General features: G+C 41.4%; 45 protein-coding genes (1 of these 45 cut by a window edge). 25 read left to right on the top strand and 20 right to left on the bottom strand.

Translation table 11 applies throughout. The features are described 5' to 3' along the window. Together ABS766_RS07960 and ABS766_RS07955 are read left to right on the top strand one after the other, a co-directional pair. On the top strand, nt 1–487 hold the 3' portion of the coding sequence (locus ABS766_RS07960; RefSeq protein ID WP_408084601.1) for a protein kinase family protein. Its footprint begins 281 nt before the window's first position; the window shows 487 of its 768 coding nt (coding positions 282–768); the start codon falls outside the window, past its left edge; its stop codon occupies nt 485–487. Between the two features lie 78 nt (nt 488–565). Beyond that, nucleotides 566–1,396 carry a glycosyltransferase family 2 protein gene (locus ABS766_RS07955; protein ID WP_408084600.1) on the top strand — a complete coding sequence of 277 codons (831 nt, stop codon included), beginning with the start codon at nt 566–568 and terminating at the stop codon, nt 1,394–1,396. On the opposite strand, the gene ABS766_RS07950 is transcribed toward ABS766_RS07955, so the two are convergent. Together ABS766_RS07950 and ABS766_RS07945 are read right to left on the bottom strand one after the other, a co-directional pair. Beyond that, on the bottom strand, nt 1,368–3,203 hold the full coding sequence (locus tag ABS766_RS07950; protein WP_408084599.1) for a glycosyltransferase family 9 protein: 1,836 nt from the start codon (nt 3,201–3,203) through the stop codon (nt 1,368–1,370). The two genes, ABS766_RS07955 and ABS766_RS07950, sit on opposite strands and share 29 nt — an antisense overlap. Nucleotides 3,204–3,211: 8 nt before the next feature. Continuing rightward, on the bottom strand, nt 3,212–4,027 hold the full coding sequence (locus ABS766_RS07945; RefSeq protein WP_408084598.1) for a 2,3,4,5-tetrahydropyridine-2,6-dicarboxylate N-succinyltransferase: 816 nt from the start codon (nt 4,025–4,027) through the stop codon (nt 3,212–3,214). Nucleotides 4,028–4,164: 137 nt separating this feature from the next. Between ABS766_RS07945 and ruvX the strand changes: the two genes are divergently transcribed. The 3 genes from ruvX to ABS766_RS07930 all read left to right on the top strand — a co-directional run bounded on the left by ruvX (nt 4,165) and on the right by ABS766_RS07930 (nt 6,938). Then, entirely contained in the window at nt 4,165–4,584 is a 420-nt protein-coding gene (gene ruvX, locus ABS766_RS07940; RefSeq protein WP_408084597.1) for a Holliday junction resolvase RuvX, read from the top strand. A gap of 101 nt (nt 4,585–4,685) precedes the next feature. Further along, nucleotides 4,686–6,206 carry a malate:quinone oxidoreductase gene (locus ABS766_RS07935; protein ID WP_408084596.1) on the top strand — a complete coding sequence of 507 codons (1,521 nt, stop codon included), beginning with the start codon at nt 4,686–4,688 and terminating at the stop codon, nt 6,204–6,206. A 219-nt stretch (nt 6,207–6,425) separates the two neighbouring features. Further along, complete coding sequence (locus tag ABS766_RS07930) at nt 6,426–6,938, top strand: hypothetical protein (RefSeq protein WP_408084595.1); 513 nt, start codon at nt 6,426–6,428, stop codon at nt 6,936–6,938. 4 nt (nt 6,939–6,942) lie between these two features. On the opposite strand, the gene ABS766_RS07925 is transcribed toward ABS766_RS07930, so the two are convergent. After that, nucleotides 6,943–7,233 (bottom strand): DUF7683 domain-containing protein, encoded by a 291-nt coding sequence (locus ABS766_RS07925; RefSeq protein WP_408084594.1) that lies wholly within the window; start codon nt 7,231–7,233, stop codon nt 6,943–6,945. A gap of 111 nt (nt 7,234–7,344) precedes the next feature. Between ABS766_RS07925 and ABS766_RS07920 the strand changes: the two genes are divergently transcribed. Further along, complete coding sequence (locus ABS766_RS07920; protein WP_408084593.1) at nt 7,345–9,213, top strand: ABC-F family ATP-binding cassette domain-containing protein; 1,869 nt, start codon at nt 7,345–7,347, stop codon at nt 9,211–9,213. A gap of 106 nt (nt 9,214–9,319) precedes the next feature. Then, on the top strand, nt 9,320–9,898 hold the full coding sequence (locus ABS766_RS07915; RefSeq protein WP_408084592.1) for a hypothetical protein: 579 nt from the start codon (nt 9,320–9,322) through the stop codon (nt 9,896–9,898). Here ABS766_RS07915 and ABS766_RS07910 read toward each other — a convergent pair. The 3 genes from ABS766_RS07910 to ABS766_RS07900 form a co-directional block, all read right to left on the bottom strand. After that, nucleotides 9,895–10,149, bottom strand: coding sequence for a DUF7218 family protein (locus tag ABS766_RS07910; protein WP_408084591.1), 255 nt, complete (start codon nt 10,147–10,149; stop codon nt 9,895–9,897). The two genes, ABS766_RS07915 and ABS766_RS07910, sit on opposite strands and share 4 nt — an antisense overlap. 139 nt (nt 10,150–10,288) lie before the next feature. Then, nucleotides 10,289–10,948 (bottom strand): hypothetical protein, encoded by a 660-nt coding sequence (locus tag ABS766_RS07905; RefSeq protein ID WP_408084590.1) that lies wholly within the window; start codon nt 10,946–10,948, stop codon nt 10,289–10,291. 250 nt (nt 10,949–11,198) lie between these two features. Continuing rightward, nucleotides 11,199–11,405 carry a hypothetical protein gene (locus tag ABS766_RS07900; protein WP_408084589.1) on the bottom strand — a complete coding sequence of 69 codons (207 nt, stop codon included), beginning with the start codon at nt 11,403–11,405 and terminating at the stop codon, nt 11,199–11,201. Nucleotides 11,406–11,615: 210 nt separating this feature from the next. Here ABS766_RS07900 and ABS766_RS07895 point away from each other — a divergent pair, with 210 nt between their 5' ends. From ABS766_RS07895 to secA, 4 genes are all read left to right on the top strand, one after another. After that, nucleotides 11,616–12,311 (top strand): ABC transporter ATP-binding protein, encoded by a 696-nt coding sequence (locus ABS766_RS07895; RefSeq protein ID WP_408084588.1) that lies wholly within the window; start codon nt 11,616–11,618, stop codon nt 12,309–12,311. A 102-nt stretch (nt 12,312–12,413) separates the two neighbouring features. Further along, nucleotides 12,414–12,986, top strand: a complete 573-nt coding sequence (locus ABS766_RS07890; protein WP_408084587.1) for a cob(I)yrinic acid a,c-diamide adenosyltransferase — start codon at nt 12,414–12,416, stop codon at nt 12,984–12,986. 175 nt (nt 12,987–13,161) lie between these two features. Next, nucleotides 13,162–13,383: a DUF2795 domain-containing protein gene (locus ABS766_RS07885; RefSeq protein WP_002986941.1), complete on the top strand. Its 222-nt coding sequence runs from the start codon at nt 13,162–13,164 to the stop codon at nt 13,381–13,383. A gap of 104 nt (nt 13,384–13,487) precedes the next feature. Beyond that, on the top strand, nt 13,488–16,859 hold the full coding sequence (secA, locus tag ABS766_RS07880) for a preprotein translocase subunit SecA (protein ID WP_408084586.1): 3,372 nt from the start codon (nt 13,488–13,490) through the stop codon (nt 16,857–16,859). Between the two features lie 107 nt (nt 16,860–16,966). Here secA and mazG read toward each other — a convergent pair whose 3' ends face one another. The 3 genes from mazG to def form a co-directional block, all read right to left on the bottom strand. Then, complete coding sequence (gene mazG / locus ABS766_RS07875; protein WP_408084585.1) at nt 16,967–17,740, bottom strand: nucleoside triphosphate pyrophosphohydrolase; 774 nt, start codon at nt 17,738–17,740, stop codon at nt 16,967–16,969. Between the two features lie 88 nt (nt 17,741–17,828). After that, nucleotides 17,829–18,287 carry a DUF5606 family protein gene (locus tag ABS766_RS07870; protein ID WP_408084584.1) on the bottom strand — a complete coding sequence of 153 codons (459 nt, stop codon included), beginning with the start codon at nt 18,285–18,287 and terminating at the stop codon, nt 17,829–17,831. Between the two features lie 62 nt (nt 18,288–18,349). After that, complete coding sequence (gene def / locus ABS766_RS07865; protein WP_408084583.1) at nt 18,350–18,937, bottom strand: peptide deformylase; 588 nt, start codon at nt 18,935–18,937, stop codon at nt 18,350–18,352. Nucleotides 18,938–19,098: 161 nt separating this feature from the next. On the opposite strand from def, the gene ABS766_RS07860 reads away from it, so the two are divergent. The 4 genes from ABS766_RS07860 (at nt 19,099) to ABS766_RS07845 (ending at nt 24,610) form a co-directional block, all read left to right on the top strand. Then, the gene (locus ABS766_RS07860; protein WP_408084582.1) at nt 19,099–21,309 is read left to right on the top strand and encodes an FUSC family protein; all 2,211 of its coding nucleotides are present in this window, start codon (nt 19,099–19,101) and stop codon (nt 21,307–21,309) included. 232 nt (nt 21,310–21,541) lie between these two features. Then, on the top strand, nt 21,542–21,970 hold the full coding sequence (locus ABS766_RS07855) for an Hsp20/alpha crystallin family protein (protein WP_408084581.1): 429 nt from the start codon (nt 21,542–21,544) through the stop codon (nt 21,968–21,970). Between the two features lie 95 nt (nt 21,971–22,065). After that, nucleotides 22,066–23,199 carry a glycosyltransferase family 2 protein gene (locus ABS766_RS07850; RefSeq protein WP_408084580.1) on the top strand — a complete coding sequence of 378 codons (1,134 nt, stop codon included), beginning with the start codon at nt 22,066–22,068 and terminating at the stop codon, nt 23,197–23,199. Between the two features lie 100 nt (nt 23,200–23,299). Next, nucleotides 23,300–24,610, top strand: coding sequence for a dihydrolipoamide acetyltransferase family protein (locus tag ABS766_RS07845; protein ID WP_408084579.1), 1,311 nt, complete (start codon nt 23,300–23,302; stop codon nt 24,608–24,610). A 68-nt stretch (nt 24,611–24,678) separates the two neighbouring features. Here the strand turns inward: ABS766_RS07845 and ABS766_RS07840 are convergent, their stop codons facing one another. Further along, entirely contained in the window at nt 24,679–26,151 is a 1,473-nt protein-coding gene (locus ABS766_RS07840) for a S41 family peptidase (protein WP_408084578.1), read from the bottom strand. Nucleotides 26,152–26,263: 112 nt separating this feature from the next. On the opposite strand from ABS766_RS07840, the gene ABS766_RS07835 reads away from it, so the two are divergent. The 6 genes from ABS766_RS07835 to typA all read left to right on the top strand — a co-directional run bounded on the left by ABS766_RS07835 (nt 26,264) and on the right by typA (nt 30,773). Continuing rightward, nucleotides 26,264–26,779, top strand: a complete 516-nt coding sequence (locus tag ABS766_RS07835) for an RNA polymerase sigma factor (RefSeq protein ID WP_408084577.1) — start codon at nt 26,264–26,266, stop codon at nt 26,777–26,779. Next, nucleotides 26,760–27,197: a hypothetical protein gene (locus ABS766_RS07830; RefSeq protein ID WP_408084576.1), complete on the top strand. Its 438-nt coding sequence runs from the start codon at nt 26,760–26,762 to the stop codon at nt 27,195–27,197. The genes ABS766_RS07835 and ABS766_RS07830 overlap by 20 nt, the downstream gene beginning before the upstream one ends. 20 nt (nt 27,198–27,217) lie before the next feature. Next, on the top strand, nt 27,218–27,694 hold the full coding sequence (locus ABS766_RS07825; RefSeq protein ID WP_408084575.1) for a DUF4252 domain-containing protein: 477 nt from the start codon (nt 27,218–27,220) through the stop codon (nt 27,692–27,694). A 1-nt stretch (nt 27,695) separates the two neighbouring features. Continuing rightward, nucleotides 27,696–28,223, top strand: coding sequence for a DUF4252 domain-containing protein (locus ABS766_RS07820; RefSeq protein WP_408084574.1), 528 nt, complete (start codon nt 27,696–27,698; stop codon nt 28,221–28,223). Between the two features lie 5 nt (nt 28,224–28,228). Beyond that, nucleotides 28,229–28,771, top strand: coding sequence for a DUF4252 domain-containing protein (locus ABS766_RS07815; protein WP_408084573.1), 543 nt, complete (start codon nt 28,229–28,231; stop codon nt 28,769–28,771). 202 nt (nt 28,772–28,973) lie between these two features. Further along, a complete protein-coding gene (gene typA, locus ABS766_RS07810; protein WP_408084572.1) occupies nt 28,974–30,773 on the top strand; it encodes a translational GTPase TypA in 1,800 nt (599 codons plus the stop codon). A gap of 92 nt (nt 30,774–30,865) precedes the next feature. Here typA and ABS766_RS07805 read toward each other — a convergent pair whose 3' ends face one another. The 10 genes from ABS766_RS07805 to ABS766_RS07760 all read right to left on the bottom strand — a co-directional run bounded on the left by ABS766_RS07805 (nt 30,866) and on the right by ABS766_RS07760 (nt 49,156). Further along, the gene (locus ABS766_RS07805) at nt 30,866–34,234 is read right to left on the bottom strand and encodes a T9SS type B sorting domain-containing protein (protein ID WP_408084571.1); all 3,369 of its coding nucleotides are present in this window, start codon (nt 34,232–34,234) and stop codon (nt 30,866–30,868) included. A 22-nt stretch (nt 34,235–34,256) separates the two neighbouring features. Further along, nucleotides 34,257–39,128, bottom strand: coding sequence for a T9SS type B sorting domain-containing protein (locus ABS766_RS07800; RefSeq protein WP_408084570.1), 4,872 nt, complete (start codon nt 39,126–39,128; stop codon nt 34,257–34,259). A 139-nt stretch (nt 39,129–39,267) separates the two neighbouring features. Then, the gene (locus tag ABS766_RS07795; RefSeq protein ID WP_408084569.1) at nt 39,268–40,881 is read right to left on the bottom strand and encodes a T9SS type B sorting domain-containing protein; all 1,614 of its coding nucleotides are present in this window, start codon (nt 40,879–40,881) and stop codon (nt 39,268–39,270) included. A gap of 36 nt (nt 40,882–40,917) precedes the next feature. Next, nucleotides 40,918–43,233, bottom strand: a complete 2,316-nt coding sequence (locus ABS766_RS07790; RefSeq protein ID WP_408084568.1) for a choice-of-anchor L domain-containing protein — start codon at nt 43,231–43,233, stop codon at nt 40,918–40,920. 17 nt (nt 43,234–43,250) lie between these two features. Next, nucleotides 43,251–44,090: an ABC transporter permease gene (locus ABS766_RS07785; RefSeq protein WP_408084567.1), complete on the bottom strand. Its 840-nt coding sequence runs from the start codon at nt 44,088–44,090 to the stop codon at nt 43,251–43,253. 3 nt (nt 44,091–44,093) lie between these two features. Beyond that, a complete protein-coding gene (locus ABS766_RS07780) occupies nt 44,094–44,993 on the bottom strand; it encodes an ABC transporter ATP-binding protein (RefSeq protein ID WP_408084566.1) in 900 nt (299 codons plus the stop codon). Between the two features lie 68 nt (nt 44,994–45,061). After that, nucleotides 45,062–45,430 carry a VOC family protein gene (locus ABS766_RS07775; protein WP_408084565.1) on the bottom strand — a complete coding sequence of 123 codons (369 nt, stop codon included), beginning with the start codon at nt 45,428–45,430 and terminating at the stop codon, nt 45,062–45,064. Nucleotides 45,431–45,481: 51 nt separating this feature from the next. Continuing rightward, nucleotides 45,482–47,338, bottom strand: a complete 1,857-nt coding sequence (locus ABS766_RS07770) for a hypothetical protein (RefSeq protein WP_408084564.1) — start codon at nt 47,336–47,338, stop codon at nt 45,482–45,484. Nucleotides 47,339–47,505: 167 nt separating this feature from the next. After that, nucleotides 47,506–48,564, bottom strand: a complete 1,059-nt coding sequence (locus ABS766_RS07765) for a nucleoid-associated protein (protein ID WP_408084563.1) — start codon at nt 48,562–48,564, stop codon at nt 47,506–47,508. Nucleotides 48,565–48,634: 70 nt separating this feature from the next. Then, nucleotides 48,635–49,156, bottom strand: coding sequence for an IS1096 element passenger TnpR family protein (locus ABS766_RS07760; protein ID WP_408084562.1), 522 nt, complete (start codon nt 49,154–49,156; stop codon nt 48,635–48,637). A gap of 445 nt (nt 49,157–49,601) precedes the next feature. On the opposite strand from ABS766_RS07760, the gene ABS766_RS07755 reads away from it, so the two are divergent. From ABS766_RS07755 to ABS766_RS07740, 4 genes are all read left to right on the top strand, one after another. Beyond that, on the top strand, nt 49,602–50,219 hold the full coding sequence (locus ABS766_RS07755; protein ID WP_408084561.1) for a phage tail protein: 618 nt from the start codon (nt 49,602–49,604) through the stop codon (nt 50,217–50,219). 19 nt (nt 50,220–50,238) lie between these two features. Then, nucleotides 50,239–50,862 (top strand): phage tail protein, encoded by a 624-nt coding sequence (locus ABS766_RS07750; RefSeq protein WP_408084560.1) that lies wholly within the window; start codon nt 50,239–50,241, stop codon nt 50,860–50,862. A 26-nt stretch (nt 50,863–50,888) separates the two neighbouring features. Beyond that, nucleotides 50,889–51,494, top strand: a complete 606-nt coding sequence (locus ABS766_RS07745) for a phage tail protein (protein ID WP_408084559.1) — start codon at nt 50,889–50,891, stop codon at nt 51,492–51,494. 31 nt (nt 51,495–51,525) lie between these two features. Beyond that, on the top strand, nt 51,526–57,671 hold a 6,146-nt coding region (locus ABS766_RS07740), incomplete at its 3' end, for a beta strand repeat-containing protein (RefSeq protein ID WP_408084558.1).

Below are 57,671 nucleotides of genomic sequence, written 5' to 3'. Positions count from 1 at the left end.
CTTTTGCGAAAACAGCTCTTTGGTTTCTTTTAAAGATAGCTATTACATGAGCCTGCACATGACGCCCGACCTTACCTACAGGCAACTGATTGAGATACCCGATTACCCTGAACATGAAATTATACTACGGCAGTTTACAAAGTTTACGTTTAGGCTGCACGAAAAAGGGGTGGAGTTTAAAGACCACACCCCCGGTAATACCCTAATTAATAAAGTGGGCCCCGGCAGGTATGAATTTTTTTTGGTGGACCTTAACCGGATGACATTTCATAACCGGCCCATGACGCTGGAAGAGCGTATTAAAAATATGTCTAAGCTTACCCCGGAGCGCCACCTGACTGAAGTAATGAGCGATGAGTATGCTAAATTATATGGCAGGCCTTTTGAAGAGGTTTTTTCGCTGATGGTAAAGCATGCGCAGTATTTTGCCACCCGTTTTCACCGTAAACGCGCTATTAAACGTGCCCTTGGGCTCAGAAAAAAGTAATATCTTTGCACCCTGAATAAATAAAGTAATGTAACTGCTGATAGTTAATGGTTTACATTCTTTACAAATTTACCTGACATGAAAATATCTGTAATAGTAAGTACCTATAATGCTGAGAAGTGGCTGGAAAAAGTACTTATAGGCTATAGCAACCAAACCTATAAAGATTTTGAGCTTATTGTAGCCGATGATGGATCCCGCCCTGCTACAAAAGAACTGATTGACCGTTATGCTGCCGCTTACCCTGTGCCGTTGCGACACCTTTGGCATGAGGATGAAGGGTACCGCCGCCAGGAGATACTTAATGTAGCTATTACAGAAGCCGCCAATGAGTATATAATTATGACGGATGGGGATTGCATACCCCGTGAGGATTTTGTTGAGGTGCATGCCAAATATGCCGAAAGAGGCCGTTTTCTGTCAGGCGGGTATTGTAAACTTACCATGAAAACCAGTGAGACCATTACCAAAGAAGATATTTTAAAGGGCCGCTGTTTTGATGCAAACTGGCTTAAAAAAATAGATAAACTTGGCTTTAGCCAGATGCTTAAATTAACTTCGGGTGCCATACTGGGTACGGTGCTTGATGCCGTAACCCCTACCAATGCCTCATTTAACAATTGTAACTCCAGCGGTTTCAAAGATGATATGATAGCTATTAACGGTTATGATGAACGTATGAAATATGGCGGACCCGACCGTGAGTTTGGCGAACGCCTTGAAAACTTTGGCGTTAAAGGCAAACAGATACGCCATAAAGCGGTATGCCTGCATTTAGACCACAGCAGGGGCTATAAAACGCCGGAATCACTTGCGGCTAACCTTGCCATACGCAAAGAGGTTAAGGACAAAAAAATTAAATGGACGCCTTACGGCATTGTTAAAGGTGGTGAGGCTCAGTCTGCTTAACTATATGCGTTACAAATTTTTTCAGCTTATTTTCAAACAGACTGAAGGTTAATTTTTTGTACAGCTCTGTTGCCTTGTCTTTAAACTCTTTAGGGTGCTTTTCACCGTATAAATCGGGATAATAATCCTGCAGGTGTATGGCTTCATGTTTTTCCCCATCCTCCAGCATATTCCATGATGTTTTATTTATCCATGGGGAAAATATTGTGAATGTAGGTATATCCAGCGCTTTGGCCATGTTAACAGCCCCACCTTCATTACCTATCAAGGCAATACACTGCGATACAACAGCCATAAAACCGCGCAGGCTGTCTATATAAAAATCAAAAAGTATTTTTGAACGGGTTTCCGGCAGGCATAAGTTATATATTTCCTGTGCCAGCGGGGTTTGTTTTGGCAGGTAATTAAAAATAAGTTTTATATTATTATTTTTAGCTACAGCATCAATAACCTTAGCCATTTCTGCCGCCGGAAGGCTTTTTATAACATCGCTGCCCAATACGCTAACCATAATAACAGGTACCTGGCCTGCCCATTGCTTTATTTTTTGTGCAGCTTCCTGCTTTTCTTCCGGTTTCAGGTATATTTTAGGGAATGCAGGCTGCTCTGCCGTGCCGGTAAGGGCCTCGGCCAGCTGCATGCGGTGCACCAGTGCCGAATCCGGCACGCGCCAGTTTGGCTCTATGGTATTATCATAGAAAAAAGAGGTGTACCATTTTTTATACCCAATACGGGTTTTAGCACCTGATACCAGTGTTATTATACCGCTCTCCCATTTGTTATAGGCATCAATAACCGCATCATACTTTTTTTTGCGGATAGAAAGGGCAAAACGTATAAGCTTATACCGGTTTTTGCGAAAATCATCTTTATAAAGTATGATATTATCTATATACGGGTTATGCTCTACAACCGGCATAGTAAAATCATAAATCATATAATCTATTTCGCTTTCGGGGTATGCTTTTTTCAGGATACGGCAAATACTGCTGCTGGCTAACACATCGCCTATCATTTTTTGCTGTATTACCAACACTTTGCGGGGCACCTTATTCATTTCTTTTAGGTACACATACCTCATATAAACGTGGTAGCCTAAAATATGGGCTATTTCATAGCCGCGCCTGCCATTAAAAAAACCAAATTTTAAAACATAATATTTAAAAAACCGGAAGGCCGGGCGTATGGTAAAATGAAAAACATTAGGGCGTATGCCCTCGGCATAAAACTCCCGGGCTTTTAGCTTTGAGTATTGCAGCCTTTTATTTAAAAAGTCTTGTTTATTTATAAAAGAGTAGTGCTCTATAGGATATTTGAGCACACGGCTTTTGCCGTTTATTTCCAGCTTTTCGTGTACCAGTTTATCAGTATACCGGCATTTTGATTTCCTGAAAACCCTTGCAGTGCGGTCTTCGTTAAAATTAGTGTTTACCAGCGGCCTGCCCTGGTAATAAAAAACCCGTTTTACCCATAAGGCAACTTCTTCGGGCTCATTGTTTAGTATGTATATTATTTCATCAATACCTTTTTGGGTAATCCGCTCATCGGCATCAAAAAACATTACCCAGTCATATGTAGCAAGGTCTAATGTATAGTTTCTTTGTGAAGAAAAGTCATCAAAAGCACGCTGGTGAAAACGCACATGCGGAAACTCCTGTTTAATAATGGTAGGGGTATCGTCTGTACTGTAAGAATCTACTATAACAATTTCATCTGCAAACGACATGTTTTGCAGATATTTGCGTATGTTATGCTCCTCGTTATAAACTATGGCAAGGGCAGATATTTTAATTTTATTATCGCTCATTAGTTATATTAAACAGCCACATCATATTCCCTTAGTGCATTATTAAGCGATGTTTTAAGGTCGGTACTTGGTTTACGTTTACCAATAATAAGTGCGCAGGGCACCTGGTATTCCCCCGCAGGGAATTTTTTGGTATAGGTACCCGGTATTACCACACTTCGTGCAGGTACCACACCTTTTGTTTCAACAGGTGTATCTCCGGTTACATCTATAATTTTTGTACTGGCGGTAAGGCAAACGTTGGCGCCCAGTACTGCTTCTTTTTCTACACGCACACCTTCTACTACAATACAGCGTGAGCCTATAAAAGCGCCGTCTTCAATAATTACTGGGGCTGCCTGAAGCGGCTCTAACACACCGCCTATGCCTACACCACCACTAAGGTGTACATTTTTGCCTATTTGTGCGCAACTGCCTACAGTAGCCCAGGTATCTACCATGGTGCCCTCATCTACAAAGGCGCCAATGTTTACATAGCTTGGCATAAGTATAACACCCGATGATATATAGGCGCCATGGCGCGCCACAGCATTAGGTACTACGCGTATGCCTTTTTCGGCATAATTATGTTTAAGCGGCATTTTATCGTGATATTCAAAAATGCCGGCTTCAAGGGTTTCCATTTTCTGGATTGGAAAATACATTACCACTGCTTTTTTTACCCACTCATTAACCTGCCAGCCGCCCTCAACAGGTTCGGCAACGCGTAATGTGCCTGCATCAAGCAGTTCAATCACTTCGCGTATGGCTTTGGTTGTGGTTTCATTTTGCAATAACTGCCTGTCTTCCCACGCAGCTTCTATAGTGGATTTAAGAGTGTTCATTTATTGTTAGCGTTTTGGCAAAGATAATAATCTGATTAAATATTAGTAGGTATTAAAATAAAATATCGCCACCATAATAAGCCTGTATTTTGTGATGAGACATAATTTAAAGTACTTTTGTATAAAAACTGAATTATATGCGCATTGTTGCCATAGATTACGGGCTTAAGCGTACCGGGATAGCAGTAACCGATGAGTTGCAGCTTATAGCTTCGGGGCTTACCACAATACCCTCTCAAACCACCCTGTCATTTTTAAAAGATTATTTTGAAAAGGAAAAGGTAGAAAAAGTGCTTATTGGCGACCCGAAACAAATGAACGGGCAACCCTCTGAAAGTGCACCGCTTATTGAGGGGTTTGTAACTGCGTTTAAAAATACATTTCCGGATATGGAAATTGTGCGTACCGATGAACGCTTTACCAGTAAAATGGCTTTTCAGACCATGATTAGCAGTGGGTTAAAGAAGAAGCAAAGGCAAAATAAAGCCCTTATAGATGAAATTTCGGCAACAATAATGCTACAGGATTATTTATCACAAAAAAATAACCTGTTTTAATTTCACTTTAAACAAAAATTACTTTTTAACATATATATAGCTTCTACAGTGTTACTATTTTAATGCTTTAGAAGTAAATTTGCAAATTGAAATTTAGTACAATGTCTGCAACTGAAAAACAGGAACCCGAAGTAATTTTAATAGGCGCCGGGATAATGAGCGCTACCCTTGGTATGTTTTTAAAAGAACTGATGCCTGAGGTTAAAATTGATATATATGAAAGGCTTGATGTGGCTGCTGCCGAAAGTTCTGATGCGTGGAATAACGCCGGAACGGGCCACTCGGCTTTTTGTGAGCTTAATTATACACCCGAGCTGCCCAATGGCGAAATTGAAACCGTGAAGGCGGTAAAAATTGCCGAATGGTTTGAGGTTTCCAAACAATTCTGGTCTTACTTGGTAGAGAAAGACAGGATTACCAACCCCGAAGATTTTGTGCGCAGCATACCGCACATGAGTTTTGTTTGGGGCAAAGAAAATGTGGAGTACCTTAAAAAGCGTTTTGAGGCACTACAGCAGCATCCTCTTTTTAAAGGGATGGAATATACTGAAGACCGTAATACCATAGCCTCTTGGGTACCGCTTATTATGGAGGGGCGCAAGAATGATGAGCCTGTGGCCTTAACCCGTATGAAGATTGGTACCGATGTGAACTTTGGTGAACTTACCCGTGATATGTTTGCCTGGCTTGGCGAGCAGGAAGGTGTGAACATACATTTTGGACATGAGGTAAGAAGCATGAGGCGCTCAAAAAGTGGCAGTAATAAATGGAAACTGAAAATAAAGAATTTAGAAAGCGGCGATAAAATACGCAAATATGCCCATTTTGTATTTATTGGTGCAGGTGGAGGATCGCTACACCTGTTGGAGAAAGCCGATATACCCGAGGGTGATGGCTTTGGCGGTTTCCCGGTGAGTGGGCAATGGCTTCGCTGCGTTAATGAAGAGGTTATAGAAAAGCATGCGGCAAAAGTATATGGTAAGGCATCGGTTGGTGCACCACCCATGTCGGTACCGCACATAGATACCCGTATGATAAACGGTAAAAAAGAGTTACTTTTTGGCCCTTATGCCGGGTTTAGCACAAAATTTTTAAAACAGGGTTCGTATTTAGACCTCCCTACATCAATCAGGGCAAATAATATAGGTCCGATGCTGAGCGCGGGCTTCCATAATCTTTCGCTTACCAAATACCTCATTCAGCAAGTTACCCAAAGCAAAGAAGACAGGCTGAACGCGCTTAAAGAATACCTGCCCGAGGCTAATATGAAAGACTGGGTGCTTGAAACAGCCGGGCAACGGGTACAGGTGATTAAAAAAGACGAAAAAGAAGGCGGTAAACTGGAGTTTGGAACCGAGGTGATAAACAGTGCCGACGGTACACTGGCAGTACTGCTTGGGGCATCTCCGGGAGCAAGTACAGCAGTATCTATTATGCTTGATGTGATGCAACGTTGTTTTGCTGATAAAATGAACAGCGATGCATGGCAGCAAAAACTAAAAGCCATGATACCTTCTTACGGGCAACAGCTTAATGAAAACCCGCAACTACTTGCCAAAATGAGGCAAGATACCAGTAACGTATTGGGTTTGGTATCATTTGAAGAAGGGGTACAACAGTAATTTACCTACTATAATATTTATAAATCTGCCGGGGTTAATAGCCACGGCAGATTTTTTTATTATATTTAGAAAACCAAAACTACCAACATGCCAACTGTGAAACCTTATCTTCTTTTTATATGCTTTGTTCTCCTACTGCCTTTAATATTGTTTTCGCAGCCCAAAAGAGATTCCCTGCTTTCTAAAAATGTAAAAAATGTTGTGGATACATTGAATGTAATGGACTATTTAAGGAATCACGCATTACATTTTGGGGTTTTACCTAAAGAAAAATCAATAACTATAAACCCGACTTTTTTTACTAAAGGAAAAGATTCTGTTATAGAAAATAATCCGGTTCCGGCTATTGATATAGAAAAGTATTTAGAATTTGACACTAAAGGCATACCTGTCACGTGGAATGAGTTTTCCGAACGTGTAAGCCGTAAAAATATAGAGTGTTTATTGGGAATGATTAAAAATTACGGATATCTCTCTAATAAAAGGGTAAGGCTTTATAGTAATGATGATTTTAATGCCGTTTCAGTCTATATTAATGCTGCTCCCAAAGAATATAAAAAAGACTTATGGGAGGTAGTAAAAAAGGAATATAAAATTGGGAATATGGATGAAGGGGAGTATCTTATAAATGAATATATGCTTGGAAAAGGGCCGCGGGATTTTGAATTGTTTTTGAGAAAATACAAACGAAGAACCGGGAAAGATTTACAAATAATATTAGATAAACAATAGTTTTTTATTTCCTGTAAATCCCGTATCGCTGCATTGCATAATCATAATTCTCAAAATCAAAAAGTATAGGCTCTTTTAAAAAAGCATTGAGTTTTGAAGCTAATTCTTTATCAATTTCATAAGTAAAAACCAATTCATAATCATCTTTGGGTTCGGGTGTAAAAATAGTCAGCAGGCTTTCTAACGGTAAGTAGCTGATATCATATTCTCCTTTAATAAATTCTTCATCACCTTTTATATAATATTCTACAAAGGTATCTATACGTAAAAGGTCTTCAATTCTAACTGCTGCCATAGTAGTTTGGTTTCCGCTAAAATACAAAACACTTCCTGTCAATCTGTAATTCGTAATTTGAAATTCCTAATTGAGGATTAAAACGTTACTTTTGCAGAAAATACTATATCTGTGAATTATCTTTCTGTAGAAAATATATCCAAGTCGTTCGGGGAGCGCACCCTTTTTGAAAACATTTCTTTTGGTATCAATAAAGACCAGAAAATAGCCTTTGTAGCCAAAAACGGTAGTGGTAAAACCTCCATACTTAAAATTATTACCGGTGAAGATGAACCGGATACCGGCCAGGTGGTAATACGCAAAGAAATTAAAATGGCTTTTTTAAGTCAGGAACCTAACCTAACCCCGGACCTTACGATTGAGGAAAGTATTTTTGCGAGTGATAACGAGGTGCTTAAAGTTATTGAGCAATACGAAAAAGCGCTTGAAAACCCTGATGATGCCGAGGCCTACCAAAAAGCTTTTGAACGTATGGAACTGTTTAACGCGTGGGATTTTGAAACGCAGTACAAGCAGATACTTTCTAAACTGAAGATGGAAGACCTGAAACTGAAGGTTAAAAGCCTTTCGGGCGGGCAAAAGAAGAGGCTGGCACTGGCTATTATACTGATTAGTAAACCGGATTTACTTATTTTGGATGAGCCTACCAACCACCTGGACCTGGAAATGATTGAGTGGCTGGAAAGTTATTTTGCCAAAGAGAATATGACTCTTTTTATGGTAACGCACGACCGCTTTTTTTTAGAGCGTGTATGTAATGAAATTATAGAACTTGAAAATGGTAATCTGTATCAATATAAAGGTAATTACAGTTATTATTTAGAAAAGAAAGAAGAACGTATTGCTGCTGAAAACGCCAGTATAGACAAGGCTAAAAACCTGTTTGTTAAGGAGCTTGACTGGATGCGCCGTCAACCTAAGGCTCGTACTACAAAAAGTAAAAGCCGCCAGGACGATTTTTATGTAATTAAGGAAAAAGCCAACAGCCGCCGTAAAGAGCACCAGATGGAGCTGGAAATTAATATGGAGCGCATGGGCAGTAAAGTGGTAGAGCTTCATAACATAAGCAAGCGTTTTGGGGATAAAAAAATAGTAGAGGGGTTTGAGTATAATTTTAAGCGTGGTGAGCGTATAGGTATTATTGGTAAAAACGGCACTGGTAAGTCCACCTTTTTGAACCTGATTACCCAAACCCTGCAGCCCGATAGCGGTAAAGTTGTTATAGGCGAAACCATAAAAATAGGCTACTATACCCAAAGTGGCATTAACCCCAAGCCCGAACAAAAGGTTATTGATATTATTAAAGAATACGGCGAATTTATTCCGCTTTCTAAAGGGCGTATTATTTCGGCAGCCCAATTATTGGAACGGTTTTTATTTGACCGTAAAAAGCAATATGATTTTGTAGAAAAACTGAGCGGTGGAGAGCTTAAACGTTTGTACCTGTGTACGGTGCTGATTCAGAATCCTAATTTCCTGATACTGGATGAGCCAACAAACGACCTTGACATTGTTACGCTTAACGTGCTGGAACAGTTTCTGCTGGATTACCCCGGGTGTTTGCTGGTAGTGAGCCACGACCGTTATTTTATGGATAAAATTGTAGACCACCTGTTTGTTTTCAGGGGAGACGGGGTAGTGGAAGATTTCCCCGGAAATTACAGTGATTTCCGCAGTTATGAAGACAGTGCCGAGCCTGTTAAAGAGGAAAAAGCAGTTTCGGGCAATAATGATAAAAAATCATGGAAACAGGCCAATGTAAAAACTGGGCTTACTTTTAATGAGCAAAAGGAATTTGATAAAATAGAGCGGGAAATAAAAGACCTGGAAGCGGAAAAACTGACTATTGAGCAACAGTTTGCTGATGGTAGTGTTGCAGAAGGGGATATTACAGCAAAGTCTAAAGCGTTACAGCGTATTTTAGATACCCTTGAAGTGAAAACAGAACGTTGGTTTGAACTGAGTGCTAAGATGGAGTAAGTCCCAACGCAAAGGGAAAATTACAGTAATAGCGACAGTTTAGTTATCAACTTTAAACCCTATACACATAAAACCGCAAAGCTACATAAACTACTTATGGAATTCTGTGAATGCACACGGGGTACACTCACCGTTTGTGTATGCTTTTCTTACTGATGGTTTATATAGCGGCAGGAGGCTCCGCTTTACGCCTGAAAAAGGTATGAGCAAAAAAGCGTTGCAGGTGCTATTAGCTACCATGCGGTATTTTAAATCGTTTAAATTATTGGTGTTGGGTGAAGAGGCCGATGCCGTAACGGCGATGCTGCGGGATGTTGCTGAAAGGGAACAGGAAAAACTCTGGTTTTTCTCGGAACTGGCTCCTGTGCCGGGAGGCTTTGACCTTGGTATAGTTACCGGAAACGATACAGAAACCATAATGCCGGTTTTTCAACGGTTACTGCAGGATGCTAACCATAACAGTATTATTGCTTTAGCAGATATACACGCCACACCACAACGGGAAGCAGCATGGGAGGCGTTAAAAAAAGCCCCAAATGTTACGGTTACTATAGACACATATCATTTGGGACTCATTTTTATAAAAGCAGGGCAGGCAAAGCAACATTTTGTATTGCGCCCGTTCCGCTCTTTTATGCTCGATGCCCTTTTGGGCATCCGTAACCTTTGGGGCCTGTTGGCCTAATTGTTTCGCAGAGCTTTAGCCAGTTCGGCTTTGGTCATTTTACTGCGGCCTTCTATACCTACTTTTTTCGCCTCTTCATACAGGCTTTGCTTGGTGCGGTCTTCATAAGTGCCGGCTTTACCGCCACGTTTTTCTGCACCTTTGCTGTTGGCTATCCTTGCAGATTTTTGTTTGCTGTAGCCTTTGTCTCTAAGGGCCTCATACTGGTCTTTATCCTTAACCTGTGGCCCAGGTGATTTTTTACCTGGCATAACATTATAATTTTAAATTATGATATTAAAATTACATGATGTAATTATTTTAATGCGTTAACCATCAGTTAAGTATATTATAAAAAAATCGGTGTGGCTTTAAGAGCCACACCGATTAATATTTTGCTTTAGATAGTGCTTATTCAGCAGCTTCCTTAGCATCTTCGTTTTCTTCTCCTTTAGCAGTTATACGCTCCCATTTAAACATAGGGGCAAACTTAACTTTGATTTCAGCAATTTTGTTGTTGTCTTCAGAAGTTAAGCCTTCTTTTTCAACTGTATTTTTACGTGCATCAAGTGCTTCATACCAAGCTTTTATCTTATCAAGGTCTTGCCTAGAGTAAGAATCTTTGTTAGATTTAAATGTTTCAAAGAAATTTTGGTACACACTTAGTATATTATCTTTGTTAACCCAGGCAAAGCTCATATCGTTACCTACAACGTTGCCAGGCCCAAAAAATGTAGCTGCAAGAGTATCGCTGCCACTGTTAGAATTCATAGATTCTTTTGCATCATTTTTAATCTGGTCATACTTAGCTTTAGCTTCGTTATAACGCTCTTTAGCTTTCTCGTCCAGTTTTTCCATATTGGCTTCTGCTTCAGACATTTTAGCATTATACTCTGCCTCAATAGCATCCCAGTTTACAACACGGTCGTTACTGTCCAGCCTGTCAATTGAATCAACATATACCACATAATGGTCTACATTGCGCTCGGCAGTCATTTTAGCTTCATCCTTGCATGATGCTAATGATAATGTAATAGCAATTGCTCCTAATACTACTTTTAAATTTCTCATGGTTATTTTGTATTTTTATGTTACTTATACCATGTAAAATTACAAACACTTATAGGTGTTAACAATAAAATGTAGCTGTTATTAAGAATACTTTAGTAAATAGCCTCTAAACATCTCGCAGTTTAAGAATATATTAACAAAGTTGCTTCCCGGCTATTTAGTAAAAAATTAATAAATGCTGTAGAGCGCAAAAAACAAAAAAGCCCTTTGCAAGGCAAAAGGCTTTCTGTAGTCTGTTATATTTATATTATTAAGCGCGTACTGCTTTCCTTTTATTTGCAAAGTATAAAAATGCAAAAGCAATACCTATAATAGCTAACCATATAAGTTTTGAATCTATAGGCTCGGTGCCATCTCCTGGTTCCGGAGTGTCTTCAGTTCCACCTTGGGCGAATACAGCTAAATTGCTAATTAATAAAAAGGCCAGCATACACCATTTTAATATACTCTTTTTCATAATTTTTCAGGGGTTTAAATTACTCCAACAAAAATATAAAGTTAATCCTAAAAAAAAAATATTTTGTTGTTAATTTACTAAAAATTAATGCTATGGCTATATTTAGTAGCTGTTTAAGTTAAAACATTGCTTAAATTAAACTATTAATACCCACATGTTTGGTAGCATGTCGTATAAATTAAATTTAGTATTTTTAGCAAAAATTAAATAATGGGTAATACAATAATAGATATAAAAGATATAACAAGGGATTTCCCTTTAGGTACAGAAACCGTTAGGGTACTTAAAGGTATAGACCTTTTAATTAATAAAGGAGAATACGTTGCGCTTATGGGGCCTTCGGGGTCGGGTAAAAGTACCCTTATGAACATTTTGGGCTGCCTTGATACCCCTACGTCAGGCCGTTATGTGCTAAATGGTAAAGATGTAAGCGCAATGAGCGATGATGAACTGGCTACCATCCGTAATAAAGAAATAGGTTTTGTTTTTCAAACATTTAATTTACTGCCCCGTACTACGGCATTAGATAATGTGGCATTGCCTATGGTATATGCAGGGTTTAAAAAACCCGAGCGTACTAACCGCGCTACAGAGGTACTTACACAAGTAGGCCTTGCTGACAGGATGGACCACCAGCCCAACCAGCTATCAGGCGGGCAGCGCCAAAGGGTTGCTGTGGCCAGGGCGTTGGTTAACCACCCTTCTATCATACTGGCAGATGAGCCTACAGGTAACCTTGACAGTAAAACATCGGTTGAGATTATGGGGCTGTTTGATGAAATACATGCAAAAGGCAACACTGTTATACTGGTAACCCATGAAGAAGATATTGCCGAACATGCTCACCGCATTATACGCCTGCGCGACGGTGTTATTGAAAGTGACAACGTAAACCCACATAAATAGTTATTAGTTTACGGTCTGTTTGTTATGAGTACACGTAATAAACTTAAAAAAATTAGCAATCAATAAGCAGTAAGCAACAACTAACAACTTGCATAAATAATAATGAAAGTATATACAAAAACCGGAGATACAGGTACTACAGCCTTATTTGGCGGCACCCGTGTGCCCAAACACCATGTAAGGATTGAAAGCTATGGTACGGTTGATGAGCTTAACTCATATATTGGCCTTATACGTGATCAGCAGATTAGTTCGGATTATAAAGATGTGCTTATAAAAATTCAGGAAAAATTGTTTACCCTTGGCGCTGTTTTAGCCACGCCCCCGGAAAAAGCTACACTTAAAAACGGCAAGGACCGGCTTAATATCGCTAAAATATCGGATGGGGATATAGCAGTGTTAGAAAATGAGATTGATGCTATGGAAGCTCAATTAGAGCCGATGACTCATTTTGTATTGCCCGGCGGGCACACTACTGTGTCATATTGTCATATAGCCCGTTGTGTTTGCCGGCGCGCAGAGCGGCTTACGGTACAATTAAATGACATACAGGCGGTAGAGGAAACTGTTTTAGCCTATCTTAACCGCCTTTCTGACTATCTTTTTGTGCTGGCACGGAAGTTGACCAAAGATTTACAGGCTACAGAGATAAAATGGATGCCGGAGAAGCTGTAATTGTTTAGTAAGCATAAATGAGTGAATGGTTTAAAAAAGCTGTTTCTTACTGTGTTTTAGGCAAAAAAAGCTGCCCTGAAGAACGTTCTTAAATTTAAAGAATAAAATAAATAACTTTTTACTTGACAATTTGAGTAGAAAATTTATTTTTGCATAAATTTTAATAGTTTAACAAATGTATTGGACATTAGAACTGGCATCGTACCTTAGCGACGCTCCGTGGCCTGCTACAAAAGATGAGCTTATAGATTATGCTATAAGGACCGGAGCACCCCTTGAGGTAGTAGAAAATCTGCAATCTATTGAGGATGAAGGCGAAATATATGAATCGATGGAGGAAATATGGCCCGATTACCCAACGGATGAAGATTATCTGTGGAACGAGGATGAATACTAAGGAAAAAAATAAATAATCAGGTGAAAAGTCTCTTCAGGAGGCTTTTTTTTTGGTTAAATTTGCAGGGATGTTAGTATGAAAAGACGTAAATAATATATATAATAATGAGTTTATTAAACAGTATACTTAAAGCCTTTGTGGGTGATAAGTCACAAAAAGACATTAAGGGCCTTAAGCCCCTTGTGGATAAAATAAAAACCTACGAGGCGCAACTGGCCGGGCTTTCTCACGATGAGCTTAGGGAAAAAACAATATACTTTAAGGATGTAATCCGCAAGGCAAGGGCCGAAAAAGATGCTAAAATAGCATCATACCTTGAGGAAGTGGAGAAACTTGAAGATATTGATGCCCGCGAAGAAATTTACATTACTATAGACGCCCTTGAGAAAGAAGCATACGAACTTTCTGAAAAAGCGCTTAATGAAATTTTACCGGAAGCCTTTGCCGTTATAAAAGAAACAGCAAAACGATTTAAGGATAACACTTCTATCACAGTAAGCGCTTCGGATTTAGACAGGGAGCTGTCTGCTACAAAAAGCTATATTACTATAGAGGGAGATAACGCCGTTTGGGCAAATTCCTGGGATGCTGCGGGTAAAGAAATTACCTGGGATATGATTCATTATGATGTGCAGCTTATTGGTGGTATTGTACTGCACCAGGGTAAAATTGCCGAAATGCAGACGGGTGAGGGTAAAACCCTTGTGGCTACCCTGCCGCTGTACCTTAATGCCCTTACCGGTAATGGTGTGCACCTGGTAACCGTGAATGACTACCTTGCACGAAGGGATAGTACCTGGAAAGCACCGTTGTTTGAATTTCATGGCCTTACAGTAGACTGTATAGATAACCACCAGCCTAACAGCGATGGCCGCCGTAAAGCCTATGCTGCTGATATTACCTATGGTACCAATAACGAATTTGGTTTTGATTACCTTAGGGATAACATGGCGCACTCTCCTAAAGATTTAGTACAACGCAAGCATAATTTTGCTATTGTTGATGAGGTGGATTCAGTACTTATTGATGATGCCCGTACACCGCTTATTATTTCGGGTCCGGTACCACAGGGCGACCGCCATGAGTTTAATGAGCTTAAGCCAAAGGTAGATAACCTGGTAAACATGCAGCGTAATTTGCTTAACGGAGTGCTTGCCGAGGCCAAAAAATTAATACGCGAAGGTAAAACCAAAGAAGGTGGTTTCCTGTTATTAAGGGTGCACCGCGGTTTACCAAAAAGCAAGGCACTTATTAAATTTTTGAGTGAAGAAGGGGTAAAGCAGCTACTGCAAAAAACCGAAAACCAGTACATGCAGGATAATAACCGCGACATGCACAAGGTTGACGAAGCCCTTTATTTTGTAATTGAAGAAAAAAATAACCAGGTAGAACTTACCGACAATGGTATTAAATACCTGTCTCAGGATACTGATAACGACTTTTTTGTGCTGCCGGATATAGGTACCGAGATAGCTAATATTGAAAATAAAAACCTGGAAAAAGAGGCAGAAGCCGAAGAAAAGGAAAACCTGTTTAGAGATTTTTCTGTAAAGAGCGAGCGTATACATACCCTTACCCAGTTGCTTAAAGCATATACACTGTTTGAAAAAGACGTGGAATATGTTATAGAGAACAATAAAATTATGATAGTGGATGAGCAAACCGGACGTATTATGGACGGGCGCCGCTATTCTGACGGGTTACACCAGGCAATTGAGGCCAAAGAAAACGTAAAAATTGAAGCAGCTACCCAAACCTTTGCTACTGTTACACTGCAAAATTATTTTAGGATGTACAGCAAGCTTGCAGGTATGACGGGTACTGCCGTAACAGAAGCCGGTGAGTTTTGGGAAATTTATAAGCTTGATGTGGTAGAGATACCTACTAATAAGCCAATTTCACGCCAGGATAAAGAAGATTTGATATACAGGAGTGTACGTGAGAAATTTAATGCGGTAATAGATGATGTTACCCAGCTTTCTGCAGCCGGAAGGCCTGTGCTTATAGGTACCACATCGGTAGAGATTTCAGAATTATTAAGCCGTATGCTTAAAATGAAAAATGTGCCGCACAATGTACTGAACGCAAAATTGCATAAAAAAGAAGCAGAGATTGTTGCCGAAGCCGGTAAGCCGGGTGTGGTAACCATTGCCACCAACATGGCAGGCCGTGGTACCGATATTAAGCTTAGTCCTGAAGTTAAGGCTGCAGGCGGGCTTGCTATTGTGGGTACAGAACGCCATGACTCCCGCCGGGTAGACCGCCAGCTTAGAGGACGTGCAGGCCGCCAGGGAGATCCGGGAAGCTCTCAGTTTTATGTATCGCTGGAGGATAACCTGATGCGTTTATTCGGATCTGAGCGTGTAGCCAAAGTTATGGACCGTATGGGCCTTAAGGAAGGTGAGGTAATTCAACACTCTATGATGACAAAGTCTATAGAACGTGCGCAGAAAAAAGTAGAAGAGAACAACTTTGGTGTGCGTAAACGCCTGCTGGAGTATGATGATGTAATGAACATGCAACGTGAGGTAATATATAAAAGGAGAAGGCATGCCCTGCACGGCGAACGCCTTAAGGTAGATATTGCCAATATATTATATGATACTGCCGAACTTATTGTAGATGCTAATAAAGCAACTAATGATTTCAAGAATTTTGAGTTTGAACTTATCCGTACGTTTTCTATAAGCTCTCCGGTAACCCAGGTAGAGTTTGAAGAATCAAGGGAGAGGGAGCTTACCAATACCATATATAAAGAGCTTTTAGATATATACAGTAAAAAGAATGAGCGCAATGCGCAAGAGGCTTTTAAGGTTATTAAAAATGTATATGAAAACAATAACGGCCAGTATGAGCGTATTGTAGTACCGTTTACCGATGGGGTTAAAACCCTTAATGTAGTAACTAACCTTGAAAAGGCTTATGGTACCGAAGGGCAATCGCTTATAACAGACTTTGAGAAAAACATTACTCTTGCTATTGTTGATGAAGCCTGGAAAAAGCACCTTCGTAAAATGGATGAGCTTAAACAATCTGTTCAGCTTGCAGTGCACGAGCAGAAAGACCCGTTGCTGATTTATAAATTTGAGGCACTTAAGCTTTTCAGGAAAACTGTTGACGGCATTAACCGCGAGATAATATCATTCCTGTTTAAGGCAGACCTGCCGGTACAAAACCAGGCCGACATACAGGAGGCTAAGCAGCAACCAGCACAGCCACGTGAAAAATATACCGAGAGCAAAGGCGAAGTGCTTAATACCGATGAAATGGCATCTCAGGCACGCCAGGTAGCCCAAAATCAGGGCGGCGGTGGAAGGCCACAGGTAACTGAAACCATAGTGCGTGACGCACCAAAAATTAACCGTAACGATGTAGTTACCATCAAGCACGTGATGAGTGGTAAAACCGAAACCATGAAGTTTAAAAAAGCGGAAACTATGGTAGCTTCGGGTGAATGGGTTATTGTGAATGATTAATTTTAAGAATATACATAACTACCTATAAATAAAGGGCAGCCAAATGGCAGCCCTTTATTTATATTTCACACTACAGCGTTACTAAATGTACAAATTGTGAAAGAAAATTACATTTTTTTGGCTTCGTTCCAAAAAACATCCATTTCTGCCAGGGTCATATCCGCTAAAGATTTTCCCATTTCGGCAGCTTTGCTTTCAAGGTAGGTAAAACGCTTAATAAATTTTTTATTAGTGCGCTCAAGGGCATCTTCCGGGTTAATTTTCAGGAAACGGGCATAATTAATCAGCGAAAACAGTACATCGCCAAATTCACCCTCAATCTTTTCAGGGTCGCCGGTTTTAACCTCTTCATGAAATTCTGCAATTTCCTCCTGCACCTTTTCCCAAACCTGATTGGGTTCTTCCCAGTCAAAGCCCACACCCTTGGCTTTATCCTGTATCCTGCTGGCTTTTACAAGCGCGGGAAGGCTTTTGGGTACCCCTTCTAAAACAGATTTTTTACCCTCTTTTAATTTCAGTTTTTCCCAGTTTTGTTTTACTTCCTCCTCGTTTTCAACCGTTACACCACCATAAATATGAGGGTGGCGGTGTATCAGCTTTTCACAGATACTATTAGCGACATCGGCAATATCAAAGTCTTCGGTTTCACTACCTATTTTGGCATAAAATACTATGTGTAGCAATATATCGCCCAGTTCTTTTTTTACCTCCTGCAAATCATTATCCAGTATGGCATCGCCCAGTTCGTAGGTTTCTTCAATAGTAAGGTGGCGCAGGCTTTGCAGGGTCTGCTTTTTATCCCACGGGCATTTTTCGCGCAGGTCATCCATTATATCAAGCAGGCGGTTAAAGGCATCAAGTTGCTGTTGTCTGGTATTCATGTAGTATCAGGATTTTATGTAAAAATAAAAAATCCTGCCACTAAAATAGTAAGGGCAGGATTTTTATTATATAACTAAGACGATTATATTATTCTTCGGTTTTGGCTTCTGCAGCCTCGGTAACTTCCGGCGCTTCCGCTTCGGTTGCCGTTTCAGCAGGGGTCTCTTTACTTACAAGCCCTTTAGATTGCAGCAGGTTATACCAGTTTACTATTTTTTTTATGTCAGAAACATACACCCTGTCTTCATCATATTCTGGCAATACTTCACGGAAATACTCTTCCAGTTTGGCGTTGTCTTCTTTATGAGATATGGCCGGGCCGTTATCTTCTTTCTCTGCAATGGCCCTAAAAACCTCTGCAAGCCTTACCTCTTCATTATACGTATATACAGAAATCTCTGTAAGCAGGCTTACGTTATTTCTTAGGCCTACGGTAATTTTTTTACCATCAATAAGCGATTCTGCCACAAAACCGGTACGTGTCTGTACTTTTAGTTCGTATAATCCCGGCTTGCCAGATATCGCTAATATTTTTTCAATACTCATTGTTTCTCTTTTTTATTTTTCAAGGGGCACAAATATCTGATGTTTGCTTAAAAAAACAAAAATTATCTGCCTTTTTTGGCTATAAATTTCATTTTATAATCAGCCCTTACTTTGCCCTCCATTATATTTTCAAGCCTTTTTTTAATCAAACGCTTTTTAAGGGTTGATATTTTATCGGTAAATAAAATTCCCTCAATATGGTCATATTCATGTTGTATTACACGTGCTATAAGGCCGGAGTACTCTTCGGTATGATTCACAAAGTTTTCGTCATAATACTCAATAGTTATTTTTTCTTTGCGGTATACGTCTTCCCTCACATCGGGTATACTCAGGCAGCCTTCGTTAAAGCACCACTCTTCGCCTTCTTCTTTTGTAATAACAGCATTTATAAAAGCCTTTTTAAATCCGGAAAGTATATTGCGTTCTTCTTCGCTAAGGTCTTCATCATCTTCAAATGGCGAAGTATCTATAACAAAAAGCCGTATAGATAACCCAACCTGCGGTGCAGCCAGCCCAACGCCATTGGCGTTGTACATGGTTTCAAACATATCAGATATTATCTGTTTAAGGTTAGGGTAATCCTTTGGTATTTCACTTGCTTCTTTTCTAAGTACCGGATCTCCGTATCCAACTATCGGTAAAATCATAACTATAGTTTTACAGGGGGGTGCAGTCCCTTTTTTCAATTTGCAAAAATAGTAAATTAAAATGGATTTGCCCCCGGCTTTATAAGTGCTAAATATTTGTGAGAATTTTAGCCTGTGCTAACTATTAAAATGCGCAATTGCTACCTTTGCCGGTATAAGCTATGTTACAAAAATTAAAAGAATTTACAGACAGTGTTAATTTTACCCGTGCCGTTGTGGTAACGGTAGCTGCAGTATTGCCCGCTGTAGGGCTAAGCCTGTTGGGGTACAGTGATATAGCATTTACCGTAGCGCTTGGCGCGCTACTGGTATACCCTGCCGATATACCTAGTAACATGCCGCACCGCATACGCGGCCTGCTGGTGGCTGCTGTAATTGTTGCAGGCAGTACCCTTATGGTAAACCTGCTGTACGATTTTAAGTGGCTTTTTTACCCGTTAGTAACGCTGCTGGTATTTTTCCTCTCTATGCTTTCGGTATTTGGGCAGCGTGCCACCATGATATCTTTTAGCGGGCTTTTGGCTATAGCTCTTGGTACCGGGCATTTGCACAGTGGTGCCGAAATGTTTACCAATGCATTGCTAATGTTTGGGGGCGGCCTGTTTTATATGCTGCTTTCTGTTACGTTTAATATACTCAGCCCATATCGTTATACCGAATTACAGATAGCTGATTGTTTAAGGCTTACTTCTAAATACTTGAAGCTACGCGGCGATTTATGGACAGCATCGGCAAACCGTGACGAAATCACTAAAAAACAACTGGACCTGCAGGTAGAAATCAATACTATTCATGATAATCTCAGGGAAGTATTAATGCGCAACCGCTCTAATGCCGGGGGCTCTACGCGTAACCGCAGGATGCTGCTAGCATTTATATCGCTGGTTGAAATACTGGAGCTGGCACTATCAACTTCTTTTGACCATACCACGCTGCACCAGAAATTTGATGGCCATTCAGAAATTCTGAATACCTACCAAAACCTTGCCTATAATATGGCAGCCCGGCTCAAAAAAATGAGCAGGGATATTATTGTCAAGCGTAAACTAAACACAAAACACAGCCTTAAGGAAGATTTGGTATCCTTTCGTAACTCGGTTACACAATACGCTAAAGCAGCCAACAGTGCTGCTGAAAATGTATGGATGCTGATGAGTATGCAACACTATGCCGAAAACCAGATCAGGAAGATTGATATTATAGAGAAATCGTTTACCTATAAATTATCATTAAGGTATCTGGATAAAAATCGCTATAAAGAAGTGTACCGGTTTATAGAACCGGAATATTTTCCACTAAAAACCCTTTGGGATAACCTGAGTTTTTCATCGGCTATTTTTAGGCTATCGTTGCGCCTTGCCCTGTCTATTGCATTGGGGTTTGTAATAGGCGCGCTTATGCCGTTGCAAAATGTGTACTGGATATTGCTGACTATTGTGGTAATTATGCGCCCTGGTTATGGGCTTACCAAAAAACGATCGTACCACCGTATTGCGGGTACTATTTTGGGTGGTATTATAGCCTTTGCTTTTTTAAGTGTTTTTCACCAGCCTGTAATTATAGGCACGCTGGCTATAGTAGCCATGCTGCTGGGGTATACTTTTACGGCTATAAATTACAGGGTAGGGGCAACCTTTATTACTATTTATGTAATATTTTTATATAGTATGCTTACGCCGGATATTAATAAAGTAATACAATATCGCGTGCTGGATACGCTTGTTGGGGCGTTGCTTGCCTTTTTGGGTAACTATTTCTTTTGGCCATCGTGGGAGTTTATGAATGTGCCGGGCTTTATAAAGAAAGCAATAGAGGCTAACCAGGAATACTTAAAGCAGATAGCGCAGCAGTACAATAAAAAAGGAGCCGTAACAACCGAGTACAGGCTGGCGCGTAAAAATGCGTTTGTTTCCCTTGGTAACCTAATGTCCAGCTATCAGCGTATGTTGCAGGAACCTAAATCAAAACAAAAGCAGCAACACCATGTATATAAGCTGGCGGTACTTAACCACACCATGCTGTCTTCCCTCGCCTCAATGGGCACTTTTATACAAAACCATAAAACCTACGAAGCTTCACCTTTTTTTAATAAAACGGTAACCAAAATACTGGATAACTTACAGCAGGCTGTTACGCTGATCAGTATGGACGTACGGGCAGAAGCTGCGGTAAAAGGTCAGGATGATGAAGCAGCCCAACATTTTAACGAACTTAAAAATATACGGGCAAAGGAACTGGAAACAGTTGCAGATGAAAATGAAGATGAGTATAACCTGAAGATGGAAGAAGCCCACCTTATTACCGAGCAACTGGCATGGCTCAACAGCCTTTCAGAACGTATTGCAAAATCGGTTGCAAATTTAAAAATCTGATCGCTCTTTGCTATAGTTACAAACAATTATAGTTTTACTTCATCGACTTCATTATGTGATTTTACATGAAAAAATGGCTGTAATGATTTCAATATAATAATAGTTTAAATATAACCACGACAAAAAGTCATTAAAAATGACAAAAAGTCAGTTGTTTTTGTGCTGGTACAACAATTGTTTATTGTTAGTTATGAATAAACAAAATAAATTGTCAAACAAAAATAGTATAGCCATGAACTTAGTTAAAAGAAACAGCCCCGTATTTTTCCCATCAGTGGTAGATGAATTATTTAAAGACTGGGCAGGCGGAAGCCAGTTAGTAAACAAAACAGTACCACCTGTAAACATTAAAGAAACAGACGGACTTTTTGCCGTTGAGCTTATTGCTCCCGGTATGAAAAAAGAAGATTTCAACATTGAAATTGATAATGACCTGTTAACCATTTCTGCTGAAGTAAGCAATGAAAAGACTGACCAGCAGGAAGGTAAATTTACCCGCAGGGAGTTTGTACACAGCTCGTTTAAAAGAGCGTTTACGTTGCCAGAAACAATAAACGAAGAAGAAATTAATGCAGCATATCAGGATGGTGTGCTAAAAATTACACTCCCTAAAAAAGAAGAAGCTTTGCCAAAAGCTAAAAGGATGATAGAGATTTCATAATAATGATTGATTGGTTAGTTGGTTTTAAAAGCGTTTCCCGCCAGGGGAGCGCTTTTTTTGTTTAAGCTGCGCCCTAAAATATTTATATTTGCGTCATGCAGCTTTCGGTAATAATACTTAACTATAATGTACGCTGGTTTTTAGAGCAATGTGTACTTAGTGTACAGCAGGCGCTTAAAAATATTGATGGTGAAATTATTGTTGTAGATAATAACTCCCCGGATGATAGCTGTGCCATGATGAGGGCGCGCTTTCCGCACATTACTTTAATTGAAAATAAGGAGAATGCCGGTTTCCCAAAAGGTAATAATATAGGGGTGCAGCACGCCAGGGGCAAGTATCTTTGCATATTAAATCCCGATACTGTAGTAGCCGAAGATACTTTTGAAAAAATACTCAGCTTTATTGAAACTCTTAACAACCCAGGCATTGTGGGGGCAAAGTTAATAGATGGCAAAGGCAACTTTTTACCCGAAAGTAAAAGGGGGGTGCCCACACCATGGGTAGCGGTTACAAAAATAGCTGGGCTATACAAATTTTTTGGCAGGCAAAAAATGTTCAACCAATACTATGCCCAACACCTTACGCCTAATGAAACCGGCGTGGTAGATATACTGGTAGGGGCTTTTATGGTAATGGAGCGTAGCCTGTACCTTGAGGCAGGCGGTTTTGATGAAGACTGTTTTATGTACAGCGATGACATAGACCTGTCTTACACTATAGCCAAAATGGGCAGGCAAAACTGGTATTATCCGGAGACTTCTGTAATTCATTACAAAGGCGAAAGCACCGTAAAAGACAAAAAGTATATGGAGCGTTTCCGGGAGGCGATGCAGTTTTTTTATAAAAAACACTTTAAAGCCGCTCCTGTTTTTGACGTATTTATGCGGGCAGGAGCACTGTTTTTTTCTTTAGTAAAGAAAAACCAGAAGGGCCCGGTTTTTAATCCCAAAGTGTATATGCTGGTTTCAGAAAATACGGTACTTCTTTCAAAACTACAGCAAAAACTGGATAAAAAAGTTGTGCTGTGTGCACTTGCTGATATAGAAGATTACAAAGAAGGTACTGAATATATTTTTGACAATGAGTTTTACAGCTTTAAAAAAATTATAGACATCATGCAGCAGCATGCTCATAAAAACTGTACCTTTAAAATAAGGCCTGCCGGCAGCAGCTTTATTATTGGCAGCAACAGCAGTAACGACAGGGGGCAGGTAATAACATTTTAAAAATTTATATTTTTCTTAATACAGCAATTAGGCGGGTTGCTACGTGTTTTTTTAGTAAATTCGCAACCATAACAATAAATTTCAGCTTTACGTTATCAATATGGCAAAATTTGAACTTAAATTACCCAAAATGGGCGAGAGTGTTGCAGAGGCAACCATTACCAACTGGCTAAAAAGTGTAGGCGATACTGTTGATGCAGATGAGGCGGTGCTGGAAATAGCTACCGATAAAGTAGACTCTGAAGTAATTTCTGAAGTTTCGGGTACAATTACCGATATATTATTTAAAGAAAATGATGTAGTACAGGTAGGCCAAACCCTTGCATATATTGAAACGGATGCCACTGTTGCCACACAAGCTCCCGCAGCAGAGCATGAAGCACACCCTGATAATGATAATGTAGCACAGGCTGAAGCGGTAGAAGAACTTATGAGTAGCGCAAAAGCTGCCGTTAGTACTCCTCAGGATTTTTCGGTTTCAGATAAATTCTTTTCTCCACTGGTAAAAAATATCGCCAAAGAAGAAGGTGTTACCGTGGCAGAGCTGGAAACCATAAACGGAACCGGCAAAGATGGCCGCGTAACCAAAACAGATATACTTGATTATATAGGCAACCGCAAGCAAAACGGAGTACAAAAATCGGCTAAAGAAGTGTTTAGTGCACCGCAACCTGAAACAGTTAAACCGGTTTCGGTTAACGGGCAGGATGAAATTGTAGAAATGGACCGTATGCGCAAGCTGATATCGCACCATATGGTACAAAGCGTACAAACTTCGGTACACGTACAATCGTTTATAGAAGTTGATGTAACCAATATTGTAAAATGGCGCAATAAGGTTAAAAATGAGTTTGAAAAGCGCGAGGGAGAAAAATTAACCTTTACCCCAATATTTATGGAGGCTGTTGCCAAAGCGCTGAAAGATTTCCCAATGGTAAACATTAGCGTAGATGGCGACTATATTATTAAAAAGAAAAATATTAACCTGGGTATGGCAGCAGCCCTGCCTAATGGTAACCTTATAGTGCCGGTAATTAAAAATGCCGACCAGCTTAACCTGGTAGGTATGGCAAAGGTTGTAAATGATCTTGCCAACCGTGCGCGTAACGGCAAACTAAAACCCGATGATACACAGGGAGGTACTTATACCGTAACCAATATAGGCTCATTTGGCAGTGTTTTTGGCACACCTATTATAAACCAGCCGCAGGTAGGTATATTGGCACTGGGTGCCATACGCAAAGTACCTGCTGTTATAGAAACCCCGGAAGGCGATTTTATAGGCATCCGCCAAAAAATGTTCCTTACCCACAGTTATGACCACCGCGTGGTAGATGGCGCCCTTGGCGGGCAGTTTGTTAAACGCGTTGCCGAGTATCTGGAAGGATTTGATATAAACAGAGGATTCTAATATTTATAACATAATATAACCAGACAGGCCCCGCAATTGCGGGGCCTGTCTGGTTATATTAATGCCTGCTATTGCAGGTCTTTCAGTAACAGTAAAGAGCCTTCGGGCATTTCTTCTATATACATTTCATCGCCCATACGCCTCATGCTTTTTGTGTCTTTAAACTGGGTAAATATATCCGGGCGGCTAAAACGTCCCGGCCTTCCGCTACCGGTAATATCGGCTATGGCAGCGGCAAAAAATGGCTCGGTAGGTTCGCCCAAAACCCCCATGTTGTCTAAGTCTTCGTGCATCTCCATAGTTGGGGGGATGCCTTCAAAATAATCGCCATAACCATCATTATTTACCGTTTTAAGCACAATGGGCTGCATGGCATATTTATGGCTTCCGTTTACATTGCGGCGGGAAAAGTCAGGCGAATCATAAAGCGTAACAGACCCTACATTTTTACCCGTAGTAGTGCCGCCTATAACCACTACATCTATATAGGGCTTAAGGCAGTTAATAACCAGCTCACTGGCCGAGGCGGTAGATGAGGTGGTAAGTATATAAACACGGTTAAGGTTAAGGCTGTTTATAGGCTGGTTGTTTGAAAGCTTATCGGTAAAGCGGTTAATAAGCGATTGCGGATTTTCACTCTCATAATAGGCCTGCAGCTTACTGTTCCATTGCTGTTTGGCAAAAAGCTGCCCGTTAAACTGCCCGGTAATCATACTGCCAAGGTAAGTAGCCGTACGCACAGAGCCTCCAGAGTTATATCTTAGGTCCAGTACCAGTTCATTAACATTTTGCGAAGCCAGTTCGCCAAAGGCGGCATTAAGTTGGTTATCATAATTGCTATAAAAACCATTATACATCAGGTAGCCTATGGTGTGGCTGCCCCGGGTAACCACATTGGTTCGGTACACGGGGTCTTCGGCATATTGAGATTTTGTAAGCGTCACCTCCTGCCCGTTAGGGGTTATGGCACCACTGTTATAATCAGCAAGGTTAAGAGTATATGTTTCCTGCCCTAAAAGAGAGCTATAATTAGAATTGGTAAGTGTTGTACCGTTTACGGCATAAAATATATCGCCGCGTTGTACGCCTTTATCAGCCGCATCGGTATTAGGCATAACGTAGCGCACATAACCAAAAATAGGTAAATCAGGCGCCGGGTTGTCCGGGTCGGCAGGCGGGGTTACATATACCAGCCCCAAATCGGCCCCGTTACTCGTAGATACGCCCTGTAACAAATTTTCCAATACTGTAAAGTCAGAGAACAACACGCTCCAGCGGTCTACCGTGCCAGGCTGATATAACAGGCTATGAAAAAGCGCTTCGGGGTTTGGGTAAGACTCCAAAAAACTATTCAGCTCACCCTGGTTCGCAAAACGGTCATCTGCAAGGTTAGGCACTTCCTGCTGCCACAGGTAATACAGGTTTAGCCCTTTCCATATAAAATCATTTACAGGTACGGCAGTATCGTCCATATCTTCGCACCCCTGCCATACAAAACTACCCGTAATAAGCAGCAATAGCGATATCCATATCTTTTTCATTAAGCAAATCTTTTAGATTAAAAACGTAAATTTAATTATTTTAATATTATTTGTAACAAAAAAACAGGCTAATCGTCTACACTGTATAACCAAGAAACAAACAAGGATTGGCATGAATCAATCGGAGTTTATAAAAGTAATAGCTCCTTTTAAGGACAGGGTGTTCCGGCTCGCAAAAAGGCTTCTGGTAAGTACAGAAGAAGCTGAAGATGCTACGCAGGAGGTTTTGGTGAAATTATGGAACAATAAAAGTAAGCTTGAAAGTTATAAAAGCGTTGAAGCACTTGCTATGACCATTACTAAAAACTACTGCCTGGACCAGCTAAAGTCCAAACGTGCTACAGAAATGCGTATTGTGCACTCTAATTATACCGATGGCCAGGCCGGGCTGCAACAACAGGCAGAAGACCGCGACAGCTGGGAGTGGGCCGAAAAGCTGATGCAGCATTTGCCGGAGCAGCAGCGGCTGATATTGCAAATGCGAGATGTAGAACAATATGAATATGATGAAATTGCCAAAATAATGGATATGAATGAGACCGCTGTAAGAGTGGCTTTATCACGGGCAAGGAAAACGATACGGGAAGAATTGATAAAAAAGCACAGCTATGGAATTAAGAGAAACTGAAAAATTGCTTGAAAGGTATTTTAATGCTGAAACAACTATTACCGAAGAAAAGCAACTGAAACAATATTTTACTTCTCCGGGCGTGGCGCCGCATCTGGAGCAGTACCGCCCAATGTTTGGGTATTTTGAACATGCATCTCAACTAAAGTTTGAAAAAACCGTACCACTAAAAACCAAAAAGCCAAAGGCAGTGTGGTTATCGGTTGCTGCAAGCGTAGTGATGTTGCTGGGTATAGTTACCTGGTTTAATTATCAGGATAATAGTAATGAACTGGGTACGTATGATGATCCCGAAGTAGCCTTCAGGGAAACTCAGAAAGCCCTTAACATGCTTTCACAAAATGTAAATGTGGGTGTGGCAAGCATGACGTATATTGAAAAGTATGAAAAATCTAAAGAAAAAATTTTTAAAGAGTAACAAATAAAATATAAAAAAAGATGATACGATTAATAGTAACCACCGTTTTAGCCCTTGTATCTTTTGCAGGCTTTTCTCAAACCGCTTTTGATAAGTTTGAAGACCGTGAGGGTATGGAAACCCTTGTTGTTAACAAAGAAATGTTTGAAATTTTAGGCAGTATAGATACTGATATTGCCGGTAAAGACTCTAAGGAGTATGTAAACATGATTAAGGATTTTGACAAGCTTAAAGTTTTTACCACCAAAGATGTAAAACTGGCAGGCGAACTAAAAAGTACTGCAGCTGCGTACCTCAAAAGCAATAAGCTGGAAGAGTTAATGACATTTAATAAAGAAGGTACAAAAGTAAAAATATATGCAAAACAGGGTAATGACCCTGCGCTGATAAAAGAATGCTTTATATTTGTTGAAGGTACTAAGGATAATCAGGTAGTGGTATGCTCATTTACCGGAAACATTAATCTTAATGACTTTGAAAAACTGAAAAAAAAATAAAATGAATAAAATAGTTATTGCCTTATTATTTGTAATGATGCCTTCGGCATTTTTTGCCCAGTCTTCGGTATTTGATAAGTTTGATGGGCGCGAACAGGTTACTACTGTAGTGGTTACCAAAAAAATGTTCGAGCTTATTGGTAAAATCGAGATGGATTCTAAAGATAAGGAGGCACAACAATATCTTGACCTTGTTAAAAAACTGAGTAACCTTAAGGTTTTTTCAACATCTAACAGCAAAATTGCCGCAGAGATGAAAGGCACAGTAGACGGTTACCTCAAAAGTACTGCGCTGGATGAATTAATGCGCATATCCGAAGGGGGGAGCAGTATTAAAATATATGTAAAATCGGGCGCTACGGCAAACCAGGTTAAAGAGCTGCTTATGTTTATAGAAGGCGGGGGCGGCAATAAAGATACCGTAATCATGTCGCTTACAGGTAATTTTGATCTTAATGATTTATCGGTACTTACTGATAAGATGGACCTGCCCGGTGGCGAAGCGCTTAAAAAGGCCTCTAAAAAATAATAAGTATGAAACAGACCGTTTTTATAGTGCTGTTTGCCCTGTTAGTTGTTTCATGCAACAGTGAGCCTACCCTGCAAAAATATTATGTGGAACACTCTCATAAAAAAGGCTTTATGGCATTAGATATAGCGCCTTCTTTTATAAAAACCGATAGTTTATCACTTTCCGAAAAAGAAAAAGAAGCTTTAAATTCGCTCCATAAATTTAATATACTCATGTTTAAGGCAGACAGCACTAATCAGGGTGAATATACTGCAGAGCGCGACAGCGTGAAAGCGCTTTTAAAGAAAGACCATTATGATGAACTGATCAAATTCAATTCAGGCGGCAATGGGGTTTCGGTTAATACGCTTACTGAAGGTGAGGATATAGAAGAGTTTGTAATATTTGCCCATAATAAAAACAAAGGATTTGGTATAATACGTGTATTGGGCAATAACATGACACCCGATAATATACTAACCATAGTATCGCTAATACAAAAAGGGGGTATGGATATGGAGGAGTTTAAACCACTACAGCAATTGGTAGTGCCCGCTAAATTATAATCAGGTTTAATTTTTAGGATTTTATCCCCGAAGAATGCTTTTTCCGGGGATTTTTTTATTCAGCCTGTAGTGCAAAATGGCCTCCATAAGGTTACTATACCGTTTATAGTATATTATTAAATGCGTTTTTGGCTAACTTGCTCATAATTAATGTTTTTTTTCTCGAAATAAAATGTACCTTTGCGGCTTCAAAAAAACGAAGATGGCTGCTATTAGAAACATTGCAATTATTGCCCACGTTGACCACGGAAAGACTACCCTGGTTGATAAAATTATGTACCATTGCCAACTGTTCCGCGAAAATGAGAACACCGGCGACCTGATACTGGATAATAACGACCTTGAACGTGAAAGGGGAATTACAATTACCTCTAAAAACGTATCGGTTACTTATAAAGGTACTAAGATTAATATTATTGATACCCCTGGTCACGCCGATTTTGGTGGCGAGGTAGAGCGTGTATTAAACATGGCCGATGGCGTATTACTGCTTGTGGATGCTTTTGAAGGCCCAATGCCACAAACACGTTTTGTGCTTCAAAAAGCTATAGACCTTGGTCTTAAGCCTTGCGTGGTTATCAATAAGGTTGATAAAGAAAACTGTACTCCGGAAGAAGTACATGAAAAAGTGTTTGACCTGATGTTTGAGCTTGGCGCAGAAGAATGGCAGCTTGATTTCCCTACCGTATACGGTTCGGCCAAGCAAAACTGGATGAGCGATGACTGGAAAAATAAAACTGAAAATATAGAGCCGCTTTTAGATATGGTACTGGAGCACGTTCCTGCACCAAAAGTATCTGAAGGTACGCCACAAATGCTTATTACATCATTAGACTTTAGCAGCTTTACCGGGCGTATTGCCATAGGCCGCCTGCAAAGGGGCATACTTAAAGAAGGTATGAATATAAGCCTTGTTAAGCGCGATGGTAAAATAAGCAAATCAAAAATAAAGGAATTACACACTTTTGAAGGCCTTGGCCGCTTAAAAGTAAGTGAGGTTGTTGCCGGCGATATATGTGCCATTGTGGGCCTTGAAGGTTTTGAAATTGGCGATACGGTTGCCGATTTTGAAAATCCTGAAGCGCTTACCTCTATTGCTATTGATGAGCCTACCATGAGTATGCTTTTCACTATTAACGATTCTCCTTTCTTTGGTAAAGAAGGTAAATTTGTTACCTCACGCCACATTAAAGACAGATTGTCTAAAGAACTTGAAAAAAACCTTGCACTGCGTGTTGCAGATACTGACAGTGCCGATAAATTTATGGTATTTGGCCGAGGTGTACTACACTTATCGGTACTTATAGAAACGATGAGGCGCGAAGGTTATGAGCTGCAGATAGGCCAGCCACAGGTTATCATAAAAGAGGTAGATGGCGTTAAATGCGAGCCTATTGAAGAGCTTACTATTGACTTGCCGGAAAACCTTAGCGGACGTGCAGTTGAGTTTGTAACCCTGCGTAAAGGCGAGATGCTTAGCATGGAACCTAAAGGTGAAAGGATGATTGTAAAATTCCTTATCCCTTCTCGTGGTATTATAGGCCTGCGTAACCAGCTACTTACTGCAACAGCAGGTGAAGCTATTATGGCACACCGTTTCTTGGAGTATCAGCCATACAGGGGCGAAATACCGGGACGTTTGAGCGGTTCGCTTATTTCTATGGAAAATGGTAAGGCTATCCCTTACTCTATTGATAAACTTCAGGACAGGGGCAAGTTTTTTGTTGACCCTAACGAAGATATTTATGAAGGACAGGTTATTGGAGAAAACAGCCGTGGTGATGATATGACGGTTAACGTAACCAAAACCAAAAAACTTTCAAACGTACGTTCATCAGGTGCAGATGATAAAGCAAGGATTATCCCCGCGGTTAAATTCTCCCTGGAAGAAGCGTTGGAATACATACAGAAAGATGAGTATGTTGAGGTAACGCCTAAGAGCCTGCGCCTGCGTAAAATCTATCTTACAGAAAATGACCGTAAGCGTTTTAAAATAGCTTAAAACACGCTACATAATAATAAAAAAAGCCACACAAGTGTATCTTGCTGTGGCTTTTTTATTTTATAAAATTCTGATTCGATAATTTTAAATAGTTACCGTACCATACTAAAATGTCCCCTTACTGTTCTTCCGTCTTCCAGTTCTATTAAATACCAGTAATCGGTAGAGGGCATGGGCCTGCCGTTGTATGTGCCGTCCCAGCCAATACTTTGCGGTTTTATTTTAGTAATAAGTTTACCGTAACGGTCAAAAATATACACTTTACTATTATAGTTTCCGGGGCCATTAATACCAATAACATTCCAGTAATCGTGCTGCCCATCGGCATTGGGGGTAAAATAGTTAGGTATTCCAAGCACTGCTACCTGTTTTTTTACAATACCGCAACCGTTAGTATCATATACATATACGGTGTGTATGCCTGGCGAAACATTTTCAAAATAATTACCTGCCTGCCATGGGCCATCAGGTTCATCAATACTGTACATATATACGGTATCTACATTACTGGCAGGAGAGGCCAGCACTGTAATGGTGTTATTATCAGTCAGGTCATGTACCAATATATCATTAATTACAGCTACATCACCCGGCAATACAGTTATTGTTTTTTGTTTTTGGCAAAGCGTACTATGGGAAGTATCAGTTATCAATACAGTATACGTACCGGGTTGGTTTACTATAATGGTTTTTGTTATTGACCCGTTAGACCATAAATAGGTAAAATTGGCGCCAGCAACACCGGCATCTAAGACAATATAATCTCCGGTGTTTACACACACAATAGCTGTTTCATCATACGGAACATCAGGCAGCGGATGTACAATCAGCTTAATTTGCTGTATGGCGGTACAATCGTTATTGGTTTCAATACGGGCATATACATCCTCCTCATTTTCCTGTACATTGGTATAAGTATCTCCTACTGCATTCTGTTCTAACAGGGCATCAGTTACATTGGTATAATATGTTACGGTAGTTCCGGCAGACTCCAGCCCTAAATCGGTAAGGGTAAATTCAGCCAGGCCGTCTTCGGTGCCATCATCATCACACCGCTCCATGGTAAGCACATTGGGCGTAACGGTATTTACCTGTAACACAAGCGGCATAACCCTGTAGCAGCCTGTTAAAGTGTTACTTACCCGCGCATACACCGTTTCGGGGTTGGTAGTATTAGTGTAGGCTCCGGTTAATGCGCTTATTTCATTTTCAGCATCATCTGTTTCGGTAAAATAACTCACTGTTAAATCGGCATCGCCATTGGTAAAATAGTTATCTGCTTCCGTTAAATTAAACTGTGTTATGCCATCGGCATTAAATTCGGTATCACACTGTATGAGGGCAGCATTTTGTATATCAACAGGCAGCGGGTTTACAATAAGCGTAACAGGTTCTATACTAAAACAGTTTGTAAACGTATTATTGGTAATATGTGCATAAATAACCTGGCTGTTGACCACCGTATTGTAAAATTGCTGGGGCAGGGGCGTGGTCTCACTTTGCGCATTGGACTGTGAGGCATAATATACTACAGTATAATCCGGTGCATCATCGCCCAATAATGCAATGGTGGCTTCCTCAAGGTCAAAAATTACCTGACCGTTAGTATCATCCCCGTCTGCATCCTCATCACAGGTAGCAAATTCAGTAACCAGTAACTCGGGAGCCTGCAAAGCATTGATAGTGAAACTCGTTACAGCATAGCAATCTGTATTACCTTTATTCTGTACACGCGCATATATAGTTTGCGGGTTGTTTGTATTAGAATATAATATAGCATTTAATACTTGCGAGTTTGTATCGGCATCTGCCTGAGAAGCAAAATAGCGTACTGTAAAATCTGCATCGCTTTGTGTCCCTAAAACCTCGGCATCATTGTCAGAAAGGCTGAATGTAGTTATGCCGTCATTATCTGGATCGCATTCTGTAAGGTCCGGGGCGGTGTTGGCTACAGGCACCACGTATATAGTAACTTCCTTTTCTATAACAATAGTATCATCATCTTTTATTATGGTAGCCGTAACAGTATATATACCGCTGCCGGCATATTGATGTTCAGGTTCAATATCAGTAGATGTTGGGCTGCCATCCCCAAAATCCCACGTAATGGAATCAAAGCTACCCATTGTATTTATTTTAAATTGGGTAGTATTTCCAAAACACATATTGCTAACAACAATATTTCCTGAAAACAGCGAAGTAATAAACGGTGGCAGGCCAAACACACTCCGTGTGCCTGCCGGCAGGGGTATAGCATTATTAATAAAATTACAGGCAGAACCGTCTTCTTCCGGGCTATTGATGACATATAACGAAACGGCTCCATTAATAGCTCCATAAATTTTTCCGTTTGGGCCAAGTTGTAACGCAGTCCCGGTAACATCGCCTATTAACTGGTCTGAAGCAGGGATATTGCTGCTTAACAGGTCATATTGGTGCAGCCCCCCATAGCCATTAAGCATTTCAAAGCTCGCATACAGTTTTTTTGACTGTGCGGAAAACTCAATGCCATAGGGTTTAGAATTGTTTTTTATGAGTAAAGGGTTGGCTAAAGTACCGGTATTGTTATCAAAATCGTATAAATATACCACACCATTATCGGCAGTTCCCCCTGTCTGGGTTCCTAACTGGTTATGTACTATAGCCAGGTAATCGCCATCTGGCGAGGATTTTATGCACCCAATGCCATTACGCCTGTAACCGCTTGTAGGTACAACCGGTGCAAGTTGTGTAGTAACGGGTGTAGTGTTTACGCCATTTTCATTTACAAAAAAGGCATAAAAGGTATCTATAAAATGGGTAACTACCCAAAAGCCGTTATTCTGGCTTTTTACTGCAGTTATTTTTTCTGAGCATTTATATTTAGCCTGGTCAATGTCATCGGGATCATAAGTGAGCAGATGAATGTTTTTGTCTGTAATATCTCCAATACTTCCGTTAGCTCCGGTTATTGAAAGGTCTACTACCGAATAATTCAAACCATTATTCAATCCATCGTCAGCGTCAGGTATAAATTGTTCTATAATTTGTTCGCCGTTTGATTCTAAATAAGAGCCGGTATATTGAGCGGGATATACCGAGGCATTGGTATGGTGTGGCTCATCTACTGTAAAAATATAATAGATATCCGGACTTCCCTTTTTAGGAACTATAATAGCCGAATTGGTACTGGAGGGGTCGCCCAAAAGGCCTGTGCCGCCAAAATAATCAGCATTAGGCATTATTATGTGGTTACGGTCCCAAACGGTACGCCCATCAGTATAAAATAATAAATTCCCTTCTTCATCCGATATTGAACTGCATCCTTCGTTAGTTACCATTTGCCCGCCCGGAAGAGGTTCTACAGATCCGTCATCAAGAAAATGTATTCCTGCATTTTTACCGAAAAACCAATTATTGGCTTCCTTTTGTGCAATAGCCGGGGCGGTAATTATAAGAAAGAGGAGTAATAGTTTTTTCATTTTAATATTTTAATTTGGGCATTTATCGTATTAGCGAGAAGTGCCCTTTCATATTTTGACCACTTCCAAACTCCAGCGTAAACCAGTAATCGCTTGCGGGCAGTTTATGCCCATTATAGCTGCCGTCCCATCCTTTGCTGTTGGATGCAAGTTGTTTTAATAATTTTCCGTAGCGGTCGAAAATATAAATACGAGCTTCGGGATGGCCATTTAGGCCGTTTATATTCCAATAGTCTTCAAAACCATCTTCATTTGGAGAGAAATAAGGCGGATAATCAATCACCTGTATATTGGTTAAAATTACTGCGTCACAGTCTCCTGCAGTATCCCTTATATATATGTTTTGTATTGTAAGGGGTACGTCTGTAAACACATTGCTGTTTTGCCAAGGGCCTTCGGGCGAAAGGCTGTACTGGTATTGTCCATAGCCTTCTACCAATACAGTAAGTGTTTTAGTATCTGAAAGCTCATTGCCTACAATATAGCCCGATGCAATGGGGCTGGCAGGGCCGCCCAAGTTTACCGTCACAGGCGCAATAGGCACCGAAACACAGCCATTTGGGCTTGTTGCGGTAACCGTGTATTCTCCCGGCTCGGTAGCAGTATAAGCAGGCCCATTTGCATTAACAATTACTACCCCATCATGATACCAGTTAAATGTATAATTATTTTCAAGTCCGCTATCCAGTAATACAGGGCGGTATACTTCGCCTGTATTATAATCTATACACAGTGTGCCACCTGTAAGTTGCGGCTCTGGCAGTGGCTCTACCAGCAGCTCAAAGCTGGTGAAGTCGGCACAGCCGCTTACCGTGGTGGTATTGATGATACGTACCCAGATGGTCATGCCATACGGGGTGCTGTTCACATACGCTGTAGGGTCGGCTATGGCATTGGTGCCTGCCTGGGCATCTTCAAAACTTTCATAATACGTTACCTGGTGGATGGCTGCATCCTGGCTGCCCAGTACCTCGGGGGCCACTACCGTAAGGTCAAAGCCGGGGCTGTAGTAGCCGTCGTTCTCCCCATCGGTATCACAGGTTTGTTGCAGCTGCCCGTCTACTATAGGGTTGGCTATCGCCTGTGGTTCTACCAGCAGGGTCAGCGGGGCAGTGGCCTCACAGCCGGTTTCGTTGTTTACTACTTTTACATCAATGGTCTGGCTGTTGGCCACTACATTGGTATAGGTATAGGGTACCGGCATGCTGTTATAGCTGAAGGTAATGGTATACTCCGAAGGGTCTTCCCCTATCAGGATCTCATCATAATGTGCCGTTAAGTCAAAGGTGGCAAAGCCGTCGGTGTCCGGCTCGCAGATCGCATAGGGTTCAATAACCCCTTCATCGCCCAGTGCCGGAAGCGGGTTCACTACCAGCTCCAGGGCTACTACCTGGTAGCATACCGGGTCGTTAGGGTTGCCGGTGTTGGCAGCTACACGTACCCATACTGTGGCGGTACCGCTTACATGGTTGGCCGGGTCGGGTATCGGGTTGTCACCCGTGGCGGCATCTTCCTCACTGGTGTAGTAGGTGATTATAACACTGTTATCGTTGTTGCGGATGTCATCCTCTGCCTCTGTAAGGTCAAAGGGTTCCACGCCGTCGCCATTGCCGTTGTCATCACACTGTACCAGCGCATCCGGGGTGGTATCGGGTACCGGCAGCGGCAGCACTTTAATGGTAAGGGTCGTATAGCTTTTGCAGCCCTCAGGGGTGGTAACCACCACCTGCAGTGTTTTGGGGTTGCCCTGCGGCGGGGCCGGGTTGGTATAGGCCTCAGGGGTGGCTATCGGGTTGTCGTTATCCCGGTCGGCAAGGCTTTCATAGTAGGTCACTGTGTCGCCCTGGCCTACACCCCATACTCCAAGGATCTCTTCATCTTTAACGGTAAGGTTAAACTCCGTCTGCCCGTCATTAGGCAATGCTTCGTTGCACAGCACCAAAGGTGTGGGGGTGACCACAGCCACAGGGGCATTCAGGTGCAGCGTAAAGCTGGTCAGGCTGTAGCACTCCGTATCAGGGTCTTCCACGCGGATCCATATCATCTGCCCGTCACTGCCGTAGTAGTGCTGCGGGGTGGTGATCCTCGGGGCGCCGGCATCGGCATTTTCCTCACTGGTAAAGTAGTGTATTGTCAGGCTGCCTGCCTCAAGGCCTAGGGCCTCATAAATGCTTTCCTCCTGCACGGTAAGGTCAAAATAGGCCTGCCCGTCCTGCCCGTTGTTGTCTGTATCGTCACACTGGGTCAGGTCGTCCACATCGGGGGCCTGCGGGGCAGGTTCCACAATAAGGGTTAACTGGTAGGTCCTAAAGCATCCTGTAATTGTATCGGTAACCCGTACATAAATAAACTGTAGGTACGGATCTACATTTTGAAAGTTTTGTATGTTACTAATTGGGTTAACATCATTTTCGGCATCCTCATGGGTGTCATAAAACTGTAATAGCAGATTTTCACCGTTGTTTACCATATCTTCTATCAGCGCCTCAAGGTCAAACACCCCAATGCCCATACCGTTGGTATCGCAGGTGGTTAAATCTTCCTGGGTAGGCGGTACGATTACCGGTAGTGGCTCTACACGCACATCCAGCAGTACGATACGGTAGCAGCCCGTTTCATTGTCGGTAACCCTTACAAAAAGGGTTTCTACCGTAGTGGTATTGGTGTAGGCCTCAGGGGTGGCAATGGCATTGGTGTTGCCCTCGGCTTCCTGGTAGGTATCGTGGAAGGTTACTGTTACCCCATCGGCTCCGCCGGTGATCTCGTCTATCTTAGTGGTCAGGTCAAATACTTCCTGCTCATCGCCCGGGTTGTCCTCATCGCAAAGGCTGTAAGGTACCGGGTTGCTCACTACCGGCAGCGGGTTCACAATCAGTTCCAGCGCCACTACATCATAACAGCCTGTGGCGTTTTCGGTAACACGGATGTATACCGTAGCCGTAGGGCTAAGGTAGGCACCCGGGGTGGTAATGGGCGATATGCCGTTTTCGGCATTCGTCTCATCATCATAATAGCTTACACTGTACAGCGAAGTGTCTAAGCCGCCCAGTACTTCTTCCGCTACGGTGCCAAGGTCAAAAATGGCCTGGCCGTCGGTATCGTCCTGCCCGTTGTCACACAGGGCATAATCAGCAGGCGTTACCGCCTCTGGTACCGGGTTGACAATCAGCTGAAGCTCGGTTACGCTAAAACATTCGTTATAATTTGCACTAACCCTTATATATAGCACCTGTCCGTTTGCCACAATATTACTATAAGCGATGGTATTTGTAATAGTGTTGGCATTGTGAACGGCATCTTCTGCGGTTTCATGTATGGTAACAGTAACATCGTTTATGTCCTGAGCCAGTTGGCTTAATACAGCCTGCAGGTTAAATACTGCGAAGCCATCGTTATTAAAATCGCACTCCTGCAAAGGTTGCAGTAGAGGGGCCACCGGCGTGGGCAACACATGCAGTTGTATTTGAGTGTATGCGCTACAGCCCGTTACCATATTTACTGCCCGTATAAATAGTTGCTGTGGGTTAGAGGTATTGGCAAAACCTGAGGGATTATCAATAAACGGTGTACCCAAAACAGCAGCATCAGCAGTGGTATGGTAGGTGTATATAATATTTTGCTGGTTACCGGTAAACATTGCCTCATGAGCGGTAAGGTCAAAAACAGTTGAGAGGTCGTCAACATTATCTTCGTCACATTTATAAAGATCCAGGTCAATATTTTGAGGGTTGTTGAATTGAGGTACCGGATTTACATTTATGGTAAAGCTTTTAATATCATACCCCAGGCAACCATTGGTTTTTTCCAGCCTTGCCCAAATGGTTTCGGGTGTGTAGGCCACCTGATTCTGGTACATAAGTGGCAGGGGGGCGGTTGTGGCTGTTATGGCTTCCTGTTCTGAAGCATAATAGCTTACGGCACATTCGGTATTTCCATTTTTTATAAGGTCATTATTAAGTTCCAGATTAAAACTGAAAAATCCATCCTGATTAGTATCACATTCTGTAAAATTTTGAGGTTCCCCGGCCTGTATTTGCGGAGTAAGCTGTATGGCGAGTGTTTCTGTACTATAACAATTGGTAATAGGGTTGGTAATCCTCATGTAAATGGTCTGAGGATCTGATGTGTTATGATATGCTGCAGGGTTATCTATAGGGTTTTCACCGGTTATCATATCATTATTGCTGTTGTGGTAGGTTATTGCCACATCGGTTTGCGGGCCAATAAACATTTCCTCATACACGGTAAGGTCAAAAGCCGTGCTAAAATCATTAACATCATCATTATCGCATTGCTCAATAACCAGGGGAATGTTATCAGGGTTTAAAAACTGGGGTACTTCGTGAAATGTAGCGGTACCCGACCAGATAAGCGAAAAATTACTGGCACCATGCGGGCGGTCTACAATCAGGTAATATACTTCGTCATCCTGAACGGTAATCCAGTTTACATAGGAGTTTCCATCAGGCCCGGGGCCTTCAGAAACATCTGTAGCCGTTGCGTTCATACCTGTAGTGTTGTAATCCAGCTCTGCCTGGTTTGGGTTTGTAGTAGAACATCTTATGGCCGTGCCAAGGTCTCCACAGGAAACATCAGGCCCAAACAGCCAGAAATCAAAATCTACACCCAGGTCGTCAATATTTTCAGGAATGATGTCAAAACCAAGCGTACCCCCATCTTTAATAACTACTTTTAGCCATAGGGTATTGTTTTCTCCACTGGCACAGGCATTGTCTGAATTTATTTCCAAAATGCTGCCTATGCCTGTTGCGTCCAGCCCATAATAATCGCTGTTGCCGCATACGTATAATGCTTCCGGGCAATCATTTTGGGCATACGTTTGCACGCATATAAAGAAAAACAGCCATAATAAATATGCAGGTGTATTTTTCACAACATAGCAATAGTTAAACTTTTTATAAAAATAAAAATTTTTGCACTACTGTTACGTTGTTTTCTTTAAATTATGAGATTAATTTTGTGAATATTAGTGGTATAGTGAAATTATTTAAAGTCATACAAATAACTATGGCTTACCGTACCAGCGAAAAATGCCCTTTTACTGCGCGGCCTGAATCAAAATCGAGTCTGAACCAATAGTCTGTTGACGGTAGGCTTTTGCCGTTATAGTAGCCATCCCACCCCATTTCATAACCAAAATAACTGTTTACCAGTTTACCGTAACGGTCAAATATACTAATGCGTGCATTGGGGAAGTGGCTGATGTAATAAATATTCCAGTATTCATGTATGCCATCTAGGTTTGGGGTAAAAAATTTGGGATAATCAAGTATTACCACCTCTTCACTTATAGTTTTACATAAGTCTGTTGAGCGTATATAGACAGTGTAAACACCCGGGTCAAGATCTCCAAAATAGGGGGAGGCCGTAAAAAGTGCCCCATCCATTGAATATTCAAATAAATTTTCTCCCTGTTCTTCCATAATTACTTCTATGGAATTGCCATGCTCTTTAAAATCGGTGATTTTAAAACTATGGTTCATATCCTTTAACGGAATAATGCCCACGGTAAACGTAGTTATATTTTCGGCAAAGCACCCTTCGGTGTTGTCTATCTTTGCCCAAATGGTCTGGGTTTGGTAAGGTATTGTATTGAGATACGATGTTTCAACAGGGTTTGTATGGTTAAGGGCATCTTCTTCAGAGGTATAGTATGTTACTTCTGCTGTAGTATTACCTTCTTTAATCAGGTCATCATTTACGGTTAAATCAAACCATTGCAGGCCATTTTCATCAAAATCGCATTCTTCCAGGTTTTGTGGCTTGCCAATAGGTATACTTCTGTCAAGGCTTATGGTAAAGGTTTCATTGGCAAAGCATCCGGTTACCGTATTAGTCATTCGCAGGTAAATGGTTTGCGGGTTTTGTGTATTAACAAAAGCTTGCGGGGCTGCAATAGGGTTTTCACCCGTGGTCATGTCATTAATACTATTATGAAATGTAAGGGCTACATCTGTCTGTGGGCCGATAAACATTTCATTATAAATAGTAAGGTCAAAAGCCGTGCTGTTATCATCTACATTATCATCATCACATTGTACTATATCAAGCGGTATGTTATCAGGGTTATAAAACACAGGCACCTCATGAAATGTAGCGGTACCCGTCCACTCTATAGAAAAGTTTGCTGCACCATGTGGGCGATCTATCACCAGGTAATACGTATCGTCATCACTGGCGGTTATCCAGTTTATAAAAGCATTGCCAAGTTCTCCCGGGCCTTCACTGGTATCGGTTTCTGTTTCATCCATACCGGTAGTATTATAGGTAAGCTCTGCATTGCCCGGGTTTGTGGTGCTGCATCGTATGGCGGTACCCAGGTCGCCACACGCTACATTAGGGCCAAACAGCCAGAAATCAAAATCTACTTCGGGGTCAGTATTTTCAGGGGTCAGTATAAAACCCAGTGTACCGCCGTCTTTAATAAGCAGTTTTAGCCAAAGCGAATTGTTTTCTACACTGTGGCAGGCATTATCCATGGTAAGCTCCTGTATGCCTACACCGGTAGCATTAAGGTTGCTGTAATTATTATTGCCGCAAACAATAATAGCATCGGGACAGTCATTTTGTGCAAATACACTAAAAGTGAAGAATAGGAATAAAAGGTTGGTTAAGGCTGGTTTCAAAATAAAGACGTTAAAATTTTTATAAAAATAAAAATTCTAACGTATCAGGGCGAAGTGTCCGCGAATTATTTTATTATCCTCCAGCTGAATAGTAAACCAATAATCATCAGCAGGCAGCGTATGCCCATTAAATGTACCATCCCAACCCGTAGAGTTGCCACCAAAACCGGTAATTAGCTTGCCGTAGCGGTCAAAAATAAGTACCCTGATATCAGGGCGTTTCTCCATAAAAGGTATGCGCCACGTTTCATGGCTGTTATCGCCATTTGGTGTAAAGAACTTAGGGTAGTTAAGTATATACGCACGCTGTATTAAAACAGGTTCGCAGCCATTTTTATCCCTTATATAAAAAACATACGGCCCGGCAGGCAGGTTTTCAAAAACAGGGCTTTGCTGGTAGGTAATACCATTTGCAGAATATTCATAATCGCCCCTCCCTGCAGGGATAAGCGTTACACTATTATGGCTTTGGTGAAAATCATCAATAACTACCTGTGCAGCTGTTGCCGCACCCGATGGCAGTACCTTAAAAGTTTTACTGCTGGTACAGCCAAAAGCATTACCGAGGGTAACCGTATAAGACCCCGGCTCTGTTACAGTTAAAAATTGGGTTTGCTGGTTATTACCATCATTCCATGAATAAGAAGCAAAACCATTTCCGGCATCCAGCGTCAGGGTTTCTCCTTGGCATATAATGGCTTCTTCATCGTTTAATACCCCGTTAAAACCGCGTACCACCAATGTTATTTCGGCTATACCATAACAATCGTCTGCATTTGTTATGCGGGCGTAAACCATTTGTGTACCGGAAACTGTACTAACAAAAGCATCAGGCTGAGAAATACTATTGGTAAGCGTTAAAGCATCGGTATATGAGGTATAATACTCCAATTGCAGCCCGTTGGGCAGTCCATTTAAAATTTCTGTTTCGGTTGTGGTAAGGTCAAATTCAGCCATACCATCATCTGTGCCGTCAGTATCGCATATTTCCAGCGGGTCAGGGTTATTTACTGTATTGGCCGAAGTTGAAAGCACTGCAGTAGCTACCCCCAGGCAGCCGAATTGGTTTAATACCGTAATGTATATAGGCTGGTTAACAATGGTATTGTTATAAGGCGATAGTGTGGTTATGGGATTGGTGCCGTTTATGGCGTCATCCATACTTTCATAATAGGCTACAACTGTAAAGTTTTGGTTATTCCCCGTGGCAAGCCTTCCTGCAAATTCAAGGTTATAAGCAGTAAACCCATCAGTATCATCATCGCACTGTAATAACGTATAGGTGCCTAGTGCCGGAGGGTTTACATATTCTATAGTCACCTCCCCGTCAGACGAGCAGGTAGGGGTAAAGGTAACCTCAACGCTATACTCACCTGCCGCTGTAACGGTATATGTTGCTGATGTTTCTGTTGCAAGCGCAACACCGTTTTTATACCATTGGTAGCCTGTAGCATTGGGCGATGTGGCATCAAGCGTATAAAGCTCCCCGCTGCACAGCGGGTTACCATTAGCTACAAGCCTGTCTGGCCCCAGGTTGGTAGCCATATCAAAGCTGCCGCCGCCAAGAAATATAGCTGAATCGTACCGGTAGTTGCCTTCATCTGCAATTACCAGTTTTATATGGTAGGTTACACCGGGCTGCACATCGGCCACGGCAGTAAGTACCGCTGTTTGCCCATTAAAGTTGGTAGGGTGCTGTGTGCCGTTAAAGGCACCAAAATATTGTTCATTCTGGGCAGGGCAACCACCATTACCCCCAATTTGCGGATGTACCGAAGTTACTTTTACAGGGATGTTAGTGCCGGGGATAACAGCCAGGTTCTGGTACGGTGCCGTACTGCCTGCTTCCCGCAATAAAAAAGCAAAACCGTCTGAATAATTGCAGGGGGCATTATCATGATATTCTTCTGATGAAAGCATGTAATCAAAGCTTATCCTGTTGCCCAATGGCACAAAATCAAACTCAAGTAGGGTAGCGTTTATGCTGTTGTTTAGCTGAAGCGCCTGCTCAAGGTCGGAATCCCCGCCCCAGGCAATATTGCCTCCATCATCAAGTAATGATGTATTAGGACCTTCGGCACCTACCGCACGGCCTGTACTTAATATAATACCATTTTGAAAAGGGAAAGTGGTACCACTGCCCGAAAAGTAGCCAAAACTTTGGCTTCCATTGGTAAAGTTGCCACCGCTTACGCTTACATTAGAAACTACTGCACAGGTACTGTTTACCAATACATCCTGCACGAGTTGCTGCGGGGTATACGTATCATCAACCTCTATATACTGGGCATTTGCCTGATAAGCAATAAATAACAGGGAGAAAAGTACTTTATATGCAGGTCTTAAATTCATAAGCGGCTGCAAAGGTACTACAAATCACGCTTTTTTAGTATTCTGTAAGACAAATAAATAAAAGCAAATGTCCAAAAAATAACTATGGCAGCTTCGTACCAGTGTATTCCGTAAAATTTTTCTGTCACTACGCCACTGTTCATTGTTTCTACTGCACGATAGGTTTCAAATTTAGAAAACGGTTCTTTCACCAATTGAAACATAGACATTAGCGGAAAAAAGTTGATAACACTATCTGTTGTGGGGCCATCTTTAATTATAAACCAACGCAATGCCCACCATGCAATTAGTTCTACAATTTGCCATAAAATAATAAAACCTATGGCAAAAGCAGAGCGTTTTACCAGTATGCCGGCAAAAAGACAGAAAGAAAAGAATGCCAGTAGTTTTAAAAAATAGCCTCCAAGATATTCCATTTCAGAAAAGACTATAGAGGCTTCTGTGTAGGATGAAAAGTTATAGCCTAGTATAAGCGACATTATAAAAATAAACAGGGTAGAGGCTACAGTAAATAAAATTACTGTAAGTAGTTTAGAAATAATAAATTCTTCTTTGCTTAAACCGTCTATTAAGTTTTGCTTTAATGTGCCATAAGTATATTCGTTTGACATCATTGATACGATGACCAATGCAAGAAATATTTTAAGCCATGCTGCTATAAAGGTATTGAAATGCCAGATGTATGGGAAGTTGAAAATACCCTGGTCTGCCAGGCGGAAATCTATACCAATAATTTTAAAGTTTACTGAGGCCAGCAACGCAATGAAAGAGAGCAGTATGAAATAGGATAAAATAAGTATGCGGCTTGACCTGTTGCTCCACAATTTCTGGAATTCTATGCTTAAAAGACGTTTCATGGCTTAATGGGTTTGTTTAGAGGTTAATTGTAAGAACTGCTCTTCAAGGCTCTGTTTACGCTGTACAAGGTGCGAAAGATAGATGCCTTTTTCGGCAAGGTAGCGGTTAAGGTCTGCAGAAGCTACAGGCTGGTTGGTATTTACAATAACAAAACCTTCTCGCTCCTGTATACTACTCACAGCACTGTAATCTGTTAAGGCAGCCGCAAGCAGGCTGTTGTCATACGCTTTTAATTCAAAAAAACTTTCAGCACTTATGCCGCCTACTGTGCCGGTATAGAGTACTACACCTTTCCGTAATACCACCACATGGCTGCATACTTTTTCTACCTCATCCAGCAGGTGCGATGCTAAAAGTATGGTAGTGCCTGTAGCAGCTATCTGGCGTATAATATCCCTTATTTGCCGTATGCCTTGTGGGTCCAGTCCGTTGGTAGGTTCATCCAATATTAATATTTCCGGATCATTAAGCAGGGCAGAGGCTATGGCCAGGCGTTGTTTCATACCCAGCGAGTAGGTTCGGAATTTACTGTCCTTACGTTCTATAAGTCCTACAAGTTCCAGCTTTTCCTCTATTTTAGAGTAGGATGCGCCTTTTATTTTACAAACCAGCTTAAGGTTGTCATAAGCGCTCATGTAGGGATAAAAATTAGGGCGCTCTATAATAGCGCCTACTTTTTTAAGCGCCTCATGGGTTTGCATGCTGCCGCCAAACCAGGCATAGCTGCCTGAGGTTTTGTTGACTACGTTGAGTATAATGCCAAGCGTGGTACTTTTTCCGCTGCCGTTAGGCCCCAGTATGCCATACACATTGCCTTTTTCTATTTCAAAAGAAACATTGTTTACCGCATGTACCGATTTAAAGCGCTTATTTAGGTTGTTGATGGTTAATATGGTATCCATAATAGTTTGTTTTATGGTGTTTATCTGTTTGACGATAAACAAACTATTTTGTTACCAAATTGTCAGTGTTATTTTGAATTAAACGTTCCGAAATGCCATAAAATACCTGAAGGGTCATGCACAAAACATTCGCTGCCCCAATCGTTATGGCGGATAGGTACAAGCCTTACGTTTTCATATTTTTCGTCAAGCTTTAAGGCAGAAACTTGTTCCCAAAAGCGGTTTATATCATCTACTTCCATAAAAACCATGGTATTGTCTACCCAGTCTTTTACATAGGCATTTTGAAGATAAAAGCTAAGTTCGCCGCTTTTAAATACAGACATCTGCGGGCTTAATTCGGTTTCTTCAAAGCCAAGGTCCCGGTAAAAATTCCGGGAGGTTTGATAATCTTTAGCGCCTATAAATGGGCGGATGGATTTGCCATTGTGTTGCATGAGTAGTATTTTTTGTATATCAAATATATGCAATTTGTTATACAAAATAGATTATTGATAGGGCACCACAGTAGGTTTTCCCACCTGAAAATCAGGCAGGGTAAGATCATTATTTTGAAAAGCGTTGGTTTTAAATATATTTTGCCCCTGCCCGGGTATTTCCGGGTAATAGGCCAGTGAGAGCTGAAAGCTGTTAAAAACCAGATAGTCATTATAAAGTAAAATACCCAAACCTATTTTGGTGTATATTTTATTTTCAAAAATTGCCCGGTCTGCACCATCTATCACGCCTAACGTAATATTAGCAAAAGGATTGAGGCGGAACCCCATTACATTCCATGGTGAATACCCCTGCGTTTGCAGTGTGAGCAATAGTTTTTTTGTTCCGCGTATTTCCTGAGTATCAAAACCCATTATGCCGTTTTGGTTGTTAAGATCCAGCCTGTCTTTTATTATAGAGGCACGGTTTAGCCCAATAGTCACAGAGGGTTTTATAAAGTGCCTGAAACGCCACTCTCCCAGGTTTTTAATATTGGTAAAATACAGTGCGCTAATATCTATAGCGCTTTCTTTAGCGCTGTTTTTATAAAAAAATGAGCCTATCTGTGTATTTATACTCATATACCCCCATGAGTAGTAGTTACCAAAGGCATAGCGCCCGCCAAGGTATAGCCGGTTTTGCCGGTTTTTTCGTTGTATGCCCCCGGTTAATGAATATATTTTACCAATGGGTATATCTTCTACTATATCATAATTAAATAAAAACTTATCCTGTACGAACTTTCTTGATGTTAACCCCACACTTACCATGCCGAGTGTCTGGCTGGAATAAAAGCCTATAGAATCATATTCAACTGTAGGCGTGTCTTCATAATCAAGGTTATAAAACCGTGAAGTAGTTACAAGCCTGGTAGTACGGGCTTCTTCTGTTTCTCCTTCGTATATTTTAAAGGCATAGCCACCCCAGTAATCCTGAGCGTCTGACCTGTATTTTTGTACTTTCCATACCTGCTGGGCATCAGGCAGGGAGTCATACTCCAGCCTCGATTCCATATATACGCCTCCTGCCCATTTGGTATAGGCCGAGAAAAATTCCCTTTCCAGCCCGGCACTTTTCAGGTTATTATCGCCCTTCCATATCTGGTAATTTACGGTTGCGGTTATATAGGTATTTAATATATTATTTATGGTATAGCGTGCCAGGTATGAGGTTTTACCTGTGTTAAAACGTTTGTCAAAATCATTCCTGAACTCGTGGCCAAGCCCTAAAAAATTCCGTTCTGTCAGCTCAAACGATGTGCCGCTGCCAGATGCCGAACCGTTAGGGATAAGGCTCCACGAATCGAGTACGCGTATATAAACATCAACAGAATCTGAAGAGGCTGAAGCGGGCAGGGCCTTTATAGCCACACGCCTTACATAACGCTGGCGACGTATTAAACGTTCAGAATCTTTTATAAGTAATGAGTCTAACGGTTCATTTTTCTTAAACAGCAACAGGTTTTTTATAGTAAACTCTTTGGTTTTAAGGTGTACGCTGTTACCAAATTTTTGTACCCATTCTTTGGGCTTTTGTACAGTATCATTTATAGAATATCCAAACGGGTCCAGTGTTTGTACTACAATATTGCGTACAATTTTACCTTGGTATTTATTATAGGTATTTAGTAATTCGGGAGTTTTGTCGCGCAATTTTCTTCTGCTTTGCGAAGGCTCTTTTGCTTTAACAGGCCTGAAAATAAGCTTATGTACAAATTTGGTAAACTTTTTCCGTTTAGAATAGTCTTCCAGCTTTTTATACATTTCTTCGTTTTGTATTTTAGTGGAATCCTGAGGTTTTTGGTTAACCTGAGCGGCAAGAGGGTATGCGGCAAAAATTGCCAATAATAAAAACAGCCTTATAAACATAATGTTACCTCTTGAACCTTTCTTTTTTTGGGGAAATTATAAAATATAACTGTGAAAAAAACCTAAAATTATTATAGCCAGTCATATTTACCATAGATTTAACAACAAAAAGGAGGCCATTTTTAGCCTCCATTATTATTGTAGTATAAATATAGTTTGTGTAACTACTATGATTTTTGTTCTTTATTAAAGTACACCAGATAGTAGTACATTTGTTTTTCTTCGTCCCAGCCTTTTTCTACAAACTTTTCTGCGCTTTCTGCATTTATAAAATCAAGCTTAATTTGTATATTGGTATCCAGGTTTATTACGTTTTTAATTTTTTTACGTGCATCGGTTACTGCAGCATTGGCTATAGGAAAATTGGTAACATCTTCAATACTGTACTTTGGTGCCTTTTCTACCTTATAATTTTTAAATTCAGGTATCAGGTCCGGGTTGTCCATTACTTCATTTAAAAAGCTTGTTTCTTCAAACTCGTCATTTTTGGCAAAGTAATTTACAGAGCGATTCATAAACATTACCTCCTCTTTTTTATCTTCGGCAGGCAACACCACATCTTTGGCAAAATCCTGAACAAACTTCATGTACTTTTTAGTCATAAAGTTTTCATCCTGAAAGGCATCTACCGAAAGGAAATGCTCCAGCCAGTAACGTGCATCATAACGGTTATGGTCTACCGTTAGTATTTTATAGCCTTCTTCCTGTTTATAGTTAAATATAAGGCAGCCTTTATCCAATTTGTTTAAGTTGATGCCCTGCTGCAACATCATTTCAAGGTTGCTGTTTTTTTCTTCAAATTGCAAAAAGTCGGTTTTAAGCTCGCTTTTAAAAACACCAATAGCATCTACCGGGTTATTGTCTATAGTAACATTGGTAAGGTAGGCAATATATACCTCACCGTTTTTAATATGCGGGTGGTTAGATTGCTCAAAAAGGTGTTTAGTTATTTTTTTTGATACCTCATGCACACTGCCCGGGTTATTAAAAATTTCTGACGCGTAGTTGAACATATCATGATATTCCAGATCTACATCATGCGCAAACTGGTAATAATTTTCTTCTTTATCGCGAAAAGGCTTAAAAAAATATTCTTTCAGCAGCGGGGTAATCTCGTCATTAAGCCCATACGGCTTTTCCGAAATAAAAATAGCCTCATTGCGGCTTTTGTTGCCTACACGGTGTACCGAAAGGCTTTCTATGTGTGTGTTAAACAGGTTGATCATATTTTTATTGGTGCGCCTTGTTAATTATATTACACTACAGGCAAAATATATTATTGTTTATTATTCAGGGCTAATTCCAGTTGGTTTCATCAAAGTCCAGCCCGTCAAGGTCTTCCTCATCATAGTCATCATCAAATTCGCCAAAAAGTTCATCTTCTCCGGCATCGGCACTAAAATCTTTTTCAGGTGCTGCGGCAGGCATTTCGCCATGTGCAAAAAGCAGGTCGGGGTAGGCTATTCCGCTTTCGGGTTCTTCTACTGCGCCAAGCTCAACAAAAAATGTCCACATATTTAAAAAATCATATACGTATATAATTTTGTTGTTTTCGGTATCAATAATACTGCTCAATGTATAATCTGCCATTGCTTTTTCATCGCCTGGCTCATCACCGGTATCAAAAAGAGGAATTTCCTCGTCTTGCTGTACCCACTCGTCATCACACTTAAAAAAAGAGGCCATCTCTGTGCCATCAAAACCAAAAGCATTTACAATTGCATTGTGCAAATCTTCAAGCGTATCTTCTTCTAAAATAGCAATATCCCTGAAAATATCCTCTTCGGCATCAAGTATTACCCTAAATTTATAAACCATCCTAATTGAGTTTTTAAAATAAAATCAAAGGTACACGTTTTTATTTTTTTGATGGTTTTGATAGTTACATTTTTTAAATAAGCCAATATTTGATTCCATATTGTACTGCTACATTCTAATATTCATTTTTTAGATAAACATAATATAAATATTTAAAAAATAGATAATATGTAAAAAAAAGCATTTTTTTTATTGCTATTTATAATATTTTTATAATTTTACTACTAATAAATTATGAATGTAGTAAAAATAGCTAAATTCTAATTTTCACCACCTCAACTTATTTTTTAGATCTGTAATACTTTTCCACATTAGCAATAATGGTGGAGCAGCTAATTATTAATTTTTTTTAAATCTTTTAACCAACAATTATTATGAGACACTTTTTTTTACCTAAAGTTTTAACGATTGATTATTTATTAACTAACTTATTTAATTAATTGTTATGAACGATCAATACATTGGCAGCTTAATTCTCTTTGCAGGGAATTTTGTACCCCATAACTGCATGGTTTGCGATGGCAGTATCTTGCAGATTGGACAATACCCGGCCCTGTATTCTTTACTGTCAAACAAATATGGCGGAAATGGGACAACTACGTTTGCACTTCCTGATTTCAGGGACAAGGCCCCTCTTGGCGCCGGGCTCTCTTACCTTGGCACAAACTACCCATTAGGTACACAGGGGGGAGAAGCCTCGGTAACCCTACTGCAATCGCAGATGCCCATACACACTCACACAAGTGCGGTACAGCCAAACCTGATGAAGGTAGATAGTGTAACCGTAAATGCCGGTACCGATGCCTCACAGGCGGTTAATACCCCTACTGGTAACTATTGGGGGAAAGCACCCGCTATAAGCCTACAGGAAGTAAACGCTTATACAGACCAAACCAATACTACTATGGCGGCCGATGCCATAGGGCAGGCGGTATTGCCGCCACTATTAGGTACAATAAACCTTTCCAATACAGGCGGAAATCTGCCTCATGAAAACCGGCTGCCTTTTACAACCCTTAACTGGCTTATTGTATACAGTGGCATTTATCCACAACGCGACTAACCTTTAAAACTTAAAAATTATGTTCGATCAATATATAGGTTCTTTTGTGCCGTTTGCGGGTGTTATATACCCCATTAATCTCATACCCTGCGATGGCAGGTTGCTTCAAATAAATCAATACCAGGCTCTTTTTTCAATAATTGGATATTCCTACGGAAATTATAGTAGCAGTCAGTTTAGAGTGCCAGACCTCAGGGGGCGCTTTGCTATTGGAGATGGCGCTGCACCCGGTATGGTTAGCGAGTATGATTTAACAGAATATGGAGGATACGAAAGTATAGTACTTGACGTACAATCACTCCCAACACACAACCATGCTGCTAATTTTACATCATCTGGCACTAGTGTTGCGGTTAATTTACAGCCAAAAGCCGGTCCCCAGGGCAATAGCAATAGCCCCGCCGGCAATAATTGGGGTACGCCAAACAGTATATCCTTAAATCCTGTGCAGCTATATTCTAAAACCAAAAATGTTACTATGAATGCAAATGCTGTACAGGCTACTATAGCAACCAATGGGCAAACACCCGGAACAATTGCTGTAGGTACTGCCGGCAACAGCGCTGCGCATAATAACATGTCGCCCTATACTGCCATAAGCTGGTTTATAGTAGCCGATGGTATATACCCGAATTTTAGTTAACTAACCACTTCTTTAATTATTTAATTATGAACGATTTATATATAGCCACAATAATACCGTGGTCATCTCACCGTGTACCAAACGGTTGCCTGCCATGTGACGGGAGACTGCTCCCTATTAATAATAATGAAGTTTTATTCTCTCTTATAGGTAATATATATGGCGGAGATGGGGTAACAAACTTTGCCTTGCCAGACCTTAGGCAGCGTACCCCTATGGGTAGAACAACCAATCATCCGCTGGGTTATAAAGATGGGCAGCAGTATGTTACTCTTACACAGGCACAAATGCCTATGCATAACCATACAGCTGCTTTTAGCCCAAACCCTGCTTATCAAAGTACTGTAGTAGCCACTGCACATGCAGGCACAGCAGGTACCTCTATTAATACCCCTGAAGGTAATTTTTGGGGCGCAGTGCCTCCTGTTTCCCTACAGCAGGTTAATACCTACGGGCCAACTAATGATACTACTATGGCTGCCGATGCAATACAGGTTAATATAAGCAGTAATGCAGGTAGTGTAGCTATAAATAATTCAGGGTTGCAACAGGCCCACGATAATATGCCCCCGTTTTTGGTTATAAAATGGCTTATAGTTGTACAAGGCCTTTACCCTTCCAGAAGCAATTAATGTGTTTAATACTAATTTAATATAACTATTTATGAAAATGTATCTTTACTCTATGTTTTGGTATCCAAAACTCTTTTCAAAACGGATGGTGCAGTTACTTATACCCCTATTGTTGTTTATAGGTGTAGATATGTATTCACAAGCTCCGGCAGATGAGAATTTTGGTAATGCACTCATTGGGCCTTTTGCCAATACAATTTCTATTGGGGGCTGGACATTTACTGGCACTGGTGGATCCCATGCCATTGCAAATTCAACTCAGGCTATTACCCCGCTGAATACTGATGAAGGGGCTAATGATTATTCTCTATTTATGAATGTTTACGGACAGGGGGTAGTAGAGTATTTTATGAGTTCTACCTCTGGTAATGAATTTGCATTGCAATCTTTTGATGTCAGCGCAAATCCGGGGGGCAGTACTTCTTTTACCATTGAAGGTCTTAAAGACGGCAGTACCGTTACGCCTGTTGTAACAATAAATCTTGGTTCTTCCAGCAGTAGTGGGGGGGCTACTTATACATATACCAATACCGCCGCAAGTTTAGGTCCCTACGGTGTGCTGTCTTTCGGAAGCGAATACCAGAACATAGATCAGGTAAAGTTTGTTTTTAGTGGAGTTAACCAATTTTATTTAGATAATATTGATGCAGAACCTGCTATAACAGGCCCGTCATGTACTATGACTGCCTCTATAACATCTCAAACCAATATTGCCTGTAATGGAGGGGCAACAGGTTCTTTAACGGTTGCTCCCACAGGTGGAGCATCCCCATATAGTTATTTATGGAATGATAGCGCAGCGCAGGCTACGGCAACAGCTACAGGGCTTAGCGCTGGGGCGTATAGTGTAACAATAACCGATGCTAACGGCTGTACTGCTACAGCCACAGCTACTATTACACAGCCCTCCGCCGCCTTAAACCTTACCCCGGCATCGCAAACCAATATTGCGTGTAACGGAGGATCAACGGGAGCAGCTACGGTAAATGCCGCTACCGGAGGTACAGGACCCTATACTTATAACTGGACACCGGGCAACCCAGCGGGTGACGGTACTACATCAGTAACAGGCCTTTCAGCCGGAACATGGACCGTAACGGTGACCGATGCTAACGGTTGTACCGCTTCTCAGAACTTTACAATTACACAGCCGCCGGCCTTAAACCTTACCCCGGCATCTCAAACCAATATTGCGTGTAACGGAGGATCAACAGGAGCAGCTACGGTAAATGCCGCTACCGGAGGTACAGGATCCTATACTTATAACTGGACACCGGGCAACCCAGCGGGTGACGGTACTACATCAGTAACAGGCCTTTCGGCTGGTACATGGACGGTAACGGTAACCGATGCTAACGGTTGTACCGCTTCTCAGAACTTTACCATTACACAGCCCGCCGCCGCCTTAAACCTTACCCCGGCATCGCAAACCAATATTGCGTGTAACGGAGGATCAACGGGAGCAGCTACGGTAAATGCCGCTACCGGAGGTACAGGACCCTATACGTATAACTGGACACCGGGCAACCCAGCGGGCGACGGTACTACATCAGTAACAGGCCTTTCGGCCGGAACATGGACGGTAACGGTAACCGATGCTAACGGATGTACCGCTTCTCAGAACTTTACCATTACACAGCCTCCGGCCTTAAACCTTACCCCGGCATCGCAAACCAATATTGCGTGTAACGGGGGATCAACGGGAGCAGCTACGGTAAATGCCGCTACCGGAGGTACAGGACCCTATACCTATAACTGGACACCGGGTAACCCAACGGGTGACGGTACTACATCAGTAACAGGCCTTTCAGCCGGAACATGGACAGTAACGGTAACCGATGCTAACGGTTGTACCGCTTCTCAGAACTTTACCATTACACAGCCAGCTACAGCACTGGTGGCTTCAGCTGTTGTGGATGCTAATGTAAGCTGCAACGGTGGTTCAAATGGATCGGCTACAGTAACGGCTACAGGCGGTACTTCACCTTATACCTATGAATGGAATAACAATGCTACCACAGCCTCTATAACAGGTGTTGCTGCAGGCACGTATACTGTAACCGTAACTGATGCTAACGGATGTACGGCTACGGCTTCAGTAACCATAACTGAGCCAGCAATACTTACAGCCAGTGCTGTAGTAGATTCCAACGTAAGTTGTAATGGCGGTACGACGGGTGCAGCTACCATTAACCTTACAGGAGGTACAGCCCCGTTTGAATATGCAATTTATAATGCAACTTATGTGGGTGTACCTGATAGCTCATTAGCTGTTTCGGGATTACCGGCAGGAACTTATCCTGTAACGGTAACCGATGCTAACGGATGTACGGCTACCACTTCGGTAACTATAGTTGAGCCAATAGCTCTTACAGCCAGTGCTGTAGTAGATGCTAACGTAAGTTGTAATGGTGGTACTACAGGTGCAGCTACCATTAACCTTACAGGTGGTACAGCCCCGTTTGAATATGTAATTTATAATGGAACTTATGTGGGTGTACCTGACAGCTCATTAGCTGTTTCGGGATTACCGGCAGGAACTTATCCTGTAACGGTAACCGACGCTAACGGATGTACGGCTACTACTTCGGTAACTATAAGTGAGCCAACAATGCTTACAGCCAGCGCTGTAGTAGATGCTAACATAAGCTGCAATGGCGGTTCAAACGGATCAGCCACAGTAACGGCTACAGGCGGTACTTCACCCTATAGCTATGAATGGAGTAACAATGCTACCACACCTTCTATAACAGGTGTTGCTGCAGGTACGTATACTGTAACGATAACAGATGTTAACGGTTGTACAGCTACGGCTTCAGTAACCATAACAGAGCCAGCAATGCTTACAGCCAGTGCTGTAGTAGATGCCAACGTAAGTTGTAATGGTGGTACTACAGGCTCAGCTACCATTAACCTTACAGGAGGTACAGCCCCGTTTGAATATGTAATTTATAATGCAACTTATGTGGATGTGCCTGATAGCTCATTAGCTGTTTCGGGATTACCGGCAGGAACTTATCCTGTAACGGTAACCGACGCTAACGGATGTACGGCTACCACTTCGGTAACTATAGTTGAGCCAATAACTCTTACAGCCAGCGCTGTAGTAGATGCTAATGTAAGTTGTAATGGCGGTACTACAGGTGCAGCTACCATTAACCTTACAGGTGGTACAGCCCCGTTTGAATATGCAATTTATAATGCAACTTATGTGGGTGTACCTGATAGCTCATTAGGTGTTACGGGATTACCGGCAGGAACTTATCCTGTGACTATAACTGACGCTAACGGATGTACGGCTACTACTTCGGTAACTATAACTGAGCCAGCAATGCTTACAGCTAGCGCTGTAGTAGATGCTAACATAAGTTGTAATGGCGGTACTAATGGTGCAGCTACCATTAACCTTACAGGTGGTACAGCCCCGTTTGAATATATTATAGATAATACAACATATAGCAATATAACGGATAGTTCATTAACTGTTTCTGGATTAGCAGCAGGTACTTATCCTGTAGCTATAACCGATGGTAATGGATGTACAACAACAACTACAGTAACTATAACCGAGCCTACAGCATTAATGGTTTCAGGTATGGTTGATGCTAACGTAAGTTGTAATGGTGAGTCAGACGGATCGGCTACAGCTACAGTAACAGGTGGTACATCTTCATATACTTATGTATGGAGCAATTCGGCCACCACGGCTTCTATATCAGGCGTTGCTGCAGGTACTTATACTGTAACCGTAACTGATGCTAACGGATGTACGGCTACCACTTCGGTAACTATATCAGAGCCAGCAGTTCTTACAGCCAGTACAGTAGTTAATGCTAACGTAAGTTGTAATGGCGGTACTACAGGCTCGGCTACTATTAACCTTACAGGTGGTACAGCCCCGTTTGAATATACTATAAATAATACAACGTATGTAGGTGTACCGGATAGCTCATTAACTGTTTTAGGACTGGCAGAAGGTACCTATCCTATCAATGTAACAGATGCTAACGGATGTACAACAACAACTTCAGTAACTATAACCGAGCCTACAGCCTTAATGGTTTCAGGTATGGTTGATGCTAACGTAAGTTGTAATGGTGAGTCTAACGGTTCTGCTACAGTTACAGCAACAGGGGGTACTTCTCCATATACTTATGCATGGAGCAACTCAGCCACCACGGCTTCTATAACAGGTGTTGCTGAAGGTACTTATACTGTAACCGTAACTGATGTAAATGGATGTACGGCTACCACTTCGGTAACGATAACCGAGCCAGGAGTTCTTACAGCTTCGGGTGTGGTTAATTCTAATATTTCATGTAATGGTGGTGCAAACGGATCTGCTACCGTTATAGTAACAGGTGGTACAACACCATATAGTTATGAATGGGATAATTCAGCCACCACAGCTTCTATAGCAGGTGTTGCTGCAGGTACTTATAATGTAATGGTAACTGATGCTAACGGATGTACAACAACAACTTCAGTAACTATAACCGAGCCTACAGCCTTAGTGGTTTCGGGTATGGTTGATACTAATGTAAGTTGTAATGGCGGTTCTAACGGTTCTGCTACAGTAACAGCAACAGGAGGTACGTCTCCATATACTTATGCATGGAGCAACTCAGCCACTACAGCTTCTATAGAAGGAGTTGCTGAGGGTACTTATACTGTAACTGTGACCGATGCTAAAGGATGTACAGCTACCACTTCGGTAACTATAACTGAGCCAACAGTTCTTATGGCTTCAACTGTAGTTAACTCTAACGTTACCTGTTTTGGAGGTAGTGAAGGGGGAGCTACTGTAAATGTTACAGGAGGTGTTGCCCCATATACTTATTTATGGAGTAACACGGCAACTACAGCTTCTATAGGAAACGTTGCTGCAGGTACTTATACTGTAACAGTGACTGATGTTAATGGTTGTACTGCTACCGCTTCGGCAACTATTACTGAACCTGCCCTTGTATTGCCTCCAACTGCAGATGCTCAGGTATTCTGTAATAGCGGTGAGGTGAGTGAACTTGTAGCAAACGGTACAGATGTACTTTGGTATGCTGATGAAACGGGAGGCGCACCTCTTACTTCTGATACAGCACTGGCAACAGGTACTTATTATGCTACCCAAACTGTTGGAGGATGCGAAAGCCCTTCAAGAACAGCTGTTTCAGTAACGGTAAACCTTACCCCGGAACCTGTAACACCGGCACAAACATTTTGTATGAGTGCTACTGTGGCTGACCTGATGTCTTCAGGAACCGATGTTCAGTGGTACGCTGATGCAACAGGTGGAGATGCACTCTCTGATGATATAGCTCTTTCTACTGGTACATATTATGTATCGCAAACATTAAATGAATGTGAAAGCAGTAGGGCAGCAGTAAGCATTACTGTAAATGTAACCCCTGCTCCTGGTGCTGAAGCGCAAACATTTTGTAACAGTGCTACAGTTTCAGAGCTGATGGCAGATGGTACAGCATTAAAATGGTATGCCGTGCCAACGGGTGGTGCTCCACTTATGGGTAATACAACACTTTCTACAGGCATTTACTACGTTTCACAAACCCTTAACAACTGTGAAGGGCCAAGGACAACTGTAAATGTTGCTGTAAATGTAACTCCGGCTCCTGCTGCTGTGGCACAGGCATTTTGTAACAATGCAACTGTAGCTGAACTAATGGCTGAAGGTACAGGTATAAAATGGTATGCCGATGCAACAGGCGGAACTGCTCTTGATAGTGACGTTGCCCTGATTAATGGTACTACTTATTATGCTTCTCAAACCATTGATGAATGCGAAAGCATTACACGTACAGCAGTAGCAGTAACTATTAATATTACACCTGCCCCTATAGCTCTTGACCAGACATTATGTGGCGGAACTACCGTAGCTGACCTTATGGCTACAGGAATGGGAATTAAATGGTACACTGATGCAACCGGTGGAACTGCACTGGCTGCAGATACTGCACTGGCTGCAGGTACTTACTATGCTTCGCAAACCGTTGACGGATGTGAGAGTGACGCAAGGACTACTGTAGTTGTTACTCTTAATATAACTCCTGAACCTGTGGCAGATGCACAAACATTCTGTAATGAAGCTACTGTTTCAGATCTTATGGCTACAGGTACAGATGTAATGTGGTATGCTGATGAAACCGGTGGTTCTCCACTTGC

Origin of the sequence: Flavobacterium rhizosphaerae (genome assembly GCF_046000445.1) — a bacterium.
Lineage (GTDB): Bacteria > Bacteroidota > Bacteroidia > Flavobacteriales > Flavobacteriaceae > Flavobacterium > Flavobacterium rhizosphaerae.
Note: the sequence above shows the minus strand (reverse complement) of the source record. Positions and strands in the feature narration are given on the sequence as shown.

Excerpts from the sequence above, each read along its gene's own strand:
- ABS766_RS07955 (WP_408084600.1), top strand. The coding sequence starts at position 566 with ATGAAAATATCTGTAATAGTAAGTACCTATAATGCTGAGAAGTGGCTG.
- ABS766_RS07950 (WP_408084599.1), bottom strand. The coding sequence starts at position 3,203 with ATGAGCGATAATAAAATTAAAATATCTGCCCTTGCCATAGTTTATAAC.
- ABS766_RS07945 (WP_408084598.1), bottom strand. The coding sequence starts at position 4,027 with ATGAACACTCTTAAATCCACTATAGAAGCTGCGTGGGAAGACAGGCAG.
- ruvX (WP_408084597.1), top strand. The coding sequence starts at position 4,165 with ATGCGCATTGTTGCCATAGATTACGGGCTTAAGCGTACCGGGATAGCA.
- ABS766_RS07935 (WP_408084596.1), top strand. The coding sequence starts at position 4,686 with ATGTCTGCAACTGAAAAACAGGAACCCGAAGTAATTTTAATAGGCGCC.
- ABS766_RS07930 (WP_408084595.1), top strand. The coding sequence starts at position 6,426 with ATGGACTATTTAAGGAATCACGCATTACATTTTGGGGTTTTACCTAAA.
- ABS766_RS07925 (WP_408084594.1), bottom strand. The coding sequence starts at position 7,233 with ATGGCAGCAGTTAGAATTGAAGACCTTTTACGTATAGATACCTTTGTA.
- ABS766_RS07910 (WP_408084591.1), bottom strand. The coding sequence starts at position 10,149 with ATGCCAGGTAAAAAATCACCTGGGCCACAGGTTAAGGATAAAGACCAG.
- ABS766_RS07905 (WP_408084590.1), bottom strand. The coding sequence starts at position 10,948 with ATGAGAAATTTAAAAGTAGTATTAGGAGCAATTGCTATTACATTATCA.
- ABS766_RS07900 (WP_408084589.1), bottom strand. The coding sequence starts at position 11,405 with ATGAAAAAGAGTATATTAAAATGGTGTATGCTGGCCTTTTTATTAATT.
- ABS766_RS07895 (WP_408084588.1), top strand. The coding sequence starts at position 11,616 with ATGGGTAATACAATAATAGATATAAAAGATATAACAAGGGATTTCCCT.
- ABS766_RS07890 (WP_408084587.1), top strand. The coding sequence starts at position 12,414 with ATGAAAGTATATACAAAAACCGGAGATACAGGTACTACAGCCTTATTT.
- ABS766_RS07885 (WP_002986941.1), top strand. The coding sequence starts at position 13,162 with ATGTATTGGACATTAGAACTGGCATCGTACCTTAGCGACGCTCCGTGG.
- secA (WP_408084586.1), top strand. The coding sequence starts at position 13,488 with ATGAGTTTATTAAACAGTATACTTAAAGCCTTTGTGGGTGATAAGTCA.
- mazG (WP_408084585.1), bottom strand. The coding sequence starts at position 17,740 with ATGAATACCAGACAACAGCAACTTGATGCCTTTAACCGCCTGCTTGAT.
- ABS766_RS07870 (WP_408084584.1), bottom strand. The coding sequence starts at position 18,287 with ATGAGTATTGAAAAAATATTAGCGATATCTGGCAAGCCGGGATTATAC.
- def (WP_408084583.1), bottom strand. The coding sequence starts at position 18,937 with ATGATTTTACCGATAGTTGGATACGGAGATCCGGTACTTAGAAAAGAA.
- ABS766_RS07860 (WP_408084582.1), top strand. The coding sequence starts at position 19,099 with ATGTTACAAAAATTAAAAGAATTTACAGACAGTGTTAATTTTACCCGT.
- ABS766_RS07855 (WP_408084581.1), top strand. The coding sequence starts at position 21,542 with ATGAACTTAGTTAAAAGAAACAGCCCCGTATTTTTCCCATCAGTGGTA.
- ABS766_RS07850 (WP_408084580.1), top strand. The coding sequence starts at position 22,066 with ATGCAGCTTTCGGTAATAATACTTAACTATAATGTACGCTGGTTTTTA.
- ABS766_RS07845 (WP_408084579.1), top strand. The coding sequence starts at position 23,300 with ATGGCAAAATTTGAACTTAAATTACCCAAAATGGGCGAGAGTGTTGCA.
- ABS766_RS07840 (WP_408084578.1), bottom strand. The coding sequence starts at position 26,151 with ATGAAAAAGATATGGATATCGCTATTGCTGCTTATTACGGGTAGTTTT.
- ABS766_RS07835 (WP_408084577.1), top strand. The coding sequence starts at position 26,264 with ATGAATCAATCGGAGTTTATAAAAGTAATAGCTCCTTTTAAGGACAGG.
- ABS766_RS07830 (WP_408084576.1), top strand. The coding sequence starts at position 26,760 with ATGGAATTAAGAGAAACTGAAAAATTGCTTGAAAGGTATTTTAATGCT.
- ABS766_RS07825 (WP_408084575.1), top strand. The coding sequence starts at position 27,218 with ATGATACGATTAATAGTAACCACCGTTTTAGCCCTTGTATCTTTTGCA.
- ABS766_RS07820 (WP_408084574.1), top strand. The coding sequence starts at position 27,696 with ATGAATAAAATAGTTATTGCCTTATTATTTGTAATGATGCCTTCGGCA.
- ABS766_RS07815 (WP_408084573.1), top strand. The coding sequence starts at position 28,229 with ATGAAACAGACCGTTTTTATAGTGCTGTTTGCCCTGTTAGTTGTTTCA.
- typA (WP_408084572.1), top strand. The coding sequence starts at position 28,974 with ATGGCTGCTATTAGAAACATTGCAATTATTGCCCACGTTGACCACGGA.
- ABS766_RS07805 (WP_408084571.1), bottom strand. The coding sequence starts at position 34,234 with ATGAAAAAACTATTACTCCTCTTTCTTATAATTACCGCCCCGGCTATT.
- ABS766_RS07790 (WP_408084568.1), bottom strand. The coding sequence starts at position 43,233 with ATGAATTTAAGACCTGCATATAAAGTACTTTTCTCCCTGTTATTTATT.
- ABS766_RS07785 (WP_408084567.1), bottom strand. The coding sequence starts at position 44,090 with ATGAAACGTCTTTTAAGCATAGAATTCCAGAAATTGTGGAGCAACAGG.
- ABS766_RS07780 (WP_408084566.1), bottom strand. The coding sequence starts at position 44,993 with ATGGATACCATATTAACCATCAACAACCTAAATAAGCGCTTTAAATCG.
- ABS766_RS07775 (WP_408084565.1), bottom strand. The coding sequence starts at position 45,430 with ATGCAACACAATGGCAAATCCATCCGCCCATTTATAGGCGCTAAAGAT.
- ABS766_RS07770 (WP_408084564.1), bottom strand. The coding sequence starts at position 47,338 with ATGTTTATAAGGCTGTTTTTATTATTGGCAATTTTTGCCGCATACCCT.
- ABS766_RS07765 (WP_408084563.1), bottom strand. The coding sequence starts at position 48,564 with ATGATCAACCTGTTTAACACACACATAGAAAGCCTTTCGGTACACCGT.
- ABS766_RS07760 (WP_408084562.1), bottom strand. The coding sequence starts at position 49,156 with ATGGTTTATAAATTTAGGGTAATACTTGATGCCGAAGAGGATATTTTC.
- ABS766_RS07755 (WP_408084561.1), top strand. The coding sequence starts at position 49,602 with ATGAACGATCAATACATTGGCAGCTTAATTCTCTTTGCAGGGAATTTT.
- ABS766_RS07750 (WP_408084560.1), top strand. The coding sequence starts at position 50,239 with ATGTTCGATCAATATATAGGTTCTTTTGTGCCGTTTGCGGGTGTTATA.
- ABS766_RS07745 (WP_408084559.1), top strand. The coding sequence starts at position 50,889 with ATGAACGATTTATATATAGCCACAATAATACCGTGGTCATCTCACCGT.